Raw genomic sequence first — 57671 nt, forward strand, 5'->3', positions numbered from 1 at the left:
CTTCACGCAAAGCGTCGCGCTCCTCCTCTGCCCGGGCGAGCCGCGTTGCCGGTTCGCGCAAGGCAAAAGCCTCCTCCCGGTAGGGGGCCAGTTCCTCGATCTGCTGGCGCAGCAATTCCTCACGGGCCTGCGCGCCCTTGCGCAACAGGACGTGGGTCAAAAAAGCGCCGAGCAGAGCGCCCGCAAGAACGGCCGCAACGACGGCGAGCAAAGTGGGGTCCATACCAAACTCCTGACCGCGGCATGAAACCCGGAAGGCGGGCGCACCTTGCTGCGCAGTTCCGGTACCGCTCTCCAGCCATAGACGATTCGCCGCGCCGACGCCATGTAACCCGCAAGCTTTCACAACTTTAGCATGAGAATTCCACTCCGCAGGCAAGAGCCTAAACCGCAAGTGCCCCACCCCGTCATTGTTGGCCGATTATCACACTTGTTGAACGGCGCGACGTTGAACCGACGCAGCCTTCCAGTATGATGCGACTTGGGGCTAAGTGCAGATCGCGTTGAAATCTTGTGGTGCAGATTGAACGCGATCCGGATTATTGCGGACACACGAAGTTCATGAACGGCTGGCGGGAGCGCGGTGTGCCGGAGGGCGGACCAGAGCAACGACATATCCTGTTTCTGCAGGGGCCAGCCTCGCCGTTTTTCCTTCGGCTGGGCCAGGCATTGAAGACGCGTGGCCACCGCGTCACCAAGATCAACTTCAACCTGGGCGACGTGCTGTTCTGGCCCCGCGAGGCCAAGGCCTGGCGCGGACGATTCAGCCGCTGGCAGGACCATCTGGCAAAGCAGTTCGAGCGCGAGGGCGTCACCGACCTGGTGCTCTTCGGCGATTGTCGCAGCTATCATCGGGTCGCCATTGATCTTGCCCGGACACGCGGCATCGCCGTGCACGTTTTCGAGGAAGGCTACCTCCGTCCGAACTGGATCACGCTTGAGCGTGGCGGCGTGAACGGCTTCTCGGCGCTGCCGAATACCCCCGACCAGATTCGCCAAGGGGCAGACGGCCTCGAAGACGCGCAGATGACGCGCCGCAGCGCCTCGGGACTGCGCAATCGCGTGGTCTGGGATGTGGCCTACAATCTTACAACCTCGGCCGGACGTCTCGTCTATCCCCTCTACCGCCACCACCGCCCCTGGCCGGTGCTGCTCGAGTATGCCTTCTGGCTCAAGCGCCTGGCACTGATGCCCGTGGAGAAGCGGCGCAGCCGCGCTGCGCTGCGCGCCTTGGCCAAGAGCGAGCCGGGTTTCTTCATCTTTCCGCTGCAACTCGACAGCGATTTCCAGATCCGCGTGCACGCCGACCTCAACAGCATGGAAGAAGCGCTGCAGGTCATCTTGCGCTCCTTCGCCGACCACGCACCGGCGAACGACCATCTCGTGGTCAAGGCCCACCCCCTGGACAACGGCCTGGTCGACCGCCGCCGGCAGTGCCGACGCCTGGCCCGCGCCGCCGGCATCGAGGATCGGGTACTCTTCATCGAAGGGGGCAATCTCTCCCGGCTGATCGACGACTCCAAGGGCGTGGTCACGGTCAATTCCACCTCAGGCATGGTGGCCTTGCAGCAGAAGCGCCCTGTGGCCGTGCTCGGTCGGGCGATCTATAACATCCCCGGCCTGACCCATCAGGGCTCCCTCGACAGTTTCTGGAGCGACCCCCGCCGTCCGAAGCCGGACCTGCTGCGCGACTTCGTGCGACTGCTGCAGGCCCGCGCCCTGATCCACGGCAGCTTCTTCACCGATGAGGGGCTGGAGGCGGCCATCGAGGGAGCGATCGAGCGCATCGAATCGACCAAACCGGAGCCCCGACAGCTCCCGTTGCGCGAAAGCGGACGCGCGCCGGTCTCCGCCACTGTCACGCCGCGCGCGGTGGCCGCAGAGTGAGCGACGCCCGGCAACCCGGCACACTGGTTCTGACCGGCGCCAGCGGTGGGATCGGCGCCGCCCTGGCCCTCGTCTACGCTGAACCCGGACGCAGCATGGCGCTGATCGGCCGCAATGCCGAGCGCCTGGCCGCCAGCGCCGCGGCCTGCGAGGCCCGCGGCGCGCAAGTCACCACGGCGCAGATCGACGTCACCGATGCCGAGGCACTCCGCACCTGGCTGCGGGACTTCGACCGCCAGTCTCCGGTCGAGATCCTGATCGCCAACGCGGGCATATCCGGCGGACGCGGCCCCGACGGGCGTCTGGAAGACCAGGCCACAGCCACGCGGCAGCTGCGCGTCAACCTGGAGGGTGCGGTGAACACCGTGCATGCGCTGCTGGAGCCCATGCACCGGCGCAAGCGTGGTCGCATCGTGCTGATGAGTTCTCTTTCCGCCCTGCGCGCCCTGCCCGACGCCCCGGCCTACAGCGCCAGCAAGGCGGGACTGCTGGCCTATGGCGACGCCCTGCGCGGCACCTTGCGGCGCAAGGGCATCAGCGTCACCGTCATTTGCCCGGGCTTCGTCACCAGCCCCATGAGCGCACGCTATCTCGGGCCGCGCCCGGGCGAGTTGCCTGCCGATCGGGCGGCCGCGCTGATGCGCCGCGGCATCGATCGCGGTCGGGCCCATGTGGTCTTTCCGGCGCATCTCGGGCTGGCGATGCGCGCCAGCCACTTCCTGCCCGCCACGCTCTCTGACGCCATCATGCGCCGCTTCGGGTTTCGCATCGCGCCGGAGGAGTGACCCCTCGGCCTACAGGTCCTTCTCGTACACCCTGAAGGTCTTGTAGTGGCTGGCCGTCAGGCTGTCGCAAAGATTGAGGACGTGGCGGTTGTGGGCCAACATCCATGAAATCTCCATGCGCTCGATCCCGGCCTGTTGCGCGTTCTCGACGGCACGGGCCATCAGGGCGGCAACAGCCATGCCTCCGATGCGCGTGCCGCGGAAGCGCCGCCGCAGGCCGATCATCGGGATGCGGCTTGAGCGCAGGCCCTGGACCTTGAGGCGCCAGAGAAGGCGCGACCAGCCCATCGGCCAGAGCTTGCCGTCGAGACCTGCCAGCGCTTCGTTGGTATTGGGGACCTGGGAGACCACTGCGATGGCCTCGCCCTGCCAGTAGGCGAGCGTGATCCAGTCCAGCTTCAGCAGCGGCCGGACCACCCGGGCGATCAGGCGTGCCTCGCCCTCGCTCACCGGCACGGCCTTCCAGTTGTCGGCCCAGGCGTCGTTGTAGACCTCGTTGACCAGGACCATGTCGCGCAGGAAGGAGCGGCGGGACATGGTGCGGATGGTCAGGGAGTCCCTTTCCTTCCAGCGCTGCAGGCTCGCCTCCACCCGTTCCGGGTAGCGGCTCTCCGCGGGCCGGCAGAGATAGGCATAGAGGTCCATGATCCCGTGCAGGCCGGCAGCCTCCAGATGGCCCGCGTACCAGGGCTGGGCATGATTGGTGCGCATCATCGGCGGCGTGTCGAAGCCCTCGACCAGCAGCCCGGCCTCATGGTTGATCGATGCGCTGAAGGGGCCATTCATTTTCGTCAGCCCCTGGCCTTTCAGCCAGGTTCCGGCCTGGTCGATCAGAGCGGCGAAGATGGCAGGATCGTCGATGGCTTCCAGGAAGCCGAACTGCCCGGCGCCGTCCTTATGGCGGGCCAGATGCGCCTCGTTGCGCACGGCAATGATGCGCCCGACCGGCCGACCGTCGCGCAGCGCCACCCAAGGCTGGACATCATTCTCCTGCAGGAAGACGTTGCGCCGGGGATCGAGGATCAGGTGCATTTCGTGATCGAGGGGACAGACCCAGTTCGGATCATGCCCCTGGGCCACGCGCGCGGCATCGGCGAAGGCGGAAATGTCGCGACGATCACGAACCGGGCGCAGTTCGAGCCCGGCGGCCGCCGTCATGAGTCCTGATGCTCGGGCATTGCCATCCGCAGCGCATACTCGCGCAGGTTCCGCCCCTTGGCCCGCAATGCGCCCAGCTCCTCGGCGGTCACGGCCACGGTCTCGCGGATCTGCTCTTCCTCATGCTCGCAGGTGAGGAAGAAGCGCAGGCGGGCGGACTTCTCGGGGACCGCCGGATAGACGATGGGCAGCGCGTTGATGCCCCGTTCCAGCAGCCGGTGGCCCAGGCGGGCCGCCAGCACCGAGTTGCCCACGATCACCGGAACGACGGAGTAGCCGGCGCTCGGCCCGACATCGAGGCCGGCCGCCCGGGCGGTTTCCAGGAAGTACTGGCCGCGCGCCTGCAGACGCGCCACCCGCTCCGGCTCGCGCAGCATGACCTGGATCGAGGCATGCGCCGCGGCCGCGATGGGCGGTGGCATGCCCACACTGTAGACGAAGCCCGGCGCCGTGTACTTGAGATACTCAATGAAATCGGAGCGGCTGGCGATATAGCCGCCGCAGCCCGAGAGCGTCTTGCTGAGCGTCCCCATCCAAAGATCGACATCATGTGGGTCGATGCCACAGTGCTCGGCGATGCCGCGCCCGGTCTTGCCCAACACCCCCAGGGAGTGCGCCTCATCGACCAGCAGGATGGCGTCATAGCGGTTCTTGATATCGATGAAGGCCGCCAGGTCCGGCAGGTCGCCGTCCATGGAATAAACGCCCTCGAGCAGGATCAACACCCGGTCGTAGCGCTTGCGCTGCTCCGCCAGCAGCCGCTCGACCGCTTGGGGATCGTTGTGCGGGAAGGCGATGCGCCGCGCCCCGGCCAAGACCGCCCCCTGCACTCCCGAATTGTGCATCCAGGAATCGTAGAGGATGAGGTCGCGCTGGCCCATGATATGGCCGATGGTGGTCACGTTGGTGGCGTGGCCGCTGACCATGACCACCGCGTCCTCGACGCCGTGCAGGTCGGCAATCGCTCGCTCAAGCTGGGCATGGACCGGCCGTTCGCCGGCCACAAGTCGGCTGGCCGAGGCCGAGGTGCCATAGCACTCCATGGCCTCGATCGCTGCCGCGTTGACCTCCGGGTGACCGTTCAGGCCGAGGTAGTTGTAGGAGGCGAAGTTGAGCACCTCCTGCCCGCCGATGGAACTCGTCGCACCAGCCCGCCCGTCGTGCACCTGAAAGAAGGGGTTATCGAGATCAAGCACCCCGGCAGCATTCTTCTGCATATGGAACTGCTTGAACCCCGGGATGGAGTCCAGGCCGTTCGACGTCGCCTTCGCCTTGCGCGCGGGCGCCGCAGAAGCCTCCTGGCCACGCCCCTCGCGCCGGCGGCGGGCCGCCAGGAACTCCTCGACCAGGCGCTGCTTGGCCCGGTTGGTAAAGTCGCTCACCTGCGTTCAACTCCTTTGAACCGCGCGGCACTTGCAGTGCCGGACGGCATGGAAGTGGGGCCGACCACGCGCCTTAGGGCTCGCAAATGCCCAGACCCCGGGGCAGCTTCGTCATCCACTGTCAGCAGATAGAATCGTGCCTCGAGGAGACCAGTGCAAGGGGCAGGTGGCCGGGAGCGGTGGCGCAAGCGATCAGCCGACTCGTGCCACGCCGCTGTCACCCTCACCCGCGCCATCGGTCAGTCCCAGTTCCTCCAGGTCCTGCTCATCGAGGTGCTGGCGGGCCAGAGCCATGGCCTCATCGCGCTCGTCGACCTTGTCCTCACCGCTGATCAGGCGACCGGCCAGGCGTGCTGCCACCCCGTCCAGTGTCGCGCCGTCGGAGAGCGACATGAGCGGAACCTCGATGCTGAGACGCTGTTCGGCCGCCATGCGCAACTCGAGCGCCATGAGGGAGTCCATGCCCAGTTCCGCCAGCGGACGATGGCGGTCGACCTCCTCGGCCGGCAGACGCAGGATGCGCGCCACCTCGTCGGCGAGCAGGCCGGAAATGAGATCGCGCGCCGCGGCGGCATCCATGCCCTCGACCATCTTGCGCAGATCGATCTTGTCTTCCACCTCCCCGCCGCCGCTGTCGGCCTCCGCCGCCATTTCGCGGAAGCCCGGCTGGGAGAGAATGGGCAGTTCGCCCTTGGCCGAACGCCAGTCGATCCGGGCATAGACCGGGCTCGCATTGGCGGGCTCACCCGCACCTTGCACCAGTATGCGCTCCAGCCCGTCCAGCGCTTCGCGTGCGCCCAGGGACTGTCGGCCCAGGCGCCGGGAGAGCGATTCGCTCACTTCGGCGTGGCGGGCCAAATACCCGGCATCGCCAATGGCACCCCAAGCGACTGCCACTGCCGGCAGGCCCTCGGCCCGACGCTGGCGGGCAAGGGACTCCAGATAGGCGTTGGCGGCGACGTAGTTCGCCTGCCCCGGATTGCCCACAGTGGTGGTGGCCGAGGAGTAGAGGACGAAGAGGTCGAGCGGCAGGTCCAGGGTCGCGCAATGCAGGTTCCAGGCACCGTCCACCTTGGGCTGCAGCACCTTATCGAAGCGCTCCCGGTCCAGGTTGGCGATGAGGCCATCCTCCAGGACCATCGCGGTGTGCAACACGCCGCGCAGTGGCGGCATCTCCGCCTTGGCCCGCGCGATGACGGCCTCCACCGCGGCCTGATCGGCCAGGTCGCAGGCTTCCACCACCACCGTGGCGCCGGCCGCCTGCAGCGCCTCCACGCCGGCGCGTGCTGCATCGCTTGATGCGCCGCTTCGACCAAGGAGCAGCAGGTGCCGGGCGCCGTGGCGGACCAGCCACTGCGCCGTTTCCAGCCCGAATCCCCCCAGGCCGCCGGCAACGAGATAGGTGGCATCGGCCACCAGCTCGAGCGCCTTGGTCCGCTCCGGAAGGCGACGGGCCTCCACCGGAGGGGCGGCCACCACGATCTTGCCGATGTGCCCGGACTGCTGCATCAGCCGGAAGGCCTGCACTGCCTCCTCATGGTCGAAGCGCCGATACGGCAAGGGACGCAGATGCCCCTCGCGGAAGAGCTCAACCATCTCCCGGAACAAGCGCCCGGCGAGCTGCGGCCGGCGGGTCAGCAGCTGATCCGCGTCGATGCCGAAGTAGGAGATGTTCTGGCGGAAGGGGCGCAAGCCGAGGCGACTGCCGCCGTAGAAATCGCGCTTGCCGAGCTCAAGGAAGCGTCCGAAGGGGCGAAGAATCTGCAGGCTGCGCTCCATGGCTTCGCCGGCCAGGGAGTTCAGCACCACGTCCACGCCCTCGCCGTCGGTCAGCTCCATGACGCCGTCGGCAAACTCCAGGCTGCGGGAGTCGAGAACATGATCGGCGCCCAGCAGACGCAGCAACGCACGCTTCTCGGGCGAGCCGGCCGTGGCGACGACTTCGGCGCCGCGCCACTTGGCAAGTTGCAGCGCCGCCAGACCGACACCACCCGCGCCGCCATGCACCAGCACCCGCTCGCCCTCTTCCAGTTGCGCCAGATGCGTCAGGGCGTAGTAGGCGGTGAAGAAGGCGCTGGGCACCGTTGCCGCCTGCTCGAAGCTGAGGTCGCCGGGGATCGGGGCCACAGCCCGGGTCGAGACCGTCACATGGCTGGCAAAACAGGCCGGCGCGAAGGAGAGGACCCGCGTTCCTGTCTGCATGCCGGTGACGCCCTCACCGACGGCGGTGATCACGCCAGCGCACTCCATGCCCAGAGTCGGGCCGGCAAAGCCCTCCTCCAACGCCTCGTCAGGCAACAGCCCCATGGCCCACATGACATCGCGGAAGTTGAGGCCCGTGGCCGCAACCTCGATCTCCACCTCACCCGGTCCGGGCAGGCGACGGCGCATGGGCGTCCAGGCCAACTGGTCCAGGGATCCAGCGCGACGCATTTCCAGACGCAGGCCAGCTTCGCGCCGCCGGCGCCCGCCGGTCTCCGGCCGGCGCGGCAGACCGCGACGCAAGCGCAGGGCATGGCGACCCTGGTCGTTGATCACCAGCTCATGCTCGTTCGTCGGCCGCAGCACCTCCGCGGCCACCAGCGCCGCCATCCTGGCGGGCTCGTAGTCCGGGGCCGGATCGATCATGCGAATCCGCACATCGGCATATTCATTGGCCGCCACACGGCCGAAGCCCCAAAGCGCGGCCTGCACCGGCCGCTCCGCCTCGCCGCCGGCGACATGCTGCATGGCACCCGGCGTCACCAGCCAGAGGCCTGCATCCTTCACCGACAAAGCCTTCAGGGCGGCCATGGCCACGGTGCAGCGTTCGGCGGCGGCGGCGCTCGGATGCGATTCGCCGGCCAGGGCGCCCTGGAGATGAATCACATCCAGGCTCTCGCCATCGCCGACCTGCAGCTCCTTGATCAGGCCTTCCAGCCAGGCCTGATCGCTGCAATCGCCGCAGCGAACATCGAGTGCGGCGCCGGCCTCGTCGGAAGCCGCAGCGCCCTCGACGCCCGCAATAACCACCTGGCGACCCGCCTCGCTCAACTGCTGTGCCAGATCGCTGGCCAGAGTCCGGCTCTTGGCATCTGCCAGGATCAAGGCCGATCCGGCGGTTGCCGACGGCACCGAACGCACCGCCCGCACGGCGTTGCGCGCGATCAGCAGCGACTGCTCCGGGCCCGGCCCTGCCAGGGGCAGGCACTCGATGGCCGGGAAATCGCCCGCTTCCAGCGCCGTGCGCCAGGCCGAGGCTTCCTTGAGCGGTCCGCTGGCATGGGTGGGGCCACCCTCGCCCCACCATTCCGCACGCACACCGAAGAGCAGATCGTAGAAGGGGCTGGGCTCGGGCTCGGCCGCCACCAGCAGGCCGCCACCGGCCATGCAGGAACGCAGGTTTGCAAGCTGCTCCGCGGTCCCGGCCGCCCGGTAAAGACCGCCGGCGCAAACCACGAGATCAAACGGTCCCAGATCCGCCTTGGGCTCTTTGGAGAAGTCGAGGGTTTCCACCTCGAGATTGGGGTGCGGCCCCAGGCTCACGCGCAGACGGTCGACCGCGCGCTTGTCCGGATCGCTGGCCAGGTAGGAGAAACGCTCTGTGGGCAGGATGCGCAGCAGGCGACGGCTCAGGGAGCCGGTACCACTGGCCAATTCGAGGATGCGCACCGGGCGCTCCGCCGGCCAGTCGGCCACGATCGCCTCGACCGCGGCAACCACGGCCGCATAGGTGGTGCGGCGCGCCGGCGAGGCGTCGGTCAACTGGTCCAGCAATGCCGCCGCGTAGGGCAGCTCTGCCGGGGGCGGCATGCGGCCGTCCAGCAAACCGGGCAGCAGCTCCATGAGGCGCGCCGTCAGCGCCACCTCGGCCAGCCGGTCCGGATGCTCCGAAGCCACGAGATTCAGGACATCAGAGGCCGGCGGGAACTGGCCGCTGTCGATCAGGCGCCAGCCGCTTTCTTCGTCGTACTGGGTTGCGCCATCCTCTTCGAGCAGTCGCAGAATGCGGCCGAAGAGGGGGGCCACCTCCGGCGACAGCCGGCCGGCAACCATCAGGTCGTCGAGCGTAAACGGCGCATCGCTGTGGCCGAGCGCCTCGGAGAGCGCATCAAAGGCCAGCGATCGGATGGCCCCGTCCAGCAGCAGCCAGCTTTCTTCCGGTGTGGCCTCCTCGCTGCGCGCGAAACCGGCCTCCGTCAGCGTGCCGCGCAGGTTCGTCGGGGTCGGCGTCGCCGAGCTGTCGATCTCGCTCGCGCCCAGTTCCGGTCGGGCAACGAAGCGGAACTCCAACTGTCCCTCATCCTGTGCATGCGACAGAGCCACGGCACGGAAGCGGCAGTCGTCCAGCGCCGCAACGCAGGTCCCGCTCTCATCGAACAGCCGGAAGGCGACCGCCACGGATCGCGGCGACACGGAGGCGATCTCGATCAGCGCTTCGCGTGGCTCTCCTCCCTCGGCCAGGCGCCGCACGCGCCCAAGGCGCGCCGGCAGGAACGCAGTGTTGGCGGGAACTTCCGCCGTTTCCTCGAGCAGCGCGAAAAGCCCATGGAAGACCGCATCGAGGGTGGTCGGATGCAGCAGGTAGCGCGCAGGCTCGATCAGCTCTTGCGGCAGTTCGTGGGACAGGCGCACTCGTGCCTGGCGCTCGCCCAGGATGTCGACCTTCTGGACCCGAGCGAAGGCCGGTCCGTAGTTCAGGCCGAAGCGGCGGGCGGTGGCATAGATGTCGGGGCCGGAAACCGAGCGCCCCTGGAACTCCTTGGCATCAGGAAGCGTGCCCGACAGGCTCGGCGAAGGCAGACGCGCCAGGCGGCCCCGCAGATGCTGATTCCAGTTGGACTCTTCCTCGCGGCTGCGACTGAAGACCTCGAAGACCAGACTGTCGTCCGAAAGGCGCAGTTGCACCTCGCGCATACGCTCGCCGTCAAAAACCAGCGGCCTGACGATCTCCATATCCTGGATTTCGAGATCGCCGGTGCCAAGCCACTGCTCGCCCGCCGCCAGGGCCATCTCGACAAATCCGGCTGCCGGGAAGACCACGGCGTCCTCGACACAGTGATCGGCCAGATAAGGCAGGAGTTCGTGATCCAGGTGAACGGTCCACACCGGCAGTTCCGGGCGCGGATGGTAGCCGAGCAGGGGATGATCTCCTTCCCCGCCCGACAGGTTCCAGGCTTCCTGCGTCGGATCGACGCGATAGGTCTTGCGCTGCCAGGGGTAACCGGGCAGCGGCACGAAGGACCCGCGCTCCGGCAGCGCCAGCGCCTCGTCGATCGGCGCGCCGGCCGCAAACGCCCGCGCCAGGACTCCGCGCACCGGATCCACGCCGGCGGCATCATTGCGATCAAGCGCCGGCAGGACGCGCCCGTTTGCTCCGGCATGGCGCAGGCTGTCGTTGATGTAGCCCTGCAGCACCGGCCGCGGGCCGATTTCCAAAAAGAGTCCGTGGCCCTGCTCGCCCAGGCGCGTGATCGCATCGCGGAAACGCACCGGCTCGCGCACGTTGCGCCACCAGTAGTCGGCCGTCAGCTCTTTGCCGTCCAGCAGTTCCGCCGTGACAGTGGAGACGAAGGGAATGACGGTGGACTGCGGTGTCAGGTCGGACAGGTCCTGCAGCAGCGGCTCACGCACCGGCTCCATCAGGGGACCGTGGAAAGGGTAGTCCAGTTCCAGGCGGCGCAGCGGCCAGCGGCACTTGCGCGCTTCGGCCGCAAAAACCTTCAGCAGATCGCCCTCACCGGAAATCGTGATCGAACGAGGCCCATTGATGGCTGCAATCTGCAAGCCCTGCCAGCGCGCATCGGCGAGCACCTCGGCCGCATCTTCTGCCGAAAGCAGCAGGGCGGCCATGCTGCCGGCGCCGTGCGTGCTCTCCTGGTGCAGGCTGCGGGCATGGACGACATGCACCGCCTGCTCGAGCGTCAAGGCGCCAGACACGTAGGCGGCAGCCACCTCACCGACGCTGTGGCCTGCCACGGCACCGGGCTTCAGCCCCCAGGCAGCCAGGGCGTCGACCAGTCCCACTTGCAGCGCGAAAAGTAGCGGCTGGGCGACTTCCGCGCGGCGCAGCTTCTCGGCGAGATCATCGGCCTGGAAGGCCTCGATCAGCGACCAGCCGGCCCGCGCGGTGAACAGTGCATCGACGCCCTCAACGCTTGCACGATAGGCGGCGTTGCGCTCGAAAGCCTCGCGCCCCATGCCGGCCCACTGTGAACCATTTCCGGCGAAGAGGAATGCCGGCGCCTCGCTTCCGGCAATGGTGCGCCCGAAGGCGGCACGGCTCTTCTCGCCGGCCTCGGCGGCCGCAAGCTGCTCGAACAGCGCTTCCGGGCTGCCTTCCCACAGCACCATGCGATGCTCGAGCCGGTCACGCTGACTGGCCGCAGCCGCGACCAGCGCGCGCTTTTCATCGCTGTCGGCCTGCTCCAGGCGCTCGCGGTAGGCACTGACCATGGCGCGCAAGGCCGGTTCGCAGCGCGCCGACAGGATCAAGGGGGCGATCTCCTCCGCTGCGGCCGTCTGGCGCTGCGGGCGCTCGGCGTCGCGGATCACCGCGTGAACGTTGGTGCCGCCAAAGCCGAAGGAGTTGATGCCGGCGTAACGCAGCGCACCATTGCGGGGCAGCGGCAGAGCCCGGGCCGCGACGCTGAGGTTCAGGTCGTCGAAGGGAATGTTGGGGTTCGGTGAATCGAAATGCAGCGAGGCTGGCAGCAGGTCCCGTTCCAGGGCGAGCAGCGCCTTGAGCACGCCCACCAGGCCCGAGGCCGGCTCCAGATGGCCGACGTTTGTCTTGGCGGAGCCAATGGGCAGGCTCTGGCCGCGGCGCTGACCCAGGACGCGCCCGATCGACAGCGCCTCCGAAGGATCGCCAACCTGCGTGCCGGTCCCGTGTGCCTCGATGAAGGCAAGGTTCTCCGGATCGATATCTGCCGACTGGTAGACTTCCTGCAGCAGCGCCGCCTGGGACTCGCTGGACGGCAGGGACAACCCCACTGTCCGGCCATCGGCGTTGGTGCCGGATGCGGCCAGCACCGCCCGCACCCGATGGTCTGCATCACGTGCCCGATCCATCGACTGCAGAATGACCGCGACACAGCCTTCGGCGCGCACATAGCCGTCTGCGCTCGCATCGAATGCATGGCAGAGACCGGTGGGGGACAGCATCGAGGCGCGCGAGAAGCCCATGAAGGGAAAGGGGCTGAGCAGCAGGTTAACACCCGCAACAACCGCCGTATCCACATGGCCAGCGCGGATGGCTGTGGCCGCCTGGTGCAGAGCCAACAGCGAAGAGGAACAGGCCGTGTCGAGGGTGAAGCTGGGACCGCGCAGGTCGAAAAAGTAGGAGATGCGATTGGAGATTATGCTCAGCGTGTTGCCGGTCATGAAATGCATGTCACCGGACTTGGGGTCGTTCTGACGTACGCTGGCATAGTCGGTGCCCGACGCACCAACGTAGACGCCGGCGCCCGAGCCACTCAGGGAACTCGGCCGCAGGCCGGCGTCCTCCATCGCTTCCCAGGTCACCTCCAGCAACAAGCGTTGCTGCGGGTCCATCTGCGCGGCTTCACGGGGGGAAATGCCGAAGAAGGCGGCATCGAAGTCATAGACGTTGTCGAGCAGGCCGGCGGACAAGGCATAGGTCTTGCCGGGCTCGGAGCGCCGCGGATGCCAGAAGCGGCGCGTCGACCAGCGATCGCCGCCGATCGTGCCGATGGCGTGACGCCCCTCGCTCAGCAGGCTCCAGAAGGAGTCCACGTTCGGCGCGCCCGGCAAGCGGCAAGCCGCACCCAGTATCGCAATGTCGTTAAAAGCAGATGTCATGGAGCGCTCAACAAACCAGCCTTGTCGTACGTCTATCGTATGGCGCTAGAGATGCCACAGTCGGCCGCCCCGCACGACGCCGCAGTCTGTGTTAATAATTCGCACCCCGACCCCTATTGGATACAGCAACCGCAAGCTCCCCCCTTGCCGCGTTGAAGCCCGAGTCCGCCAAATCGAGACGGTCGGGCGGTTCCTCTACAACCTGCATCGCAGCAAGTCACGCAACATCAGTCAACCGTAACGCTATTTGAACCTCCGCGGGAGCCCCGGTTTCGCGGAAATCGGTACAATTTCAGGCAGGTCCGCCGAACCGCATTGGGTGGAGCGAACGCCCCATCTGCGCAGGAATCCGAGCCGGGCGTCCGACCGGCCACGACAGGTCTGAAGGCCCTCGCCGGGGAGCCCGTCAGTGCGCTCGTGACAAATCACGGTAAACATCGACCCGAAAACGACTTCACCTGGCGCCGTTAACCCCGATGATCGACAAACGCCGCCGGCACGCTATGCTCCGCCGCCGGTCGCAATGGCCCGCGGCGGCGAGACAGAAACGGATATGATCAAGCAGATCACCTCGGCGGCCAATCCGCTGATCAAACAGATACGCGCTCTGGAACGCAAACGCACACGCTCGGAAACCGGCCTCTTCATTGCCGAGGGCGCGCGCCTGGTGCTGGAAGCCGAGGCGGCGACGGTGCAGCCCGAGACGCTGCTCTTCACGCCCGAAGCGCGCCGGCGTCAAGCTGTGGCCGCACTGGTGGAGCGCTTCGACCGGTCCGGCGTGCAGTGCATCGAGACCAGCGACCGGCTGCTCTCCCAGATCACCCGGAGAGACAACAGCCAGAACGTCGTTGCCGTCTACCGGCAGCGCCGGCAGTCCCTGGGCGATCTCAAGTCCGAGCCGCGCAGCCTCTGGGTGGCACTCGAAGAGGTTCGCGACCCCGGCAACCTGGGCACCATCCTCCGCACAGCCGATTCCGTTGGCGCGGTCGGCGTGATCCTGCTCGGACGCTGCTGCGACCCCTTCTCCTTCGAGTGCGTGCGCGCCTCGATGGGCTCGATCTTTGCCATCGCGCTCGCCGAAGCGGAGCTGTCCGAGCTTCAGACCTGGAGCCAGGCCGCTGGCGGGGCCATCATAGGAACCTCACTGCGTGCCAGCGGACGCCACGATGCGTTGCCGCCACAGAGCGGCCCGCGCATCGTCATGATGGGCAACGAGCAGGCCGGACTGTCCGCGGCGGCAGAAGCCGCCTGCGATCGTCTGGTACGCATCCCCATGCGCGGCCAGGCCGATTCCCTCAACCTGGCCGTGGCCACGGCCGTCATGCTGTATTCCTTGTGGGGTGCCGAGGGCTACCCCGGAGCCCGCCCATGACCGAGGACCTTCGCCTTTCACCCCGCATCCTGCTCGCCGACGACTGGCGCGACTACGAACTTGTGGACAGCGGCAACGGCCGCAAGCTGGAGCGCTACGGCCGCTTCCGCTTCGTGAGACCGGAACCGCAGGCGCTCTGGTCACCCAGCCTGCCGGAAGAGGCCTGGAGTGCGGATGGTGTCTTCGATGCGGACGAGACCGACAGCGGGCGCTGGCGCTTTGACAAGGAGGTGCCGGAAAGCTGGACCCTGGGCTGGGAGCCGTTGCGCTTTGCGGCGCGCTGCACCCCGTTCCGCCATCTCGGCTTCTTTCCGGAGCAGGCACCGCACTGGACCTGGTGCAACGAGCAGCTAAGCGGGCGCGAGAGCCCGCCGAAGGTTCTGAACCTCTTTGCCTACACCGGCCTGGCGTCCCTGGCGGCGGCCAGCGCCGGAGCGGCGGTCACCCATGTGGATGCCTCTAAGAAGTCGATCGGCTACGCCGTGGAGAACCAGAAGCTCTCCGGGTTGGAAGAGGCGCCCATCCGATGGATTGTGGACGACACCATGAAGTTCGTCCGTCGCGAGGTGCGGCGTGGGCGGCGCTATGAGGGTATTATCCTCGATCCGCCAAAGTACGGCCGCGGCGCCAAGGGAGAGGTCTGGCGTCTGGAGGACGATCTGCCGGAGTTGCTGGATCTGGGCCGGCAACTGCTCTCGGACCGCCCGGCCTTCCTGCTGCTGACGGTCTATGCCGTTCGCCTATCCTATCTCGCCATCCAGCAGGCGCTGACCGAGGCCCTGGCGCCGCTGGGCGGCCGGGTGGAAGCCGGGGAGATGGCCTTGCCGGAGACCAGCGGGGGCCGGCTGCTGCCGACGGCGATCTTTGCCCGCTGGCGTCCGGACTGACGCGTCCTGGCCGCAGCCGCGGGCGGAACGGGTCTCTCGATCAGTGGTTCTCGTACTCGTCGAAGCTGGCCTTGATGAGATAGAAGACGTAGCCGAGTGCCGCGAGCGCCAGCATGACGCCGATGTAGTAGCCGTCACCACCGCCGCTGGCCAGGAAGAGCGCCAGTAGCGCGATGGCACCACTCAAGCCGCCAACGATCCAGCGCAGAACCCCGGCTTCCGGCACCAGGCGCGCCGCAGAACCGTCGCCCTGGCCGTCGAAAGCCCGGCCGATCATGCGGAAGAGGCTGACCACCGCGAGCGCGAATACGACCAAACCACCCCAGTAGGCAAAACCGCTGCCACCAGCCGCAACAACAAGACCCAGAAGCCCGACGACGCCGATGACCCCGCCACGCACCCAGGTCATGGTCTGGGCGTCGAAACGGCTTTCCTGCTGCGGCTGCACCGCGGCAAAGCCCTGCCCCACCGGCTGCGGCGACGACGGCGGCGCGGTGGGTGCCGGCGCGGCTGCGGGCAGGGGTCGCGGACGCCGCCGACGGTTGGGATCGCGCTCATAGCTGTCGTAGTGGCTCTTGATGAGCAGCGCACAGACGAGTAGCCCCAGGCCGGCCAGGATCAGACCACCGGTGTGATAGGCCTCGCTGCTCGCGCCTGCAGCCACCATCAGCCCAACCAGCGCCACGATGCCCGCGATTGCGCCATAGATGAAACGCGCTTGCAGTGTCACTTCGCCATCCCTCGTCCGTCTACCGATGCCGCCGCGTATTCTAGTCAGCCTGCCGCCGAGTCCAAGCTTTTCCGGCGAAACCCGCTCGGAAGCCCTCCCGCCGATCAGCCCAGGCGGACCAGCCGGCGCAGGAGCGCTTTCCGCCAGCCCGTCAGGAGACTCTCGTAGTACTGCCCGGCAGCCCGCTTTCCAGCCTCGCCGCGGGTGGGATAAGGCAGCAGGAGCCGCGCCATCTCCCCTACCTTCAGGCCCTTGGCAAGCGCCAGGCACCAGGGATGCAGCAGGCCTCCGGCGCCCCTGCCCACGATGACACAGCCCAGAATGCGCCCGCGCCGATCGGCGATGACCTTGACGAAGCCCCGGGTATCGCCCTCGGCAACGGCTCGGTCGTTCTGCGCGAAGGGCGAGGTGAAGACACGATACAGCTGGCCGGACGCCCGCGCCTCTGCCTCGCTCAACCCGACCCGGGCGATCTCCGGATCACAGTAGGTGACCCGAGGGACGGCCCGGACGTCGAAGCGGGCGGGCCAGCGCAAGAGCGCGTTCACAAAGGCAAGTGTAGCCTGCTGCCCCGCAATTGGCGTAAAGCGCAGGCCGCCGCCGAAGCTGGCATCCGACACCACATCGCCAGCGGCAAAGACCCGGCGGTTGCTGGTCCGAAGGCGGCGGTCGACGAGGATGCCGCGCGCATCCTGCGCGATTCCCGCGGCCTCGAGCCCCAGACCCACGATGGTGGCCTGCCGGCCTGCCGCCACGAGCAGGTGGCTGCCGGCGACGGTCTCTCCGCCGTCACAGTGCAGACGAAAGCCGTCCCTGCTCCAATCGACTTGCGTCACCCTGCTGTTTTCGCGCAGAACAACGCCTTCCTCCTGCAGCGTTTCGCGCAGAGGTGCGACTGCATCCTCGTCCTCGCCGGGCAGCAAACGGCGCCCCTGCAGCAGAGTGACGCGCGCGCCCAGACGGCGGAAGGCCTGGCCCAACTCGCAGCCGACGGGCCCGCCCCCGAGCACGAGCAGGTGTTCCGGCAGTTCCTTTAAATCGAAGATCGTCTCGTTTGTCAGATACGGCGTGCCTGCCAGGCCCGGGATGGGCGGCACCAGGGGCTGCGAGCCGTTGGCGAGCAGGAAGCGACGGGCGCGGATTTCGCGAAGGTCCGGTGCCGACCCATCGGTGACGGCACTGACCTCCACCCGATCCGGCGCCGTGAAACGGGCCTCCCCTTCAAGAACCTCAACGCCCAGCGCTTCGAAGCGTTCGCGGCTGTCATGCGGCGCAATGGCCGCGATCGCCTCCTGTACGTGCGCCCGTACGGCGGCGAAGTCGACCGCAGGCTGCGCGATGTCCACACCCAGCCGCTTGCCGCCGTGCGCGCCCCGGGCCGCGGCGGCCAGCAGCGCCTTGGAGGGAACGCAGCCGTAGTTCAGGCAGTCGCCCCCCATGCGCCCACGCTCGATCAGCACCACCCTGGCGCCCAGACGGGCCGCAGCAGCAGCTGCGCTCAGTCCAGCCGAACCGGCACCAATGACGCAAAGATCGATGCGGTCGCGGGTCATGTCTCATCTCCTACACGACGGGTCTTCCAGAGCCGGTAGGCGACCGGCAGGAGTGCGAGCAGCGCCAAGCCCAGCAGCGGCAGCAGGACGGCCGGGCGCAGGAGCAAGCCCAGGTCGGCCGCCTCACCGGCCTCCACAACCGCGCCCAGGCCGTTGCCAACCGAAGCGTACACGAAGGTGCCCGGAATGATGCCGATCGCAGTCGCGGCCACGTAGACTCGCAGGGGTACGCCCAGGAAGGCCGGCACCAGGTTGACCAGCCAGAACGGAAAGAGCGGTATTAGCCGCAGTACCAGGAGATAACTGAAGGCGTCGCGGCGAAACCCGGCCCGCATGCGCTCCAAGGTGACGCCGACACGCGCCCGCAGCGCCGGGGCGAGAGCGGTGCGCGCAGCCAGGAATATGACCGTCGCTCCCAGCGTTGCACCGGTCACTGCATAGGCTGTGGCCACCAGCGGTCCGAAGAGAAAACCGCCGAGCAGCGTCAGCATAGCGCCGACCGGAAGCGAAACCGCGGTGGCCAGCGCATAGAAAGCAACGAAACCCAAGCCAGCAAGCACACCATGGGCCTCGACGAAGCTCAGGATTTGCGCGCGCCGCGCCTCGATGGCAGCCGGCGTGATATACTCGCCGAGCCCCAGCCCCCACCAAAGGGCGAGTCCCAGGCCGAAGAGACCGAGCAGCGGCAGCCAGCGTGCCAGGCGTCCGCCGATTGACGCTTTACCGTTTTCAGTCCGGTCCTGCTTCATCGCTCACCCGCTTGTGTCTGTGCTCGACATCATGGTCTGGCCTGCTTGTCGCAGGATCGCCCCCTCGTCTCCTACGCGCGAGCTTGTTTGCCGGATTTCAGGTACCGGTCCGTGTCGGCCGTCGTTGACAGTCTTGTGACCCGCTTCTATACACCCGGCAATCCACATGAGGTGCCATGGTCGGGATGCAGCTGCGCCCGCCGTGATGCCTTTTGACCTGTTACACTGACGGCCGGGTCGGGAAATCATAGCGGACTGCCGTGATCGGGCCAGGCCTTAAACTTTTGGAGAACGGACGTGAAGCGCACCTATCAACCCAGCGCGCTTGTGCGCAAGCGTCGGCACGGTTTCCGCAGCCGCATGGCCACCGTCAACGGTCGCAAGGTGATCGCCCGCCGGCGTACCAAGGGTCGCAAGCGCCTGAGCGCCTGAGGCCTGCGCTGGTGTTGCGGCCCGGGCGGTTGAAGAAGCGGCCCGAGTTTCTGCGGGTCGCCGCCAGGGGACGCAAGGCCGCGACGCCGGGCGTGGTGGTGCAGGCTCTGGCCCGTCACTGTGCAGCCGAAGGCGACTCGGCCGAGGCCGATGCGCGTGGACAGCACGATACAGCGACGCAACAGAAGTCGATCCGCGTCGGATTCACGGCCAGCCGGAAGGTCGGCAACGCCGTGGCGCGCAACCGTGCGCGCCGACGGCTGCGTGCCGCAGTGGACGAGATTTTCCCCGAGGCCGCTCAGCCCTGCCGCGACTATGTGGTGGTGGCGCGGCGGGGAACTTTAGACCGGCCCTGGCCGGCCTTGCTGGAAGACCTGCGTTCGGCCCTGCGCCGGGTGGAACGGTCCGGCGGCAAGTCTGCTCAGGGCAAGCGCAAGGGCACTGGCAATCATCGTGGCCGCGGCCACCGCAGTGAAGTTCAGAAAGCGGGTTGAATCATGCTGCACCGGCTGGTGTCGCTGACGGGACGAGGGCTTGGCGCAGTGATGATCGGCTGTGTGCAGGTTTATCGCTTGTGCTTCTCCCCGCTGCTGCCGCCGAGTTGTCGCCACTTCCCGACCTGTTCGACCTACGCGATTGAGGCGATCCGCAAGCACGGGCCCGTCACCGGGTTCGGACTGACCACCTGGCGTTTGTTGCGATGCCACCCCTGGGGTGCCTGGGGCTACGACCCCGTGCCAGAGGCCGGCCTCTGGCAGCGCGCGCGCCAGCGCCTTTCCGGCCGCCCGGAAACGCCCGGTTCCGGCCTTCACTCGCGCCATCACCCTTCCTGACGGACCACTGGAGCGGCTCTCCGCAATGGATCAAAAGAACCTTCTCCTGGCGATTGTCTTCTCGCTCGCGATTCTGCTCGGTTTCGAATTTCTCGTCAGCGGGCCGCAGCGCGAGCGCCTGGCCGAAGAGCAGCGTCAGCAGGAAACGGCGGAGCTCTCGACCGCGCCCACAGCGGGCGATGCCCCGATTCCGGGAGACGCAGCGCGACCGGGAGCTTCCGGTCCGGATACCGATGCCGCGCTTCAGGACGCGATGGATGGCCGTCCGTCGGGCATGCAGACCGAAGCAGCGCTGAGCCAATCACCGCGGGTCGAGGTCGAAACCCCGACGCTCACCGGCTCGCTCTCCCTCGTCGGTGGCCGGGTCGACGATCTGGTGCTCAAGGACTACCGCGAGACGATCGACCCTGACAGCCCGCGCATCCGGTTGCTGCATCCTGCGGCCAGCGCCCAGCCCTACTTCGCCGATTTCGGTTGGACCGCCCGCCAGGAGGGCGTCTCACTACCGCAGGGAGACAGCGAGTGGCGTCTGGTCGAGGGCGAGCGCCTGACGCCGGCAAACCCCGTTGTCATCGAATGGGACAACGGCGAAGGCCTGACCTTCCGCCGCACCTTCGAGATCGACGAGAACTACATGTTCACGGTCAACCAGGAGGTCCGCAACGACAGCGACAGCCCGCTGAGCATGGCGCCCTATGGCCTCATCTCGCGCAGCGGCACGCCGGACACCCTTGGCTTTTTCATCCTCCACGAAGGCTTGATCGGCGTCTTCAACGACAGCCTGCAGCAAACCAGCTACTCCTCCATCCGCGATGACGGGGTGGAAAGCTGGACCACGACCGGTGGCTGGCTCGGCATTACCGACAAGTACTGGATGGCAGCGCTGGCGCCAGACCCGACGGAATCGGTGACCGCCCGCTTCCTGCACAGCGGCGGCGGCGGACCGAAGTACCAGACGGACCTGGTCTATGGCCTGCGCGACATCGCGCCCGGTGAAAGCCTGTCCCAGACCACGCATCTCTTTGCCGGTGCCAAGGAGGTCACGCTCCTCGACGACTATCGGGATGACCTCGGCATCTCGAACTTCGATCTCGCAGTCGACTTCGGCTGGTTCTATTTCCTGACCAAACCGATCTTCTATGTGCTGCACTGGCTCGCCGGCATCATCGGCAACTTCGGCGTCGCGATCCTGATCCTCACGGTGATGATCAAGATGGTGTTCTTCCCGCTGGCCAATAAGTCCTACCGCTCCATGGCCAAGCTGCGGAAACTGCAGCCGGAGATGATGAAGCTGAAGGAGCGCTTCGGCGACGACCGACAGCGCATGAACCAGGAGATGATGGCGCTCTACCGCAAGGAGGGAGCCAACCCGGTGGCCGGCTGCCTGCCGATCGTCATCCAGATCCCGGTTTTCTTCGCGCTCTACAAGGTGCTTTTCGTCACCATCGAGATGCGCCATACGCCCTTCTTCGGGTGGATTCAGGACCTCTCGGCTCCGGACCCGACCTCCATCTTCAATCTCTTTGGGCTGCTGCCCTATGACGTGCCCAACCTGGGTATGCTGGCCATCCTCTCCATCGGTGTCTGGCCAATTCTCATGGGCATCTCCATGTACGCCCAGCAGCTGCTCAACCCGCAGCCGCCCGACCCGATCCAGGCGCGCATCTTCCTCGCCCTGCCGGTGGTCTTCACCTTCGTGCTGGGCAGCTTCCCGGCCGGCCTTGTGATCTACTGGACCTGGAACAACGTCCTCTCGGTGATCCAGCAGTACGTGATCATGCGCCAGGCGGGTGTGCCCATCGGACGCAAGGCAGCCGCCACCCCCGCCACCAGCGGAAGCGGGAGCGATGAGAGCGGCGACAGCAAGGGCAAGGAAAAGGCCCCGGCCGACACGTCATCGGGCGGGAAGCGCAAAGCCAAGTCCAAGCGCTGAGACTGACCGTGTCGAGCAAGGCACCCGAATCGCAGACGGATGAGCAGAACGAGCAGGCGCGCCGCGAGGCGGGGCGCCTGCTCTTCGCGCAGGAAGCCCTTTTCCTGCTGGCCGCCGTCAGCGCGGAACAGGTGCCGGCCAGTGACCTGCCTGAGGTTGCCTTTGCCGGTCGCTCCAATGTGGGCAAGTCGAGCCTGGTCAACGCCTTGACCGGCCGGCGTACGCTGGCCCGTACGTCGAACACGCCCGGCCGCACGCAGCAGCTCATCTTCTTCGACCTCGGCGGGCGGCTGATGCTGGTTGACCTGCCCGGCTACGGCTATGCCAAAGCGCCAAAATCCGATGTGGAGCGCTGGACCCGCCTCACCCGAAACTATCTAAAAGGCCGGCCGCAGTTGCGGCGCATCCTGCTGCTGATCGATTCGCGCCACGGCCTCAAGGATGTGGACCGCGCCGTTATGCGGGAGCTGGATTCGGCCGCCGTTTCCTATCAATTGGTCTTGACCAAGAGCGACAAGCTGAAGGCGGGCGCCTTGAACGCGCGCCTGCAGGAAACCGCGGCGGAACTGGCAAAACATGTGGCTGCGCATCCGGAGATCGCCGTCACCAGCTCGGAAAAGGGTGACGGCATCGAAGAGTTGCGGGCGGCCTTGGCCGATCTGGCTGCTCTAGGCTGAATGCGGCTCGGAAGGCGGGAGGACTACAGCATGGCACCAAAGAAAGACATTGGCGAAACCAAGCACTGGCTGCGCACGGCGCGCACCCTGACCGAGGCCCTGCCCTTCATGCGCCGCTATGCCGGCCGGACCGTGGTGGTGAAGTACGGTGGCCATGCCATGGGCGACGGCAAGCTGGCCGAACTCTTCGCGCGCGACATCGTCCTGATGAAGCAGGTGGGCATCAATCCGATCGTTGTGCACGGCGGCGGCCCGCAGATCGGTCAGATGCTCAAGCGCCTGCAGGTGGAAAGCGAATTCATCGACGGCCTGCGCGTCACCGACGCGCGCACCGTGGAGGTGGTGGAGATGGTGCTCGCCGGCTCCATCAACAAAGCCATCGTCGGTGCAATAAACGCGGCCGGCGGCACCGCCATCGGCATCTGTGGCAAGGACGGCAACCTGATCCAGGCCCGCAAGCTGCGCCGGGCCCGGCGCGATCCCGAGTCGAACATCGAGCAGCTGCTGGACCTCGGTTTCGTCGGTGAGCCGCGCCACATCAACCCGCAGATCCTCACCGCGCTGGAACAGGCTGGAATGATCCCGGTGATCGCCCCGCTGGGCGTCGGCGCCAATGGTGAGACCTACAACATCAATGCCGACACCGTGGCCGGTGCCGTCGCGGCGGCGGTAGGTGCCGTGCGCCTGCTGCTGCTCACCGACGTGGCCGGCGTGCTGGACAAGCAGGGCGAACTGATCGAATCGCTGTCGCTGGCCGAAGTCCGGGCGCTGATGGCCGACGGCACGATCCACGGCGGGATGATCCCCAAGCTGGAGACCTGCATCGGCGCCGTGGAAGAGGGCGTGGACGCCGCGGTGATCCTCGACGGCCGGGTGGCGCACGCCGTGCTGCTTGAAGTCTTCACGGATCAGGGCGTCGGCACGCTGGTGCGACGGGACTGAGAACCGCTACGTTTCCACGAACCAGGTACGGACGGCGGCTTGACGCGCGTCGGTCTCACTTTATGGTAATAAGCCTCTCTGCTACGGAGGCTGGTCATGACGGTGGAACGTGCTGTTCTCCTGGTTGTCGGGTGCCTGATCGTGGTGACGGTGCTGTTGGCGGTTTATCACAGCCTGAACTGGCTTTGGATCACCGGCATCCTCGGCGCACACCTGATCCAGGCCTCCTTCACCGGGCTCTGTCCCGTGGTGATGACCTTGAAAAAGCTGGGCCTGCCGAGTCGGGCGGGCTTCACGCACTGAACCACTCGGCCCGCCGTCAGGGCACCAGCCAGTTCAGCTTGGGTCACCGCTTCGCAGGCGGCGCTGGGCTTCGGTGAGCAGAGCGGCGTGATCGGCGGAGAAGTCGCCCTCGATCCACCAAGCCTCCAGATCGTGCAGCAGCCGGCCCAGTTCCGGCCCGCGATCAGCCCCCACGGCCAGCAAATCGCGCCCCTTCAAGGGGAAGGATCTCGGCAGCCAGGCGTCCACCTGTTTCCTGGCCGAATCGAGTGCCTCGGCACCCCATCCCTCCTCTGCTGTTGCCAACAGCAGGAGCTCGCGCACCGCGTCGACTCCGAAGCGGTAGAGCGTCCGGCGCAGCGCGCGTGGTTCCATATCGGGCCGGACCGGCCTGGGGCGGGTCCGCAGGAGGATCAGCCGATCCCGCTGGGCGTTGGAGAGCCGCAAGCGCTGGACCACTGTCGCAGCCCCCTGCTCATCGCAATCCAGCAGCGCCGCCAACCTCAGCAAGGTATCGGCGGCATGATCCAGCGTGAGCAGGCAAGACAGGCGGTCGGGCGGTCCGGCCTCGGGCAGTTCGCTGGCCAGGATGCGATGCTGGTGCATCAAGGAAAGCGTGGGCACCGGCTCGGGCGCGGCCAGCAGCTTCAGCAGTTCGTCGCGCACCCTTTCGCCAGAGAGCCGCGCCAGCTCCGGTGCCGCTTCGACCGCAGCCGCCAAGGCCTCGCCGTCAGGCTCCCCACGGCCGTAACGCGCCAGGAAACGAAAAAAGCGCAGCAGGCGCAGATAGTCCTCGGCAATCCGCTGGCGCGCCGAGCCCACGAAACGCACACGCCCAGCCCGGGCATCCGCCACGCCGCCGAAGTAGTCCCAGATGCGCCCCGCCGCATCGCAGGACAGGGCGTTCATGGTGAAGTCCCGCCGCGCGGCATCGGCTTTCCAGTCATCGGTGAAGGCGACTCGCGCGTGGCGGCCGAATGTCTCCTCGTCCCGGCGCAGCGTGGTGATCTCGAAAGGCTGTCCGGCAGCCACGGCGGTGACGGTGCCGTGGTCTACCCCCGTCGGGACGACCTTCAGCCGCGCCTCCTCCAACAAGGCGATGACCCGTTCCGGCGGATCCGGGGTGGCGATATCCACGTCGTTCACCGGCAGACCCAGCAAGGCATCACGCACGCAGCCGCCCACAAAGCGGACCCTCTGGCCTTGCGCCTCAAGGGCGGCAAGCACTCTGCGCGTCGCCGGCGCTGCCATCCATTCCTGAGGCTCCAGCCGATGCTGTATCGCATCCGTCATGCGCTGCGCGGTCCACGACACTTGTATCGTTGCGCCGAGCGCTCGACATTCTCCCATTCACCTTGCGAAAATGCTTGACCCATCGCGTCCGGCGCTTTCTGTAACCCAGCCGACATTATGGTCTCTCCACTGTTCGAAACATCCTCATGCCCTTGATTGACCTGAACGAGATCAGCTCGCCGCTTGTGTTACGCGCTTACGACTACTGGAAAGGCAAGCACCGCAATGGCCACCTCCCCGCCCGGGCCGATATCGATCCGCTCGAGATTCCGGAGCTTCTGCCCAACGTCCTGATCAGCCAGGCGAAACAGGATCCCTTCAGCATCGTCTACCGGCTCGCGGGAACCGAAGTGGTCGCCATGAACAAGATGGATCTCACCGGCAAGCCGCTCAACTATGGCATCGAGCAGCCGGCCTGGCGACAGTACTGGCGGGATGCCTATTGGCTGGGGTGCAGCGAGCGTCGTCCGATCTTTGGCGCTGACACCTACGAGTACCGGGATCGCGAGCACGTGAATTTCGAGTGGTGCATTCTCCCACTGGCGCAGAACGGGGTGGACGTGGACATGTTCTTCGAGATCGAGGCCTATGCCGAGGGCGCGCGGGCCGGTCGAGGCGTCCCGGTCTACACCGGCCAGCCTTCCGAATAGGGGCGGCTCGTCAGTCCGAGGCGCCCGGCGTCCAGTCCCTGCGTTTAAGTCGCTGCCTGATCTCTCGCCACTGCGAGGCGAGGCCCGGCAGCAGATTGGCGCTTGAGGGGGCGCTGTAGCGGGCGAGCGCTTCCGCCGCCAAGGCCTCGATCTCGCTGATCAAGCGGGGATCGGCGACGGCGGGATCGCACTCGTTGCAACGGAATGACTGACCGTTCTCCACGGCGAAGAGACTGTCCCAGTCTTCCCCGAAGTGGCGCCGGGCAAAGTTCTGATTCACGATCGCGTAGCGCGCGCGAATCCGGGCGGCCAACTCGTCATCGAGGCCCATGAAGCGCGGTTCCTTCCAGCCGCGGGTCAGCACTTCCTGGCGCAGCCAGCGCCGGGCCTTGTTCTCGTTGTCGCCGAAGCGATAGTGCGCTCCCTGCCGCCGCAGGCGCAGCAGCAGTTCCATGGTGATGACGCCCGGACGCTCGTTCTTGACCGGCGGTTCCTCACGCGCCGCCGAGATCCGCGGCAGCTCGCAGACCTCGAGAAAGCGTTTCGCCAGATTCCCGCGGGCGGCCGCGAGGGGAAGGGCGCGAAACTCCGCCCCCGGACAGTCGATCCACTGTGCCAGCCGTTGGTCGTAGTCGTAGCGCTGCTCCTGCAGGGCTGCCTCGACGTAGAGCCGGAAGCGCTTGCCGGTGCGGAAGTAGAGCACGGCATGGCTGTAGAAGGAGTTCATGAACTGTGCCTGCGGGCGCACCACCGCAACGAAGGTGACGCGAAACCCCCTTTGCCCGAAACTGGCTGCCAGCCGCGCTGGCCCCTGGCGATCCGGCGCCAGGCGCTGCAGCCCTTCGTAGGACAGCAGCAGCGTCTCGCAGCCCGCTTCCTCGCACCCCCGATCCAATTCGGGAAGCAGGGTGGACTCGAACGGCGCCCGGTCGTGCGCCAGACTTTCGAAAAGCTCGCGATACAGCAGGCGTTTCCCGACAAGCGGCGTGAAAACCCCTTTTCGCAGCAGCGACTTGCGGTGACGGCGCAGGAAGTGCTGGAGCGTGGTGCTGCCGGCCTTCGGCATGCCCACGTGGATGATGCAGCGGCGCATGAACTCGCAAGAATCCGTCTACTCAGAAAAACCGTTCGCGCTGGGTTCTGTTTGCTACCTGCCCGGAGGGGTGCTTGTCACCGGGCTTTTTCGGGTCATCCCCGGAGGAGCCGCCGGCCGCGCTGCCCCACCATCAACGCTCAAATGGCGATCGCCATTTCCTGCGCCCGCTGCAGATTGCGGAGGTACTGCGCGCGGCCGGTTTCATACTGCGGCGGCCAGTGCTGCCCCTCGTATCCGAGCTGGGCGGCGGCGTGCAGCGTCCAGAAGGGATCGGCCAGATGCGGCCGCGCCAGGGCGCAGAGGTCGGCCCGCCCCGCGGCAAGAATCGAATTGGCGTGGTCGGTCTCGTAGATATTGCCCACCGCCATGGTGGCGATGTCCACCTCGTTGCGGATGCGGTCGGAAAAGGGCGTCTGGAACATGCGGCCATAGACCGGTTTCGCCTCCGTCGAAGTCTGGCCGGCAGACACGTCGATCAGGTCCGCACCGGCCGCCTTGAAGGCCCGGGCAATCTCCACGGCCTCGTCGGCCCCAATACCGCCCTCGACCCAGTCGCTGGCGGACACGCGCACTGCCATGGGTCGCTCCTGCGGCCAGACCGCCCGGATCGCCTCGAAGACCTCGATGGGAAAACGCAGCCGTGCGTTGAGGTCGCCGCCATAGGCATCCTGCCGCCGGTTTCTCAGCGGCGTGATGAAGCTCGACAGCAGGTAGCCGTGCGCAGCGTGGAGTTCCAGCATATCAAACCCAGCCTCGAGCCCTCGCTCCGCGGCCACCACGAAGTCGGCGATCACCTGGTCCATGTCGGCTCGGGTCATCTCCCGCGGCATCTGGTTGGCGGGGCTCCAGGGGACGGGTGACGGCGCCAGCAGCGGCCAGTTGCCCTCGTCGAGCGGCAGGTCGGTCCCCTCCCAGGGCACCTTTGTCGAGCCCTTTGGCCCGGCATGGCCGAGCTGAAGGCAGACCTTGGCCGGCGTATGGCCGTGGATGAACTCCACGAGCCGCTTGTAGGCGCGACTGTGCTCCGGGTCGTAGAGGCCGCAGCAGCCCGGCGTGATGCGGCCGTCGGGCGAAACGCAGGTCATCTCCGTATAGATCAGCCCTGCCCCACCCAGCGCCCGCGAACCCAGGTGTACCAGGTGGAAATCGTTCGGCGTCCCCTCCTTGGCCGAGTACATGGCCATGGGCGAGAGCACCACCCGATTTGGCAGCACCATGTTTCGCAGGCGGAAGGGCGCGAACATGGGCGGAATCGCGGGCGGCGGTGCTTCCCCTTCCGGCTTTGCCTCGGGGCCCCTGCCCGCCCCTTGGAGCTGCGCGACGGCACGCCCGGCAAACCAACGTTCCACACCCTCAAGGTAGGTCCGGTCGCGCAGCCGCAGGTTCTCGTGGCTCACGCGCTGGGACCGGGTGAGCAGGGCATAGGCGAACTGCTCGGGCTCCAGGCTGGCATAGCGCGCCACATTCTCGAACCATTCGGTGGAGTTGCGCGCGGCCGATTGCAGCCGCAGCACCTCGACCCGCCGTTCCGCCTCGTAGGCCGCCAGCCTGTCCGTTAGCGAACCCTCGCCAGTGTCGAGATGACGCGCCAGGGCTATGGCATCTTCCAGCGCCAGCTTGGTGCCGGAGCCGATGGAGAAGTGCGCCGAATGGGCCGCATCCCCCATCAGCACGATGTTGTCCTTCACCCAGGTTTCGTTGGAAATGCGCGGGAAGGAGATCCAGTCGGAGCCACGCCGGTGCCGGCTATTGGCCATCGGTCCATGACCGTCGAGGTAGGGAGCGAACAGCCGCTCACAGAATTCGATGGTCGCTGCGGCGTCTGCCTGGTCCAGTCCGGCAGCGCGCCAGGTCTCCTCGCGGGTTTCGACGATGAAGGTCGAGTGCTCGCGGTCGAAGCGATAGGCGTGGGCCTGGAACCAGCCCCACTGCGTTTCCTCGAAGAGGAAGGTGAAGGCCTCGAAGAGCTTGCGGGTGCCAAGCCAGACGAACTTGCACTTGCGCAGTTCGATGTCCGGCTGGAAGTGCTCGGCATGGGCCTGGCGCACCCGGCTGTTGATGCCGTCGGCGGCCACGATCAAGTCGGCCTGGGGCAAGGCCTCCTGCACCGCGCCCGCGATCTCGGTTTCGAAGCGGAGTTCCACACCCAGCTCCGCGGCCCGCTCCTGCAGAATCGCCAGCAGGCGCCGTCGAGCGATGCCGCAGAAGCCATGCCCGCCGGAGGTGATGACCCGGCCCTTGAAGTGGATGTCGATGTCGTCCCAGTGGGCAAAGGCATCGAGAACGCGGCGTTGGCTCGGCTCGTCGGCACCCTCCAGGTTCTCCAGCGTCCGGTCGGAAAACACCACCCCCCAGCCGAAGGTGTCGCCGGCGCGATTGCGCTCATACACCGTGACCTCGTAGGCCGGATGGCGCTTCTTCATCAGGATGGCGAAGTAGAGTCCGGCCGGCCCGCCGCCGACGATGGCAATACGCATGGCGCTCTCCGCTGTTCGCTGCCCGGTGTCAGGGACCGTGCGGAGATACTTTAAGCTTAAAATATATCACTCGTCGACCGGAAGTCCGGCAGCTTCACGCGACCCTGCCGTTGGCGTTGGTTGTCCAAAGCGACCAGATTCAGGGTCTAGACCGGATCGCATTTAACCTGAACCACTCCGGGTTCCGATAAAATGCGTGAATCCGGTCTACATCAAAGAGATAGAGCCGATTCACGTCTCTGTTCGGTTCGCTTCGCGAACCCGATCAGAGACGACCGGCTCTAATGCGCACCATCGACATCGTGCCAGTTGGCTGTAACCCGTGGCAAACAGCCCGCTATGCGGCAGCGGGTTTCATGTTCATGGTTCTCCACCACGAGCAGGTGGCTGATCCGTTCTCCCGACGCATCGGTGAGCGGCAGGATAAGGCGCAGACACCGACCGAGCTGGCTGTTGGAATTGACGAGAACGCTGTGTGCCAGCGGCTGCCAGCTTTCACTGCACGCGCGATAGTGCTGCTGAACCAGTTCGCCAAAAGCCCGCGGCCTGAGATCCGTGGGGGCAAGGCCCTTGAGGCTGTGTCCGTGAATATAGCGCACCCCTTCGCCGACGATGGCATAGCGAAAAGTCTCCGCCCTGCCCTGTTCGACTTTGCCCTGTTCGACCTCCACCAGGAGCGTAAAGGCCAGGGCCCAGGAGAAATCCGCCGGATCCATCTCGATCTTGGTGGGCGCCCGACGCTCGCCGCGGCGCAGTTGCCAGTAATCGAGAAGTTTGCGCAAGCGCGGCGGCAAGTCGCCGCGAAGATCGAGCGCGGCCGCTTTGACGTCATTTGCCATGGGTTCCGCCCCTTCCCCGAACCGCAGAGTGCGTGAGAGGTCAGGAGCAAGGCAAGAAAACTTTTGATACTTCGCAATTTCAATGGGTAGTGCACGGCCGTTCAAGATCGAGGTCATGCCCTCCACCTCCGTGGCTAACCCCTGCCCCCAATGTCCTGCCCCCAATGTATGGAGTGTCCGCGCGCCCTACCTATTCCGTCTGCGCCCCCTGTCTACTTTGGGACCAGGAACGCGCGCCTTATCACAGATCGCTTGCGAGCAGCAGGAAGCCCAGCACCGCGGCCAGAAGGAACAGGGTCTCGCTCACGACGAGGATGAACGGCTTCCAGCCGAGCTGGGTCATCTCCTTCAGGCTTGTCTTCATGCCCAACGCAGCCACGGCCAGCACGAGGCACCAGCGCGAGGTATCGATCATCGGCTGCGCAATGCCGCTCGGCAGGAAACCCAGCGAATTGATCGCCACCAGCACCACGAAGGCGACCAGAAAGAGGGGCAGGCCGATCAGGCGCCCCTGTGCAGTCTCGCCCAGGGCCAGTCGGCGCGGCTTGAAATAGAGCGAGAGCAGGAAGACGACGGGCACCAGCATGGCGACGCGCATCATCTTGGTGAAGGTCGCGGTGTCGCCGGCGGTATCGGAGATGGTGTAACCCGCCGCCACCACCTGGGCCACGTCGTGGATCGTGGCGCCGATCAACACACCCCCGGTGGTCTCGTCGAAGCCGATGAGCGCCACCAGCGCCGGGTAGAGCACCATGGCACAGGTGGACAGGGTGGTGACCGCCACCACGGCGTAGACGGTGTTGCGCTCCAGTTCGGCGCGTTTGGGCATGACCGAGGAGATGGCCAGCGCCGCCGAAGCACCGCAGATCGCCGTCGCCCCGCCGGTCAGGATCCCCTGCTCCTCCCCCAGGCCCAGCCGACGGGCGAGAAAGCGCCCGAACAACAGGGTGCCCACCACCGCCAGCACCACTGCAAGGCTGGGTACGATGCCAAGCGAAAGGATCTGCTCGAGCGTGATCCGCGCACCCAGCAGGGCCACGCCCAGGCGCAGCACCGTCCGCGACGTGAAGGCGATGCCCGCGCGAAAGCGTCCATCCTCGGAGAGGAAGTTGAAAGCCATGCCGATCAGCAGGGCAAAGAGCAGCACCGGCCCACCGTGATGGTCGCCGATCCAGGCAGCAGCAAGCCCCACCACCAAGGCCAACCCGAAACCGGGGCCAAGCTGACGCCCCCGCTGCGCGAGCGTGGCGGGAAGTGCGGCGAGAGGGGCGCCGCCTCGTAACGGAAACATGCAGACTACCCTGGAAGAATAAGCGAAAACGCGATTGGAGTAAGGATGGCCTCAGATGCGTCTGATACCAGGAATCAGGCCGGACCCGAGCCTCCTGCCGGCCGTGCGCCGGGCTTGATGCGCTGCGGCAGCAGCTTAGAGAGCAGCGGCCAAAGGAGGAGTATCAGGGCGATCCCCAAGAGAAAAGCCGGCAGGGGCTGCGTGACCAGCGGCGAAGGGTCGCCGGCGGTGATCATGAGCCCAGTGCGCAGCTTGGCCTCGGCAAGCGGTCCCAGGATGAAGCCAATAACCAGCGGCGCCAGAGGGACCCGCGCTTTCTCCAGCAGAAAGCCGAGCAGCCCGAAGGCCAGCATCACCCAAACATCGAAAAAGCGGTTGGTTGCCGCGTAGCTGCCGACGATGCAGAAGACAAGAATGGCGGGCAGCAGCAGGCTGCGATCGACCCTGGCCAGCTTGGGCAAGTGACGTACCAGGCCGGTCATCAGCACAAACATCATCAGGGTGGCCACCAGGCAGGAGATCATGATGGCGTAGACGACATCAGGATTGGTGCTGAACAGCATAGGACCGGGCACGATGCCATGCAGATAGAGGCCACCGATCAGGATGGCATCAATGACGCTACCCGGAATGCCGATCGCCACCAGCGGCACCAGCGCGCCGCCGACGGTTGCGCTGTTTCCCGCCTCCGAAGCAATTACTGCCTCTTCCGAGCCGGTGCCGAAGCGCTCCGGCTCCTTCGAGAAGCTGCGCGCCGTAGAGTAGGCCACAACTGAGCCGACGTTTGCGCCGACGCCGGGCAGGATGCCGATCAGGGTGCCAAGGGTGGAAGAGCGCAGCATGTTGCCGCCGTGGCGCCGCCAGTCGGCGAAGCTCAGCGTCACCCGCTCGCGCCGGATCTCGATGCGCTCGGCCGCGCCGAGATGCTCGGTCAGCCCACGCATGATCTGGCTGACCGCAAAGAGGCCTATCAGCACCGGCAGGACATCGAAGCCGTTCTCCATGGCCCTGTTGCCGAAGGTTAGCCGCGGCATTCCGGTGGAGGGGTCCGACCCCGGCATTGCGATCAGGATGCCCAGGAAGCCGGAGAGCAATCCCTTCACCATCGCCCCACGACTGAGGCTGGCGATCAGCACCATCGCCACCATAATGAAGGCGAAGTAGTCCCAAGGGGTGAAGCGCAGGGCGAAATCCGCCAGCGGGCGCGATACGAAAATGAGCGCTACCCAGGACACCAACCCGCCAACGAAGGAAGCCGCTATTCCCAGCGCCAGGGCGCGGCCGGGCCGCCCGGACCGCGCCATGGGATAACCGTCGAGGGTGGTGAGTACCGAAGCCGGTGTTCCCGGCATGCGCAGCAGCGTGGCGCTGATCAGCCCCCCGGCCACGGAGCCCACGTACATGCCCACCAGCATCATGAGCGCCAGGGCGGGCGACATGGTGAAGGTGAGTGGCAGGGTAAGCGCGATCAGCATGGTCCCGCTCAAACCGGGAATCGATCCGACCAGAATGCCCAGCGTGGTGCCAATCAGGGTGAAGAGCAGACCTTCGAGGGACAGTGCGAGCGGCAGGGCTTGGAGGAGTCCGTCCATCGATCTCAGGGGAGGTCCACGATGAAGATCTGGGTGAAGAGGTAATCGCAGCCGAAGCCGAGAACGACGCCGGCAGCCAAGGCCTTGGGCAGACTGGCGACGCGCCAACCGGACAGCAGCCAAACCGTGATGGTGACAAACACCAGGGTGGCACCCCAATACGGCAGGCGCAGGAACGCCAGGGCTGCCACGTAGAGCAACGTCACGATGGAAACCTGCAGAAGTGGGAGCGGCGATGGAGTCTGCCGCGTCCCTCCGCTGTCGGTGCTCTCAGCGAAGGAGGCCGATGGCTCGAAGCGTTTCCGCCTCAGGGCCTGGCCAATCATCGCCAGGCTGAGCAGAATGACGATCAGTGCCGCCGCCATGGGCAGTGCGCCCGGCCCCAGCGGGTCGAGGCCGGGCTGCGGCGCGGCCATCGCCGCCGCGACGCAGGCGCCCCCGATAACTGCCAGGATCAGGCCGGCGGCTATCTCGGCCTGCTCTTCAGACACACTCCCGGCCCTCTCCCAGAGTCACGCTTCAGTTCCTTACTGGGCCTGCGTGGCCCGCACGGCGACCGGGGCGATCCTTTCATACTCCTGCGCGATGAACTCCTTGAAGGATTCGCCGCGGCGAAAAACGTCGGTGTAGGCCCGCTCGCGGAAGGCCTCCTGCACGCGCTCGCTTTCCATGGCCGCCTCCAGGGCATCGGCCATCGTCTCTACCGCCTCGCTGGGCGTGCCTGCTGGCGCTAACCACCAGTAGTCGTAACAGAACTGCGCCTCCACATCCTGCTCCATCGCCGTGGGAACATCGGGCATTTCCGGATGACGATCCTCAGCAAGCAGGCCCAGCGCCTTGATGCCGCGACCTCCCGAGGCCTTATACTGCCCGGTGGAGATGACCGAGGCCTGGGTCGTCCCACCCGCAACCGCGGTGTAGTTGGCAGCATCGCCGCCGATCTGCACGAAGCGGAAGCTGGCGCCTTCCTGCGCGTCCTGCAGCAGCAGTCCGCCGAGATGGTTCATGGCGCCCAGATTGGCCCCAAAGACGATCTCACCCGGCCGCTCGGCAGCATCGTCGAGCAGATCCGCCAGAGTTTCGTAGGGAGCCGATTCCGGCACGATGGCGACGAAGCAGACACCGCCCGTGGAAGCCACCGGTTCGTAGTCTTTATGACCGAAATCGGCCAAACCGGAAGCCTCACTCGAGAGCAGAGTGAGATGGTTGCTCAGGATAGTGTAGCCATCCGGATCGGCCTCCACAACGCGGCGCGAGCCAGTACGCCCGCCGGCCCCCGGAATATTGATCACAGCCAAGGGCTGCGGCAGCAGTTCCTCTTCCTCGATCACGCGCTGGAACAGGCGCACCGTGGCGTCGCTGCCACCTCCGGCTCCATAGGGCACGACGATCTGGATCGGCCGCTCTGGCCACTCGGCGAAAGCTGCGGTCGCGCCGCCCGCCAGAAGTGTTGCCGCAAGGGCGCAACCTAGGAGTCTCTGCATGAACGTATCCTTCCCAGCTTTCCAGTATGTGGGTCAGGTTTCCTGCTGAATAGCCGGCCCTGGCCCAATTTTATCGGGCAGGCGATTGTTCATAGCAGGCATGTGAGTGTCAACCGTTCAATGGACATTAGAATTGTTGACAATCACTCTGTTGACTTGATGCCGTCGTTCTTGCTAGGCGTGAACCACAGCCGGTCGCTTCACGGAACCGGCGTTGACGGAGGAGACACTCAATGAACGCGATTAAGGAATGGCAAGAGGCCGGGCTGAATTTTCGCCTGATCACCCCCGCCATTGGTGTGGAGGTAGGCGGCGCCGATCTGTCCAAGCCCGTGGGCGAGGAGCAGTTGCAGGCCATCCGCAAGGCGCTGTGCGAGCATTCGCTGCTGCTGTTCCGAGGTCAGGAGCTCTCGCCGGAGCCGCACATCGAGTTCAGCCGCCGCTTCGGCCCGCTGGAGAACCACGTGCTCAAGCAGTTCTGCCTGCCCGAGCATCCCGAGATCTTCATCGTCTCCAACATCGTCGAGAACGGCCGTCACATCGGTGCGCACGGCGGCGCCAAGCTGTGGCACTCCGACCTTTCCTACATGGAGGAGCCCAGCCTCGGCTCCGCCTTCTACTGTCTCGAATGTCCCTCAGAAGGCGGTGAGACCGAGTTCGCCAGCATGTACGCAGCCTATGATGCCCTCCCCGAAGAGCGCAGGCGCTGGCTGGACGGTCGCCGGGCCGTGCATGACTACAACTATCACTATGAGACCTTCCTGACCCATCGGCCACCGCTGACCGAGGAGCAGAAGGCCAAGGTGCCGCCGGTCTCCCAGCCCTGCGTGCGCACGCATCCCGAAACCGGGCGCCAGGCGCTCTATCTCTGCTATGCCCTGGTTTCGCACTTCGAAGGCATGAGCCCCGAGGAGAGCCGGCCGATTCTCAAGGAACTCACCGAGTTTGCGACGCAACCTACCTTCACCTATCGCCACGCCTGGAAGCCGGGAGATCTAGTGTTCTGGGACAACCGCAGCGCCATGCATCGCGCCTGTCCCTTCGACGAGAAAAGCAGCCGCCGGTTAATGTACCGCACGACGATCAAGGGCGATCGCCCCTTCCATCGCCCGGCTGCCGCAGTGGCCTGACTCACGTCCACAATTGCCAAAGAGGCCGGGAGCAGCACTTCCGGCCTCTTTTTGCGTGTGAAGCTACGCGCAGCACCCGGCGCGTCGCCGCTACTCGTCCGGCGACTGCAGGGCCAGCATGCGCATGGCATGCTCCTGGGAGTTGGTAACCATCTGAGCGGCGGTGCGTTCCGCCTTCTGCCCGTTGCGCGCCGCGATGGCTTCAATCATGGCCTCCCAAGAGACCAGGGATTGGCGTCGACGCGTCTCGCTGGCCAATCCCAGCCGCGTGTAGCGCAAGATCTGACGCGCCAGCTGGGTGACCATGTCGCGCAGCCGGCGGTTGCCGCAGTGCTCCAGGATCAGGTCCGCCATATCCCGCGAAAGCTGCACGTGGATGGACAGCTCGCCTCCGGCCTTCACTTCCCGCTTCATCTCGGCGAGCAACTGCTCCAGCCTGGCCAGCGTCTCCGGCTTGTGGGACTGGGCGAAGAGTCGTGCCGCCAGCCCAAAGAGCGTGGCGCGGATCACAAAGACCTCGCTGACTTCGTCCACGGAGAGCTTGGTGACCTGCGCCCCGCGCCGGGGATTGATGGTCACCACCCCTTCCTTTTCCAGGATCCGCAAGGCTTCGCGCACGGGACCGCGGCTCACCTGGAAGTAGCTCGCCAGGCGAACCTCCGGGATGTTCTCTCCCGGGCGATACTCCTCCTTGAGCACCATATCGGCCACGTGATTGGCGATCTGCTCCGCCAGGGACAGCGGCCGATGCATGTCAGATGCGTAGAGAGGCGAGTCGGTCATAATGCTGTTTGTCATACCAGGGATTGTTGACGAGTTAAAGTTCAACAACACATCCTGGCAGATCGGGCTGGCGCAACGCGCACCCACGCCGCGGATTCGGGACCGACCGGCAGAGGCTGTGACAGTCCATCCGGACGGCACAGCCCCTGCCCGATCGGCCTGTCTCGGCTTACTTCATGGTCGGCATGACAAACTCGGCGCCGGCGCGGATGCCGGTGGGCCAGCGCGAGGTCACGGTCTTAAGGCGGGTGTAAAAACGCACGCCTTCGGGGCCATGCATGTGGTGGTCGCCGAAGAGCGAGCGCTTCCAGCCGCCGAAGGAATGGAAGGCCATGGGCACCGGGATCGGCACATTGATGCCCACCATGCCCACGTTCACGCGGCTGGCGAAGGTGCGCGCGGCATCGCCGTCGCGGGTGAAGATCGCCGTGCCGTTGCCGTACTCGTGGGCATTCACCAGCGCGGCGGCCTCGTCGTAGCTCTCGGCGCGCACCACGGAGAGCACCGGGCCGAAGATCTCTTCCTTGTAGATGCGCATGTCGGGCTTCACCTCGTCGAAGAGGCACCCGCCGATGAAGTAGCCGTCTTCGTAGCCCTGCATCTTGAAGTCGCGGCCGTCGACCACGAGCTTGGCGCCTTCCTCGACGCCAATGTCGACGTAGCCCTTCACCTTCTCGTAGTGCTGCTTGGTCACCAGCGGGCCCATCTCCGCCTCGGTATCGGAATAGGGGCCGATGCGCAGGTTCTGCACCTTCGGCGTCAGGCGCTCCATGAGAGCATCGCCGGCAGAACCGACAGCAACCGCCACCGAGACCGCCATGCAACGCTCCCCGGCCGAGCCGTAGCCGGCACCCATAAGCGCGTCCGTCGCCTGGTCCATGTCGGCGTCGGGCATGACGATCATATGGTTCTTGGCGCCGCCCAGGGCCTGCACCCGCTTATTGTTTGCCGTGCCGCGATGATAGACGTACTCGGCAATGGGGGTGGAGCCCACGAAGCTGACCGCCTGGATCTCCGGATGGTCCAGAATGGCGTCCACGGATTCCTTGTCGCCGTGCACCACGTTGAAGACACCGGCCGGCAGACCGGCTTCCGTGAGCAGTTCGGCCAGGATCAGCGACGCGCTGGGGTCGCGCTCGGAGGGCTTGAGGACGAAGGTGTTGCCGCAGGCGATCGCCACCGGGAACATCCACATCGGCACCATGGCCGGGAAGTTGAAGGGGGTGATGCCGGCGACCACGCCCAGCGGCTGGCGCACGGAATAGCTGTCGACGTTGGTGCCGACGTTCTCGTTGAACTCGCCCTTGAGCAGGTGCGGAATGCCACAGGCGAACTCCACGACTTCCATGCCGCGGGTCACCTCGCCGGCGGCATCACTCAGCACCTTGCCGTGCTCGCGGCTGATGGCCTCGGCTATGCGGTCGCGGTTGGTCTCGATCAGGTCCTTGAACTTGAACATGACCCGGGCGCGGGTGAGCGGCGGCGTGGCGGCCCACTTGGGCAGCGCCTCGGCGGCAGCGCGCACCGCAGCGTCGACCTCGGCGGTGCTGGCCAGGGGAACCTGTGCCGCGACCTCGCCGGTCGCCGGATTGAAGACATCGGAGCGGCGCCCGCCCTTGCCCTCCTGAGGCTGTCCGGCAATGTAATGATTGAGCTGGGCCGTCATGGGTCATCCTCTCGTCTTGTTGTTCTGGAGCCCGGGCTGCACAGAAGGCGGCAGCGCAGGCGACTGCTGGTACCATAGTGCAAGCGCCCGGTTGGGTGAAAGTGTGGGAAGTGGTGAATTCGAACCCGATGCGCCCCCTGATGGACGATGATCCAGAGCTGCGCCAGGCCCTCTGCGCCATTGCCCGGGTCCGCGGCCGCATCACCTACGCCGAACTGGCCGCAGCCCTCCCCCAACCCGGTCCACAGCGCATCCGGCGGCTGGCGGAGCGGCTGGAGGCCAGCATGCGCGAGGACCACGCCGCCGGCCGGCCGCTGCTGGCCGCGGTCGTGGTCAGTCGTGGCGGCGATCGGCCGCAGCGCGGCTTCTTCGACCTGCTGCAGGAGTTGGGGCGCTACGGCGGCCCCACCACGGGCCCACAGGCCGAGGCCACTCATGCCGCGGAGTTGGCAGCCGTCTATGGCTGGTGGGGTCAGGGCGAGGACCGTGCGTAGCCGAGCGCTCAACCGGGGACGATTTCCTCGCGCCGGTAGCCCTGCAGGAAGAGCAGGCCGGTAAGGTCGGCGTGATCCAGCCGGAAGCGGGCGCGTTCGCGCACCAGCGGCTTGCCGCGGTAGGCAACGCCCAGCCCCGCGGCCTCCAGCATTGCCAGGTCGTTGGCACCGTCGCCCACGGCGGCGGCCTCGGCCGGGGTGATGCCACGCTCACGGCAGAGCTCCTGCAGCGTCTCGAGCTTGGCTTCGCGGCCCAAGATGGGCGGCACCACACGCCCGCTCAGCCGCCCCTCCGACACTTCGAGCCGATTGGCGCGCACCACCTCGAAGCCCAGACGCTCTGCAATGGGTTCGGCAAAGCAGGTGAAGCCGCCCGAGACCAGGGCGCAGCGCACCCCATGCCGGCGCAGCGTGGCCACCAGGCCGGCCGCGCCCGGGTTGACGCTCATGCGCGCGGCCGTGTCCGAGAGCACCCGCTCCGGCAGATCGGCCAGCAGGGCCACACGCGCGTTCAGCGCCTCTTCGAAGCCCAACTCGCCGCGCATGGAGCGCGCGGTCACCTCGGCGATCTCATCGCGCTTGCCGACAAGTTCGCCCAGTTCGTCGAGCATTTCCTGAGCAATGATGGTGGATTCCAGATCGGCCACCAGCAGCGCCTTGCGCCGTCCGGCCGCCGGCTGGATGGCAAGGTCCAGCGGCGCATCGCCCAGGACGGCGCGCAGCTGTGCCTCCAGGTCGACGTGATCGGGGCCGGGAGTGAAAGGCAGGTCGCAGGCAACCCCCTCCCAGAGCCAAGCGGCTTCACCGGGTGTGGCCCCGGCCATGGCCAGTGCGGCGCGCAGGCTTTCCATGTGCGCCGCGCTCAGTTCCGCCCGTTGCGGGTCGTCGATGACGGTGAGAACCTGTGTCATGGCCTTGAGCTAAAGGGCTGCCGGCGGCAGATCAAGCACCCTGCTCAGCAGAACGCTGCGATAACAGGACGGACGCGTGACGGACGGAACGGAAGACTTGCCTTTGGCACTGGTGATCGCCGGCCCCACGGCCAGCGGCAAGTCGGCCCTGGCGGTGCGCCTGGCCGAAGCCCGCAAAGGCACCATCATCAACGCCGACGCCCTGCAGCTCTATCGCGAGCTGTCAATCATCAGCGCCCGACCCGAAGCGGCCGACCTGGAGCGGGCGCCGCACCGGCTCTACGGCACCTTGCCGGCGGCGGAGGGCTGCTCTGCCGGGCGCTGGCGCGAACTGGCCCTGGCCGAGATGGAGGCGGCCCGGAACGCTGGGCGCCTGCCGATCCTCGTGGGTGGGACGGGGCTCTATCTCAAGGCACTGGAGGAGGGCATCGCCGCAGTTCCGCCGGTGCCGACCGAGGTGCGGGCGCGCGGCGAGGCGCGCCTGGAAGCGGGCGAACGCGACGCCCTGCGCCGGGAATTGGCCTCGGGCGATCCCGCCTCTCATGCGCGCCTGCACCCCAATGACAGTCAGCGTCTGCTGCGGGCCTGGGCCGTGCTGGAAGCCACCGGCCGGCCGCTGTCTGCCTGGCAGGCCAGCACCGCAGTCCCTCCGGCTCCATGGCGCTTTGCCTGGATCGTGCTGCTGCCGCCGCGCGAGGCCTTGAACCAAGCCATCGAACAGCGCTTCCAGTCGATGATCGATGCAGGGGCGTTGGACGAGGTGAAGGCGCTGCTGGCCTTGGACCTCCCCGCCACCTCCACCGCCATGAAAGCCGTCGGCGTGCGGGAACTGGCCGCCCATCTTGCCGGCGAATGCAGCCGTGAGGCCGCCATCGCAGCGGCACAGGCCGCAACCCGACGCTACGCCAAGCGACAGACCACCTGGCTGCGCGGGCAGGTGATTGGACGGAAACGATCGCTTCTCCTGCTTGAACAGCAATTTTCTAAAAGTAATAGCGACGATACCTTTAATAAAATTCCGCAATATCTGTTGACCCTCTCCCCCTGAGTGGCTAGGGTGCGCATGCCGCCGGGGGCCAGAGAGTGGCCGCTCCGGCGCTTTTCCTGTGAAACGGATCGCAGTTTTTGCGACCATAGATATTGGGACCTGATGGAGATGACGCGCGAACACAGTACGGAGACCGAGCAACTGACCGGTGCACAGATGGTGATCAAGGCCCTCGTGGAGCAGGGCGTAGAGGTCATCTTCGGCTATCCCGGCGGTGCGGTCCTTCCGATTTACGACGCGCTCTTCCAGCAGAACTCCATTCGCCACATTCTTGTGCGGCACGAGCAGGCGGCCGTCCACGCCGCCGAAGGCTATGCACGCTCCACCGGCAAGGTGGGTGTGGTGCTGGTGACTTCGGGCCCCGGGGCCACCAACGCGGTGACCGGCCTGACCGACGCACTGATGGATTCCATCCCGGTTGTCTGCCTGACCGGCCAGGTGCCGACACACCTGATCGGCAATGACGCCTTCCAGGAGGCCGACACCACCGGGATCACGCGCCCCTGCACCAAGCACAACTACCTGGTCAAGAGCGCCGACGACCTCAGCCGCACCATGCACGAGGCCTTCTACGTGGCGCAGGCCGGGCGTCCGGGTCCGGTCGTTGTCGACCTGCCCAAGGATACGGTGCAGAACCGCGGCAGCTACACGCCGAAGGAGGCCGTCACCCACCGCAGCTACCGTCCGCGCCGCGATGCGGAGGGCAGCGAGGTGCGCGAGGCCATCGCCCTGCTCCGCCAGGCCAAGCGGCCGATCTTCTATACCGGTGGCGGGGTGATCAACTCCGGTCCCAAGGCCACGGCAGCCCTGCGCGAGCTGGTGCGGGCCAGCGGCGCACCCGTCACCTCGACCCTGATGGGCCTGGGCGCCTATCCGGCCTCCGACCGGCAGTTCCTCGGCATGCTGGGCATGCACGGCACCTACGAGGCCAACCTGGCCATGTACGAGTGCGATGTAATGATCTGCGTCGGCGCGCGCTTTGACGACCGCGTGACCGGCCGGCTCGACGCCTTCTCGCCCAATTCCCGCAAGGTGCACATCGACATCGACCCCAGTTCCATCAACAAGAACGTGCTGGTGGAGCTGCCCATCGTCGGCGATTGCGGCAATGTGCTGGAGGCGATGCTGGCGGAGTGGAAGACGCAGAAGGCCGCGCTCGACCAGAAGGCCCTGTCATCCTGGTGGGAGCGCATCGAGGGCTGGCGCGACCGCAAGTGCCTGGCCTTCGAGCAGAAGGGCACGGCGATCAAGCCGCAGTACGCCATCCAGCGCCTCTACGAACTGACCCACGAACGCGACCACTACATCACCACGGAGGTGGGCCAGCACCAGATGTGGGCGGCCCAGTACTACAAGTTCGAAGACCCCAATCGCTGGATGACCTCCGGCGGCCTGGGCACCATGGGCTACGGCCTGCCGGCGGCGCTTGGCGTGCAGGTGGCCCATCCGGACGCGCTGGTCATCGACATCGCCGGCGAAGCCTCGATCCTGATGAACATCCAGGAGATGTCGACCCTGGCGCAGTATGCGCTGCCGGTGAAGATCTTCATCGTCAACAATCAGTGGATGGGCATGGTGCGCCAGTGGCAGGAGCTGCTGCACGGCGGCCGCTACTCGGAAAGCTACAGCGCCAGCCTGCCGGACTTCGTGAAGCTGGCGGACTCCTTCGGCGCCGTGGGCATTGTCTGTGACAAGGCCGAGGAGCTGGACGACAAGATCCGCGAAATGATCGACACGCCGCGGCCGGTGATCTTCGACTGCCGGGTGGCGCAGGAGGAAAACTGCTTCCCCATGATCCCCTCCGGCGCCGCCCACTACGAGATGCTGCTGGGCCCCGACGATCAGGCAGCCAAGCCCATTTCCGAGCAGGGCATGGTTCTGGTTTGAACTCCGGGCGCGACAAGCGCCCCCTTATCATCCGCGGCGGCTTCGGCCGCCGCTCCACGAGATGGCATACATGATCGACAACGACAGCAAGCCGCCGATTGAACGGCGCACCATCGCGGTCCTGGTGGACAACGAGCCCGGCGTTCTCGCCCGGGTCATCGGCCTCTTTTCTGGCCGTGGCTACAACATCGAATCCCTGACCGTGACCGAGGTGGACCCGGCGGTTCACCTCAGCCGCATCACCATCGTCACCAGCGGCACGCCCCAGGTGCTCGAGCAGATCAAGGCCCAGCTCGATCGGCTGGTACCGGTGCACCGCGTGTCCGACCTCACCCGGCAGGGCCCGCATGTGCCGCGCGAGCTCGCCCTGGTGAAAGTGGTGGGAAGCGGCGAGAAGCGGGTGGAAGCGCTGCGGATCGCCGACATCTTCCGCGCCCGCGCCGTGGACAGCAGCCACGAGCACTTCACTTTCGAGATCGCGGGAGACAGCGGCAAGCTCAACGCCTTCGTCGAGCTGATGCGCCCGCTCGGCATGGTGGACGTCAGCCGCACCGGCGTCGTCGCCATTGCCCGCGGGCCGAAGGGACTTTGAATAACATTTGGAAATGAGCGGCCCTTCATGACTGCCATGCCCCGCTGTATCGTTGCGCGGCGGGGAAACTGGGGCTAGAAGGCCCGCGCAATAACCGCATCCGCCCGCGCCAGGGCTCGCACGATCGTTTCAGGAAAGAGGACCAAACCATGCGCGTTTATTACGACCGCGATGCCGACGTGAACCTGATCAAGGGGAAGAAGGTTGTCGTCGTTGGCTACGGCAGCCAGGGCCACGCCCATGCCATGAACCTGCGTGACAGCGGCGTCGCCGACGTGCGCATCGCCCTGCGGGCCGGCTCTGCCACCGCCGCCAAGGCGGAAGGCGCCGGCTTCACCGTCATGACCCCGGGCGAAGCCGCCAAGTGGGCCGACGTGGTGATGGTGCTGACCCCCGACGAACTCCAGGCCGACCTCTACAAGGACGACCTGGGCCCGAACATGAAGGAAGGTGCAGCCATTGCCTTCGCGCACGGCCTCAACATCCACTTCAATCTGATCGAGCCGCGCAAGGACCTGGACGTCTTCATGGTCGCGCCGAAGGGCCCGGGCCACACGGTGCGCAGCGAGTACGTGCGCGGCGGCGGCGTGCCCTGCCTGCTCGCCGTCGAGCAGAACGCGTCGGGCAACGCCCACGAGATCGGGCTGTCCTATGCCGCGGCCGTCGGCGGCGGGCGCGCCGGCGTCATCGAGACCAGCTTCCGCGAGGAGTGCGAGACCGACCTCTTCGGCGAGCAGGTGGTGCTCTGTGGCGGCCTCTGCGAGCTGATCACCGCCGGCTACGAGACCCTGACCGAGGCCGGCTACGCCCCGGAGATGGCCTACTTCGAGTGCCTGCACGAGGTGAAGTTGATCGTCGACCTCATGTACGAGGGCGGCCTCGCCAACATGCGCTATTCCATCTCCAACACCGCCGAGTTCGGCGACTACAAGACCGGCCCGCGCATCATCACCGAGGAAACCCGCGCGGAAATGAAGCGCGTGCTGGACGACATCCAGGCCGGCCGCTTCACACGTGACTGGGTGCTGGAGTGCAAGGCGGGCCAGCCCTCCTTCAAGGCCATGCGCCGCCGCGCCGCCGAGAACAACATCGAGGAGGTCGGCGAGAAGCTGCGCGCCATGATGCCCTGGATCTCCGAGAACAAGCTGGTGGACAAGTCCAAGAACTGAGCCGGCTCTCACCGCTCAGCAAAAACGCCCCGGACAATCTCCGGGGCGTTTCTTTTTCTGAGATCGAATAGGGAAGTCAGACACGAAGGCCGCGAAGAATAGCACGAAGTGCACAAAGATTATTTTTCTCAACCAATTACAAACTGGATGAGACTTCGTGAAACCCTTCCTGCTCTTCGTGTCGAGACAACCTGCCTCTACCCGACAGCATCAGTGCGACATCAGCAGGGGCACGGTCATGTTGCGGAGCAGAGTGTGGGTGACGCCGCCCATGATCAGTTCGCGCATGCGCGAATGGCCGTAGGCGCCCAACACCATCAGGTCGGTGCCCTGATCCGCCGCGCGAGACAGCATCAGGTCGGCCACCTCCACTTCGCGGCTCACCACATGCTGGGCCTCGGCCTTGACGCCGTGGCGCGCAAGCGAGAGCGCGATGTCGGCGCCCGGTTCCTCGCCGTGTCCACCGATTCCCCGCTTGGGATTGACGCAGAGCACCCGCACCGCATCGGCGCGCTTGAGGAAGGGCAGCGCGTCACTGGCGGCGCGGGCGGCTTCACGGCTGCCGTCCCAGCCCAGGGTGATCTGCCGGCCAAAGCCCTCCGGCACGCCGATGTAGGGCACCAACAACACCGGGCGCCCCACGCTAAGCAGCGTTTCCTCGGTGAGCGACGAGGGCAAGGACTCCTCGTCATCCTCATCCTGCTGTCCCAGGATCACCAGGTCCGAGTAGCGCCCGTGCAGTGCGATGACATCGGGGATCTCATCCAGGAACGCGGCCTGGCGGCGGCTTTCCACCGTCACGCCGGCCTTGCGAGCAGCTTCTTCGAAGGAACCGATGGCCTCCTCGGCGCGCTCGCGGCGCAGGTTGAGCTGCATGTTGCGCACATCTTCGCCAAGCTGCGCCTCGATGAAGCTGGGTACGCTGAGCTCGGGGCTGACATAGAGGCCGACCAGATGGGCATCGAAGCGCTGTGCCAGTTCCAAAGCTGCCGAGACACGCTTTTGGCAGGCCTTGGTGGTGTCGAGTTGCACCAGCAGATTCTTGTAACCCATTGTTGCGCTCCTTGCGGTGAGTTGCCCGACGCTTTCCGCGTCGCTGTCGATGATCACTGATCCTAGCTACTGCAGTTGCAAACTGCACCCCTTGACTCAAATCAAGGCGCGGACGCGCCGCGCCCCAGCGCCTGACGCACCGCGGCTTCGGTCAGCCGCCCCTCCTCCACGGCATGACAGCGCACCTCACCGCCATGTGGCAAGGCGATCGAACGCGGCACCTCCGCACGGCAGCGCTCGTTGGCGAAGGGACAGCGGGGATGGAAGTGACAGCCGCTGGGCGGGTCCATGGGGCTCGGCACCTCGCCACGCACCGGGATGCGCTGCCGGCCGGTCATCTCCAGGTCGGGAATGGCGTCCAGCAGCATGCGGGTGTAGGGGTGCTGAGGCTTGCGGAACAGGCTGCGCGCCTCGCCCCATTCCGCCAGACGGCCGAGGTACATCACCCCGACGTAATCGGAGATGTGATAGACCACGGCGAGATCGTGGCTGATGAAGAGGTAGGTGAGTCCGAGTTCGCGCTGCAGATCCTTCATCAGGTTGAGGATCTGTGCCTGGACGGAAACGTCGAGCGCCGAAGTCGGTTCGTCGCAGACCAGGAATTCCGGGTTGCTGGCCAGGGCGCGGGCGATGGAGATGCGCTGGCGCTGCCCGCCCGAGAACTCATGCGGATACTTCTGCCCGTCGGCCCCGGTCAGGCGCACCAATTCCAAGAGCTCGCCGACCCGGCGATCGATGGCCTGTCGGTCGGTCAAGATGCCATGGGCGCGGATCGGCTCGGCGACGATGTCACGCACGCGCCAGCGCGGATTGAGGCTGGCGAAGGGATCCTGGAAGATCATCTGCAGCCGGCGACGCACCGGCGCCATGGCCGCCCGGCTGTTCAGGCCTGCCAGGTCCGTGCCGTCGAAAATCAGCCGACCGGCGCTGGGGCTGTAGAGACCCACGGCCAGGCGAGCGACCGTCGACTTGCCGCAGCCCGATTCCCCCACCAGGCTGAAGGTTTTGCCCCGCGGCACGGCGAAACTGACCCCATCGACGGCCTTCAACAGCGTGCGCGGCTGACGCTCCAGCACCCGGGTCAGCCAGGGCGGCGAAACATCGAAGTGCTTGGCAAGGTCGACCGCCTCCACCAGCGGACCGTCAGCGGCGGGCAAGGGGCGCACCTCAACCATGGCCACCTCCGCCCCTGCGTTTTTCGTCGTATAGCCAGCAGGCCACCTCGGAGTTCTCGACCGGAATCGGGTCCGGACGCTCCCGCCTACAACGCTCGAACACCTTCGGGCAGCGCGGATGGAAAGGGCAGCCCGAGGGGATCTCGCTCAAGCGGGGCATGGAGCCATCGATCTGGGTCAGCCGGTCAAGGTCCTGGCCGACGATGGGAATGGAGCCCATGAGTCCATGGGTGTAGGGGTGGCGCGCATGCTTGACCACGTCCTTCACCGGCCCGATCTCCGCCAGCCGGCCGGCATACATCACCGCCACCCGGTCTGCGGTCTCGGCGATGACTCCCATGTCATGGGTGATCAGCATCACCGCCGCCCCGTGCTCACTGCACAGGCGCTTGAGCAGCGAGATGATCTGCGCCTGGATCGAGACATCCAGCGCCGTGGTCGGCTCGTCGGCGATCACCAGGCGCGGATTGGCACAGAGCGCCAGAGCGATGACCACCCGCTGGCGCATGCCGCCGGAGAATTGATGCGGATACTGGTTGACCCGCCGCTCGGGTGCCGGAATGCCGACCTCGGCCAGCAACTCGATGGCCCGCGCCTTGGCGCGGCCCTCGCTGAGATCGCTGTGGGTGCGGATCGTCTCCACCAGTTGGCGCCCCACGGTGTAGAGCGGGTTCAGGCTGGTGAGCGGATCCTGGAAGACCATGCCGATCTCCTTGCCGCGGATCCGGCGCATCTCTTCGTAGGGCAGGTTGTCGATGCGTCGCCCGCGCAGCAGGATCTCGCCCCCGGCGATACGTCCAGGCGGCTCCAGCAGGCCGATGACGGCCGTGCCGGTCATGGACTTCCCCGCCCCGGATTCTCCCACGACCCCCAGCACCTCGCCCTCATTGATCTCGAAGGAGAGATCATCCACCGCGGTCAGAACCCCGCGCCGGGTTGGGAATTCGACCCGCAGGTTGCGCACCTGCAGCAGCGGGGTTTTCGCTGCACTACTCATCAGCGCAGCTTCGGATTCAGGGCATCGCGCAGCCAGTCGCCCAGCAGATTGACGGACAGCGCGAGCAGGATGAGGGCAAGACCGGGGAAGAGTGTGATCCACCACTCCCCGGAGAAGAGGTAGTCATTGCCGATGCGAATCAGCGTGCCCAGCGAGGGCGTGGTCGGTGGTACGCCGACGCCCAGGAAGGACAGGGTCGCTTCGGCGATGATCGCCAGCGCCAGGCCGATGGTGGCGATGACCAGCACCGAACCCATGACGTTGGGCAGCACGTGGCGCAGCATGATCAGCATCGGATGCACGCCGATCACGCGGGCCGCCTGAACATATTCCTTGTTCTTTTCCACCATGGTCGTGCCACGCACCGTGCGCGCATACTGCACCCAGTCCGACAGCCCGATGGCCACGATCAGGACGTAGATCACCATGTCCTCCTGGAAGCTGCGCGGCAGGGTGGCGCGGGCAACGCCGAAGATCAGCAGCGCCACCAGGATCGCCGGAAAGGAAAGCTGCACATCGGCGATGCGCATGATCAGGCTGTCGAGCCAGCCGCCCTTGTAGCCGGCCAGGAGGCCGAGGCTGATGCCCAGGATCATGGCGAAGAGCACCGCGCAGAAGCCGACGAAGAGGCTGATGCGCGCGCCGTAGAGGATGGCCGAGAGCACGTCGCGGCCCTGATCGTCCGTGCCGAGCAGGTAGTTGTTGCCGGAAAAGGCCTCGCCCATCGGCGGCGTGAAACCGTCCATGAGATTGAGCGAGGAAGGATCGAAGGGATTGTAGGGTGCGATCCAGGGGGCAAAGAGCGCCCCCAGGAAGAACAGCAGGACCACGAGCCCCGAGACCATCGTGATCGGCGAGCGGGTAAAGGAATACCAGAGATCGCTGTCGAAAAAGCGCGTCAGGGCCGAGGGCGGGCGGGCAGCCTGCTCCGTGGCGTGGCTGCCGGTGGGGTTGGAGCTGTTTGATCCCGGAACAGACATGCGCCAGCCTCCTCAGTGCGTCCGGGCCGAGCCGGCCTCGACGCGCAGGCGCGGGTCCACGGCGTAGTAGAGCAGGTCGACGATCAGGTTGATCACCACGAAGAAGAGCGCGATCAGCATCAGGTAGGCCGCCATGACCGGGATGTCGACGAATTGGATGGCGATGATGAAGAGCAGTCCCACACCGGGCCACTGAAACACGGTTTCGGTGATGATCGCAAAGGCGATGATCGAGCCCAGCTGCAGGCCGGTGATGGTGATGACGGGCACCAGGGTGTTCTTGAGCGCATGACCGAAGTTGATCGCCCGGTTGGACAGGCCGCGTGCCCGGGCAAACTTGATGTAGTCGGTGCGCAGCACCTCCAGCATCTCGGCGCGCACCAGACGCATGATCAGCGTGAGCTGGAACAGGCCCAGGGTGATCGCCGGCAGAATGAGCGCTCGCAGCCCGCTTTCGGTCAGAAAGCCGGTACGCCAAGCGCCCACCTGGACCACGTCGCCGCGCCCGAAGGACGGCAGCCACTGCAGCTGCACCGCAAAGATCCAGATCAGCAGGATGCCGATGAGAAAGGTCGGCAGGGAAACGCCGATCAGCGATATGGTCATCACCAGCCGGCTGGTCCAGCCGTAGCGGTTGAGCGCGGCATAGACGCCGGCGCTGACACCGAGAAACAGGGCGAAAAAGGCCGAGACGAAGGCCAGTTCCAGGGTGGCCGGCAGACGCTCGGCAATGACCACGTCCACCGGTCGCGCCATGCGATAGGAGATGCCGAATTCCCCTTGCGCCGCATTGGCCACGAAGCGCGCGAACTGCAACGGGAAGGGATCGTTCAGTCCCAGTTGCTCACGCAGTTCCTCGCGCTGCTCGGTCGTCGCCTCCTGGCCCACCATGTTGTGGATGGGGTCGCCGACGAAGTTGAACAGGCTGAAAGCGACCAGCCCGACCACCAGCATCACCACAATCGACTGCAGCAGGCGCCGGACCAGGAAGGCGAACATCACAAACCGCTCCGCAGGGGGACCGGATGACAAGGATGGGGGCGGCCCGGTCCGTTTCGACCGGCACCGCCCCCTCGTTCGGCCCTTGCCTACTTGAAGGTGACCGAGGCAAAGCGCGGCGAATTGTCGGCGCGCATCGGGATGTCAACGTTGGACCGCATGGCCCAGTTAAGCACCTCGTGGTGCAGCGGGACGTAGGTGAGATCGTCGAGCGCGATCTCCCAGGCCTCGTCGAGCAGCGCATTGCGCGCATCCAGGTCGGTCTCGCCGGCCATTCCCTCCACAAGTTCATCCATGCGCTCGCTGGAGAAGCCGGTGAAGTTCCAGGACCCGCGGTTGCCGTCGCGCGTGTGGTAAAGGAAGTTGAAGATGTACTCGCTGTCGAAAGTCGGCACGCCCCAGCCCAGCATGTAGAAATCCAGCTCGCCATTCTGGAGCTGCTGGAAATGCAAAGAGCGGGTCTGGGCATTCAGATTGGCGTCGATGCCCACCTGTCCCAGCATGCCGACGATGGCCTGACAGATCGCCTCATCGTTGTTGTAACGATCATTGGGGCAGGCGAAGTCGATCTCGAAACCTTCCTCGTAGCCGGCCTCGGCAAGCAGCTCTTTTGCCCGCTCCTGGTCATGCGGCGGTCGCTCGTCGAAGGACTCCTTGTAGCCGGTGATGTAGGTGGGGGAGATTGAACCCGCCGGCACCGACTGTCCGCGCATCACCACGCGCTGGATCGCGTCCACGTCGATGGCCAGGTTGATCGCCTCGCGCACCCGCTTGTCCGCCAAGGGATTTTCGCCCTCCACCGAGTCGCTCTCGAGGTCATCCTCCCCCTGGTTCAGACCCAGGAAGATGGTGCGGTTCTCCGGTGTGTTCTTGACCGCAATGTCGGAGCTCTGCTCCAGCCGCTGCAGGTCCTGCACCGGGGGATAGAGGATGAGGTCCAGTTCGCCGGACAGAAGCGCCGCCACGCGCGTCGCCGAGGAAGAGACCGGTGTCGACACCACGCGCTCGGCTTCCATGGGGAAGTTGTCGCGATCCCAATAGTCGTCGTTGCGCACCAGCACGGTGCGCACATCCGGCTCGCGGGACTCCAGCCTGAAGGCACCCGTGCCATTGGCATTGCGGACAGCGTAGTTCTCCTCGCCTTCCGCATAGTTCTGGGTCTGCTCGACCCCGTGCTCCTCGGCCCAGGCCTTGGACATGATCACGATGTTGGTCAGCTGCTGCGGCAGGATCGGATTGGGCGCCTGGGTCGTGATACGCAACGTGTGCTCGTCGACCACGCTCACCTCCTCTATGGAGGAGACGTAGTTGCGATAATCGGACGGGGGAACGCGTGCACGGTCGAGGGAGAAGGCCGCATCCTCTGCAGTAAAGGCGCTGCCATCATGGAAGCTCACGCCCTCGCGCAGCTTGAACTCCCACACCGTGGGCTCCACCGCCTCCCAGGACACCGCCAGCCCCGGACGCACGGTCATGTCGTCGGCGCGGATCACCAGCGGATCGTAGATCTGCTGCGCCATGGTGATGGTCGGCCCCTCGTTTTGCGCATGGGGATCGAGAGTCAGCGCGTCGCTCTGGCTTGCGAAACGCAGCGTCTCCGCCGAAGCATCGAATTGCATGCCGGTCAGCGCGGTGCCGACGAGCAGGCCGAACATTACTGCTTTGACTTTCATGTGCTACCTCACCTGTCCGCGAAACGGTTGAGGCCCAATTCCGCTTGGTTGAACCCAGGGATCACTCTAACGCGAGTCCCACACGTCATGGAAAAATGCGATGTTCTTCTTCGTTCTGCATCAGCCTAGAGCAGCTTTGCAGCTGACGAAAGCCCGACCCGACACGCCGCGAAAGCAGGGTCGGTGACCACCGCGCCTCGTGACCGGTCTGTTCCACCCTGCCCCGCGGTTGCTGCGCGGCCGCAGCGCCTGCTCATCATCCACAACCCCATCGCCGGTCAGCGCCGCCGCCGGCACTACGCCGCATTTCTCGCTGCCTTGCGCCGGCAGGGCGTGGAAATCGAAGATCAGCCCACCGCGCGTCGCGGCGATGCGGAGAGACTGGCTGCCAGCCTGCAGCCGGCGCCAGGCACGATTGTGGCGGCGGCCGGCGGCGACGGCACCATCAACGAGGTGATCAACGGGCTCATGGCCAACCCCTCGGCCCGGGAGATGCCGATGGCAATCCTGCCGCTGGGCACGGCGAACGTCCTGGCGGCGGAAATCGGCCTGCGCTGCGATGCGGAGAGTGTCGCGCGCTACATTCGTAGCGGGCATGCCCAGCCCATCACCCTCGGCCGGGTGAACGGTCGCTATTTCGTGATGATGGCGGGTGTCGGCTTCGATGCCCAGGTGGTCGCCGATGTGGACCTGCGCCTCAAACGCCGCTTGGGCAAGCTGGCCTATGTGCTGAAGACGCTGCAGCTGCTGAGGCGCTACCCCTTCCCCCGCTACGATCTGCTGTGCGACGGTCAACGGATTGCGGCGGCCTCCGCCGTGGTCGCCAATGGCCGCTACTACGGCGGCCGGCTGTTGATGGCGCCGGCTGCCGATTTGACGCGGCCCGACTTCCAGGTCGTGGTCTTCACGCGCAGTGGCCGCCTGCAGGTGCTGCGCTACGGTGCTGCGCTGCTGTTCGGCCTGCTGCCGAGACTGCGCGACGTTCAGACCCTGACAGCCCGAGAGATCCATATCGACGGCCCGATCGGCGAGACACTGCAGGCCGACGGCGACGTCCTTGCCCGGTTGCCGGCCAGCATTGAAGCGGTGCCGCACGCCCTGCGACTGTGGGTGCCCGGACCCGCGGCTCAGTCCAGCGATGCCTCGTCGGCATAGGCTCCGTAGAAGCCATCGCGCGGCAGCCACCCCTGCAGTCCGGCAAAATCCAGCCGACACCAGGTCTGCTCGCATCCGCGCAACTGGCCGATCGCACCCACCTCCAAGCGTGCCACCGGCGGCGCATCGTTGCCCGCCTCCCGGCGCAGCAGCAGGCCGTCGCTGGTCACCCGGGCGGTGCGGGTGCCCTGCAGCATCGACTGGTGAACCCAGCCTTCGGTGCCTTCCCAGTCGCGAATCCGCCGCCAGGTCTCGTACTCGTCGATCACCTCCACCGGCTGACCACTTCGGCGGTAAACCCATTCGACGGGATAACGGAAACCCGGTCCCGCCCGCAGATTGACTTCGCTGGCACGCAGCGAAACGAAACGCGGCAAAGGCAGGCCGGTGCGTCCCGATCGCACGACCTCCTGGGGTTCACTGACAGCCGGCGTACCGCCGTCAGCCTCTTGGGCGGAGAGGGGCGCGGGCAGGAGAAGTGAGAGAAGGCACAAGGAGATCAGCAGGCGCATGCCGGCTAGCTAGGCGCGCCGCCGCGCTTCGGTCAAGGGTCGAGAATGGACAAAAACCGGCGGCGACTGCTACACGCCCAGCGAACCCTCGGTTAGGATAGCTGTCCCGGTGCCGATTGCGGCGCTCGCCGGCACAGCCAAGGAACGCGGATCCGCCCTATGAACAAACCCCTCGTCATCGTCACCCGCCGCCTGCCGGACGTCATCGAGACTCGGATGATGGAGCTCTTTAACTGCCGGCTGAACCTCGACGATACACCGATGAGCCAGGCGGAGTTGATCGAGGCGGTCAAGGTGGCCGACGTGCTGGTGCCGACGGTCACTGACCGGGTCGATGCCGCCGTGCTGAGCCACGCCGGGCCGCAGCTGCGCCTGATCGCCTCCTTCGGCACCGGCGTCGATCACATCGACCTGAAAACCGCCCGCCAGCGCGGCATCACCGTCACCAACACGCCGGGCGTCCTGACCGAGGACACCGCGGACATGACCATGGCCTTGATCCTGGCCGTCTCCCGCCGCCTGAGCGAGGGCGAGCGACTGGTGCGCTCCGGCAAGTGGCGCGGCTGGAGCCCGACTTCGATGCTGGGTCACCGCATCTGGGGCAAGCGTCTGGGCATCATCGGCATGGGGCGGATCGGCCAGGCCGTGGCCCGCCGCGCGCGCGGCTTCGGGCTTTCGGTGCACTATCACAACCGTCGGCGGGTCCATGAGGCACTCGAGACCGAGCTGGAAGCCACCTACTGGGAAAGCCTCGACCAGATGCTGGCGCGCATGGACATCATCTCGGTTAACTGTCCACACACCCCGGCGACCTATCATCTGCTGTCGGCGCGGCGATTGAAGCTGCTGCGGCCCGACGCCAGCATCGTCAACACCAGCCGCGGCGAGGTGATCGACGAGAACGCCCTGGCCCGCATGCTGGGCGCCGGCGACCTGGCCGGTGCCGGCCTCGACGTCTTCGAACACGAGCCGGCGGTCAATCCCAAACTGATGAAGCTGCAGAATGTCGTCTTGCTGCCGCACATGGGATCGGCCACCATCGAGGGGCGCATTGCCATGGGCGAGAAAGTCCTGATCAACATCAAGACCTTCGTCGACGGTCACGCGCCGCCGGACCGGGTTCTGGAGGCGATGTACTAACGGTAAATCAATCGGGCAAAAATCAATCGGGGGGAACGGGCGATGGACGAAGGGACGCGGTTCAAGTTCACACGACGGGGACTGCTGGCGACGTGCATCTGATCTGAACGGAAACTGGGGAAACAGAGTGTTCGATCTCACGGAGTTGGAAGCAGCAGCCGATCTGGTCCATGGGGCCATGAGTCCCACGCCCCAGATCGCCTGGCCGCTGCTGGCCGAGCGCGCTGGATGCGAGGTCTGGGTCAAGCACGAGAACCACAGCCCCATCGGCGCCTTCAAGGTGCGTGGCGGCCTGACCTGGATGGACTGGCGCATGCGCCAGGATCCGCCGCCGGTCGGGATCGTCAGCGCCACCCGAGGCAATCATGGACAATCGTTGGCCTTCGCCGCCCGCCGGGTCGGCGTGTCGCTGGTCATCTGTGTGCCGGAAGGCAACTCGGTGGAGAAGAACGCGGCCATGCGCGCCTTCGGTGCCGAACTCGTGGAGGCCGGTCGCGATTTCGAGGCGGCCCGCCAGAAAGCCCAGGAGATTGCCACCGAACGCGGCTTGGAGATGGTGCCTTCCTTCCACCCCCAGCTGGTTCGCGGCGTCGCCACCTATGCCCTGGAGCTGTTTCGCGGCGCCGGCGAACTCGACGCCGTCTACTGCCCCATCGGCCTCGGCTCAGGTCTGTGCGGCATCATTCGCGCGCGCGATCTGCTTGGCTTGAAGACGGAGGTCATCGGCGTGGTTGCGGAAGGCGCGCCGGCCTACGCGCTGTCCTTCGCCGCCGGCGAAGTGGTGCCGACCGAGTCATCGAACACCCTTGCCGATGGCATGGCGACGCGCATCCCCGACCCGGGTGCTTTCGCCATGATTCGTGATGGCGTGGCGCGCATCGTCACCGTGAGCGACACCGAAATCGTCGCCGCTATGCAAGCCTACTACAGCGACACCCACAACTTGGCCGAAGGCGCCGGCGCCGCCGCTCTGGCGGCCCTGCTGCAGGAGCGTGAGCGGCAGGCCGGGCGCCGGATCGGTGTCATCCTCTCCGGCGGTAACATCGACCGCAGCCTCTATCTGAAGCTGATGGCTGCCTAGAGCGGATCGCATTCAACCTAAACCTCAACACTTGAGGTTGAATGCGTGCATCCGGCCTAATAGTCAGAGAGTGCGGATCACGCCAACGCCGGGCGTGATCCGCGACGCTTTTCAGTCCTCGGTCTCGGCTTCGGCCACTGCCCGGTCCACGAGGCCGCGCAAGGAAACCTTCTCCTGCGCCGGGCGTGCCAGATAGCAGTGGGCATAGAGCCGACCGTCGCGCTGCTCGGCGCGCGCGTCGATGTCGTTCTCCTTCAGGCGCTGCAAGGTGCGCTCACGCTCGTTGTCGTCGGCAAAGCGACGCTGGGGAATCGGATTGTCCCAGGCCTCGGTTTCCAGCCCGAAGTCAGCGAAGGCTCGGTCGAAACGGGCAAGGTCCAGGCCGCGCAGCGGGAAGGACAGGATCCAGGGCCGCGCTTTCTCCGGCGTCACCTCCAGCAGTTTGCGGAAGGTCACGTCCGTGACATAGCCCATGCCGCCGGTCACCGTGATGATATCGACCTCGGCCAATTCCTGCGCCAGGCGCTGCGGCAGGTCCTCGCGCTCCAGATTGATGGCCGCGCCACGGTCGATCAGACCCGTCTCTTCGGCATAGCGCACGGCCCTTTCGGCAACATCGAGACCGACGATGTCACCGACCAGTTCTGCCGAGCCGTTGCGCCGATTGCCGGCGAAGAAGCGGCGATCAGCCTCTGCCAGCTCTTCGCTGGGCAGGCCATCCAGTTTCGGATCGCTGTAATGGTCATAGAGGTCGGCCATGCTCACGCTGTGGCGCAGTACGCTGCCATTGATCCCATAGCCGCAGCAAAGGTCGAGGATGGTCAGGCGCTGCTTGCCGCGTATCTGCGACAGCGCGCGCAGGCAACCTTCGACGATGGGGCGGGCATAGTCCGCCACCCGATAATCCAACGGCCCCAGCGTGCGGTAGTAGGAGCGTGGATCGTCCTGGTTGTAAATGTCGTTGAAGTTCTGTTTCCCGCCGACTTTCGACGACGAAGACTGCTCTGAGTCCGAACGTGACTTGAGGGTCTGCATCTCGCCTCCCCTGGTTTGCATGCACGCAATCGGCCCGGCGTGGATCAGGTGTCCGTGGGACCACCGGCGTCAGGCAGGCCTATCCGGCTCTCCCCTCGGAGAGGCCGCCTCCGCGCTACCACGCTGTGCGGTTTCGCCACTCGACCGTCATCTATTGGATAAAAAGGGGCACCACGCTCAAACACCAACCGCAGTGTGTCGGTCGTGAGCAGGAGGCCCCGTGACGGTCGTGGGCCGTTACGACGGCTGGATTGCCGTATGGCCTGACGCTAGGGATTCGTGTCGCACCTGTCAACATAGCGACCGAAACTTTCCCAATAGCGACCCACCGGCATGCCGCGAACACGCGAATGTCCCACCCTACAAGCGGCGCAGCAGGAGCCATCTATCGCCTCTACGACAAGAGCGCCGTCGCTACTGAGATAACAATGAAATGAAGAGTGGTGGCTTCGCGTTTGCGGTCAGGAGCCGGCCCAGGGCGTGCCCGACTCGTCGGAATCGAGAAAGTCCAGGTCGATGGTGACCGCGTCCGGCGTGTCCTCGACACGGGTGTGGAAATACACGCTGTCGCCGGCCGCCAACCGCGAACGCTCCGCCTCGAAAGTCCAACTGCGGACCCGGTTGCCGGAGTTGTCGAGGAGGTGCGCACGCAGCGGCGGCAGCGCGACATCGCGATCGCCGTCATTGGACACGGTCCCCTCGACCACCACCATGTCACGCCCTTCCAGGCTGCGCCGCAGAAGGTTGATGTTCTGTAGGGAGAGCGCCTCCAGCGGCGAGGTTACCTCCACGCCCAAAGCGGCGTAGAGGCCGCTGGTGCCCGGAACGCTGTTGATGATCTGCTCGCGCCCAAGCCACGCCAGCAGCGGAATGATCAAAAGCAACAGCGGGAAGAAGAGCTTGCGCCGCCGCGGCCGCTTATCCTGCTCCCGCTCGGCCTGCTCCACCGCCTGCCATTCCGTCATGCCTTGGCCTTGGGGCGGTTCAGCCCCGGCGAGGCGCACCCGGGCCTCGCTACGCGACTGGCCATGCTCGAAGTGAGGGCCTGGATAGTGGGGCGCGGACTGCCAGTCGCGCGACACGGACTCCGGGTCTGGAGGACGCGGCGAAACCGGGACCGGCAGGCGTGTCGCCAGCCAGACATGACCGCAGGCGCTGCAACGCACCTTGCGCCCCTTAGAGGTAACGGCGCTCTCGCGCACCTTGAAGGCGGTGTCGCAGGCGGGACAGGTCAGGATCATCGCTTGTGTCACGGCCACCCGGTTCGCGGTTTGCATTAATTACAAAGCCATATAATCGCGCCGCTCGCAGCGACGCAAGCCGAGCAGTACCGAGCCGCCTGCCACGAGCGGCCAGATGGATGTTTGCTTCGGCCGAAGTTGCATAGGCACCGGCGGACAGTTCATCCCTATTACGGGAAGAGCTGCATAAATTACGATTTAAATTAGAACCTATCCTCGCTTATGCTCCCAAAGGCACCGCGAGCGAGCGCGTGCCCGGGCCGGTAGCAAATAAGAGGGTCTCTGGTTGACAATACAGTCAACACTGATACCTCATGCCGCGGAGGGCTGGCTCATACAGTGGCTGCTTGCGGATGAGGATGATCGCCAGCCGCAACGTCTCCTTTTTCTCAACCCGGTGCTGGAGGAATGGCTCAATGAAACCCTCTCTCCCATTCGAAAGATCCGCGGGTTGCGCCGACCACCTTATGAGCAGGTGGAAGACTTCTTCGACCGCTTCGTGGGCGACCCGAGTTTCAATCCCACTGGATACTTCCAGAACATCATTCCGCAGAGCGACGGCGTGTATGAAATGAAGCCCGAAGCCGTCCTCTTATTCGGCGGGTTTGCCGCTGCGCGATGCTTCGTTGTGGCTTGTGGCGAATTGAAAGCCAAGCTTAAGGGCGGAGGCTATGGCGCCTGCCGCAAGCAGACCATCGCCTTTCGCCGCTCACTGTCCCTGCCACAACCCGATTTCATCCGAGGCCACGGCAATGTCTCCTCGCTCCTTTAAGCGCCTTACCGATCCCCAAATGCGCGACCGCGCGCGCTTTCTGGGAGACAT

At 66.0% G+C, this 57671-nt stretch carries 50 protein-coding genes (2 of these 50 cut by a window edge); 23 read left to right on the forward strand and 27 right to left on the reverse strand.

Going from position 1 to position 57671, the window contains the following annotated elements; genetic code table 11:
• Positions 1-223 carry the beginning of a DNA recombination protein RmuC gene (locus ABZ720_RS07945; RefSeq protein WP_366554978.1) on the reverse strand. The gene continues 1214 nt to the left of window position 1, outside the view, so the window shows 223 of its 1437 coding nt (coding positions 1-223); its start codon is at positions 221-223; its stop codon lies off the left edge, out of view.
• Between the two features lie 338 nt (positions 224-561).
• On the opposite strand from ABZ720_RS07945, the gene ABZ720_RS07950 reads away from it, so the two are divergent.
• Entirely contained in the window at positions 562-1887 is a 1326-nt protein-coding gene (locus ABZ720_RS07950) for a capsule polysaccharide biogenesis protein (protein WP_366554979.1), read from the forward strand.
• Complete coding sequence (locus ABZ720_RS07955) at positions 1884-2672, forward strand: SDR family NAD(P)-dependent oxidoreductase (protein WP_366554980.1); 789 nt, start codon at positions 1884-1886, stop codon at positions 2670-2672. The genes ABZ720_RS07950 and ABZ720_RS07955 overlap by 4 nt, the downstream gene beginning before the upstream one ends.
• 9 nt (positions 2673-2681) lie before the next feature.
• Here the strand turns inward: ABZ720_RS07955 and ABZ720_RS07960 are convergent, their stop codons facing one another.
• The 3 genes from ABZ720_RS07960 to ABZ720_RS07970 all read right to left on the reverse strand — a co-directional run bounded on the left by ABZ720_RS07960 (position 2682) and on the right by ABZ720_RS07970 (position 13015).
• Positions 2682-3830: a hypothetical protein gene (locus tag ABZ720_RS07960; protein ID WP_366554981.1), complete on the reverse strand. Its 1149-nt coding sequence runs from the start codon at positions 3828-3830 to the stop codon at positions 2682-2684.
• A complete protein-coding gene (locus tag ABZ720_RS07965) occupies positions 3827-5212 on the reverse strand; it encodes an aminotransferase class I/II-fold pyridoxal phosphate-dependent enzyme (protein WP_366554982.1) in 1386 nt (461 codons plus the stop codon). Before ABZ720_RS07965 ends, ABZ720_RS07960 begins: the two co-directional genes overlap by 4 nt.
• 192 nt (positions 5213-5404) lie before the next feature.
• A complete protein-coding gene (locus ABZ720_RS07970) occupies positions 5405-13015 on the reverse strand; it encodes an SDR family NAD(P)-dependent oxidoreductase (RefSeq protein ID WP_366554983.1) in 7611 nt (2536 codons plus the stop codon).
• 553 nt (positions 13016-13568) lie between these two features.
• Here ABZ720_RS07970 and ABZ720_RS07975 point away from each other — a divergent pair.
• Both ABZ720_RS07975 and ABZ720_RS07980 read left to right on the forward strand, forming a co-directional pair.
• Entirely contained in the window at positions 13569-14387 is an 819-nt protein-coding gene (locus ABZ720_RS07975; protein WP_366554984.1) for a TrmH family RNA methyltransferase, read from the forward strand.
• Complete coding sequence (locus ABZ720_RS07980; protein WP_366554985.1) at positions 14384-15274, forward strand: class I SAM-dependent methyltransferase; 891 nt, start codon at positions 14384-14386, stop codon at positions 15272-15274. Before ABZ720_RS07975 ends, ABZ720_RS07980 begins: the two co-directional genes overlap by 4 nt.
• Positions 15275-15314: 40 nt before the next feature.
• Here the strand turns inward: ABZ720_RS07980 and ABZ720_RS07985 are convergent, their stop codons facing one another.
• From ABZ720_RS07985 to ABZ720_RS07995, 3 genes are all read right to left on the reverse strand, one after another.
• On the reverse strand, positions 15315-16004 hold the full coding sequence (locus ABZ720_RS07985) for a hypothetical protein (protein WP_366554986.1): 690 nt from the start codon (positions 16002-16004) through the stop codon (positions 15315-15317).
• 104 nt (positions 16005-16108) lie between these two features.
• On the reverse strand, positions 16109-17557 hold the full coding sequence (locus ABZ720_RS07990; protein ID WP_366554987.1) for a dihydrolipoyl dehydrogenase family protein: 1449 nt from the start codon (positions 17555-17557) through the stop codon (positions 16109-16111).
• On the reverse strand, positions 17554-18306 hold the full coding sequence (locus tag ABZ720_RS07995; RefSeq protein WP_366554988.1) for a TVP38/TMEM64 family protein: 753 nt from the start codon (positions 18304-18306) through the stop codon (positions 17554-17556). The genes ABZ720_RS07990 and ABZ720_RS07995 overlap by 4 nt, the downstream gene beginning before the upstream one ends.
• A 297-nt stretch (positions 18307-18603) precedes the next feature.
• On the opposite strand from ABZ720_RS07995, the gene rpmH reads away from it, so the two are divergent.
• The 7 genes from rpmH to ABZ720_RS08030 all read left to right on the forward strand — a co-directional run bounded on the left by rpmH (position 18604) and on the right by ABZ720_RS08030 (position 23426).
• Positions 18604-18738 (forward strand): 50S ribosomal protein L34, encoded by a 135-nt coding sequence (gene rpmH / locus ABZ720_RS08000; protein WP_366554989.1) that lies wholly within the window; start codon positions 18604-18606, stop codon positions 18736-18738.
• An 11-nt stretch (positions 18739-18749) separates the two neighbouring features.
• On the forward strand, positions 18750-19232 hold the full coding sequence (rnpA, locus tag ABZ720_RS08005) for a ribonuclease P protein component (RefSeq protein ID WP_366554990.1): 483 nt from the start codon (positions 18750-18752) through the stop codon (positions 19230-19232).
• A 3-nt stretch (positions 19233-19235) separates the two neighbouring features.
• A complete protein-coding gene (yidD, locus tag ABZ720_RS08010) occupies positions 19236-19571 on the forward strand; it encodes a membrane protein insertion efficiency factor YidD (RefSeq protein ID WP_366554991.1) in 336 nt (111 codons plus the stop codon).
• A gap of 25 nt (positions 19572-19596) precedes the next feature.
• Positions 19597-21504, forward strand: a complete 1908-nt coding sequence (yidC, locus tag ABZ720_RS08015) for a membrane protein insertase YidC (protein ID WP_366554992.1) — start codon at positions 19597-19599, stop codon at positions 21502-21504.
• Positions 21505-21512: 8 nt separating this feature from the next.
• Positions 21513-22181 carry a ribosome biogenesis GTP-binding protein YihA/YsxC gene (gene yihA / locus ABZ720_RS08020; protein ID WP_366554993.1) on the forward strand — a complete coding sequence of 223 codons (669 nt, stop codon included), beginning with the start codon at positions 21513-21515 and terminating at the stop codon, positions 22179-22181.
• Positions 22182-22211: 30 nt separating this feature from the next.
• On the forward strand, positions 22212-23123 hold the full coding sequence (gene argB, locus ABZ720_RS08025) for an acetylglutamate kinase (protein WP_366554994.1): 912 nt from the start codon (positions 22212-22214) through the stop codon (positions 23121-23123).
• A 96-nt stretch (positions 23124-23219) separates the two neighbouring features.
• Positions 23220-23426, forward strand: coding sequence for a YgaP family membrane protein (locus ABZ720_RS08030; RefSeq protein ID WP_366554995.1), 207 nt, complete (start codon positions 23220-23222; stop codon positions 23424-23426).
• 33 nt (positions 23427-23459) lie between these two features.
• Here the strand turns inward: ABZ720_RS08030 and ABZ720_RS08035 are convergent, their stop codons facing one another.
• Complete coding sequence (locus tag ABZ720_RS08035) at positions 23460-24698, reverse strand: CCA tRNA nucleotidyltransferase (protein ID WP_366554996.1); 1239 nt, start codon at positions 24696-24698, stop codon at positions 23460-23462.
• 146 nt (positions 24699-24844) lie between these two features.
• On the opposite strand from ABZ720_RS08035, the gene ABZ720_RS08040 reads away from it, so the two are divergent.
• A complete protein-coding gene (locus ABZ720_RS08040) occupies positions 24845-25348 on the forward strand; it encodes a PAS domain-containing protein (RefSeq protein ID WP_366554997.1) in 504 nt (167 codons plus the stop codon).
• A gap of 10 nt (positions 25349-25358) precedes the next feature.
• On the opposite strand, the gene ABZ720_RS08045 is transcribed toward ABZ720_RS08040, so the two are convergent.
• The 7 genes from ABZ720_RS08045 to ABZ720_RS08075 form a co-directional block, all read right to left on the reverse strand.
• The gene (locus ABZ720_RS08045) at positions 25359-26441 is read right to left on the reverse strand and encodes a hypothetical protein (protein ID WP_366554998.1); all 1083 of its coding nucleotides are present in this window, start codon (positions 26439-26441) and stop codon (positions 25359-25361) included.
• 140 nt (positions 26442-26581) lie between these two features.
• Positions 26582-28921, reverse strand: a complete 2340-nt coding sequence (locus tag ABZ720_RS08050; RefSeq protein WP_366554999.1) for a bifunctional salicylyl-CoA 5-hydroxylase/oxidoreductase — start codon at positions 28919-28921, stop codon at positions 26582-26584.
• A 281-nt stretch (positions 28922-29202) separates the two neighbouring features.
• Entirely contained in the window at positions 29203-29877 is a 675-nt protein-coding gene (locus ABZ720_RS08055) for a PAS domain-containing protein (RefSeq protein ID WP_366555000.1), read from the reverse strand.
• Positions 29878-30001: 124 nt separating this feature from the next.
• Positions 30002-31051, reverse strand: a complete 1050-nt coding sequence (locus ABZ720_RS08060) for a YeiH family protein (RefSeq protein ID WP_366555001.1) — start codon at positions 31049-31051, stop codon at positions 30002-30004.
• Between the two features lie 74 nt (positions 31052-31125).
• On the reverse strand, positions 31126-32643 hold the full coding sequence (locus ABZ720_RS08065) for a tripartite tricarboxylate transporter permease (protein WP_366555002.1): 1518 nt from the start codon (positions 32641-32643) through the stop codon (positions 31126-31128).
• Positions 32644-32648: 5 nt separating this feature from the next.
• Positions 32649-33134 (reverse strand): tripartite tricarboxylate transporter TctB family protein, encoded by a 486-nt coding sequence (locus tag ABZ720_RS08070; protein WP_366555003.1) that lies wholly within the window; start codon positions 33132-33134, stop codon positions 32649-32651.
• A 36-nt stretch (positions 33135-33170) separates the two neighbouring features.
• Positions 33171-34127, reverse strand: coding sequence for a Bug family tripartite tricarboxylate transporter substrate binding protein (locus tag ABZ720_RS08075; RefSeq protein ID WP_366555004.1), 957 nt, complete (start codon positions 34125-34127; stop codon positions 33171-33173).
• A gap of 233 nt (positions 34128-34360) precedes the next feature.
• Between ABZ720_RS08075 and ABZ720_RS08080 the strand changes: the two genes are divergently transcribed.
• Entirely contained in the window at positions 34361-35257 is an 897-nt protein-coding gene (locus ABZ720_RS08080) for a TauD/TfdA dioxygenase family protein (RefSeq protein ID WP_366555005.1), read from the forward strand.
• A 90-nt stretch (positions 35258-35347) separates the two neighbouring features.
• Here ABZ720_RS08080 and ABZ720_RS08085 read toward each other — a convergent pair whose 3' ends face one another.
• Together ABZ720_RS08085 and ABZ720_RS08090 are read right to left on the reverse strand one after the other, a co-directional pair.
• Positions 35348-36040, reverse strand: coding sequence for a GntR family transcriptional regulator (locus ABZ720_RS08085; protein WP_366555006.1), 693 nt, complete (start codon positions 36038-36040; stop codon positions 35348-35350).
• Between the two features lie 169 nt (positions 36041-36209).
• On the reverse strand, positions 36210-37706 hold the full coding sequence (locus tag ABZ720_RS08090) for a CoA-acylating methylmalonate-semialdehyde dehydrogenase (RefSeq protein WP_366555007.1): 1497 nt from the start codon (positions 37704-37706) through the stop codon (positions 36210-36212).
• Between the two features lie 140 nt (positions 37707-37846).
• Here ABZ720_RS08090 and ABZ720_RS08095 point away from each other — a divergent pair, with 140 nt between their 5' ends.
• Entirely contained in the window at positions 37847-38200 is a 354-nt protein-coding gene (locus tag ABZ720_RS08095; protein WP_366555008.1) for a hypothetical protein, read from the forward strand.
• Positions 38201-38208: 8 nt separating this feature from the next.
• Here the strand turns inward: ABZ720_RS08095 and serB are convergent, their stop codons facing one another.
• Positions 38209-39111: a phosphoserine phosphatase SerB gene (gene serB, locus ABZ720_RS08100; RefSeq protein ID WP_366555009.1), complete on the reverse strand. Its 903-nt coding sequence runs from the start codon at positions 39109-39111 to the stop codon at positions 38209-38211.
• A gap of 76 nt (positions 39112-39187) precedes the next feature.
• Between serB and miaA the strand changes: the two genes are divergently transcribed.
• The 4 genes from miaA to ilvC all read left to right on the forward strand — a co-directional run bounded on the left by miaA (position 39188) and on the right by ilvC (position 43807).
• The gene (gene miaA, locus ABZ720_RS08105) at positions 39188-40159 is read left to right on the forward strand and encodes a tRNA (adenosine(37)-N6)-dimethylallyltransferase MiaA (protein WP_366555010.1); all 972 of its coding nucleotides are present in this window, start codon (positions 39188-39190) and stop codon (positions 40157-40159) included.
• A 108-nt stretch (positions 40160-40267) separates the two neighbouring features.
• Positions 40268-42046, forward strand: coding sequence for an acetolactate synthase 3 large subunit (locus ABZ720_RS08110; protein WP_366555011.1), 1779 nt, complete (start codon positions 40268-40270; stop codon positions 42044-42046).
• Positions 42047-42116: 70 nt separating this feature from the next.
• On the forward strand, positions 42117-42638 hold the full coding sequence (ilvN, locus tag ABZ720_RS08115; protein WP_322099706.1) for an acetolactate synthase small subunit: 522 nt from the start codon (positions 42117-42119) through the stop codon (positions 42636-42638).
• Positions 42639-42787: 149 nt separating this feature from the next.
• Entirely contained in the window at positions 42788-43807 is a 1020-nt protein-coding gene (gene ilvC, locus ABZ720_RS08120; protein WP_366555012.1) for a ketol-acid reductoisomerase, read from the forward strand.
• Between the two features lie 210 nt (positions 43808-44017).
• Here ilvC and ABZ720_RS08125 read toward each other — a convergent pair whose 3' ends face one another.
• The 6 genes from ABZ720_RS08125 to ABZ720_RS08150 form a co-directional block, all read right to left on the reverse strand.
• Positions 44018-44860 (reverse strand): universal stress protein, encoded by an 843-nt coding sequence (locus ABZ720_RS08125; protein WP_366555013.1) that lies wholly within the window; start codon positions 44858-44860, stop codon positions 44018-44020.
• Between the two features lie 101 nt (positions 44861-44961).
• Complete coding sequence (locus ABZ720_RS08130; RefSeq protein WP_366555014.1) at positions 44962-46035, reverse strand: ABC transporter ATP-binding protein; 1074 nt, start codon at positions 46033-46035, stop codon at positions 44962-44964.
• Complete coding sequence (locus ABZ720_RS08135; protein ID WP_366555015.1) at positions 46028-47032, reverse strand: ABC transporter ATP-binding protein; 1005 nt, start codon at positions 47030-47032, stop codon at positions 46028-46030. Before ABZ720_RS08135 ends, ABZ720_RS08130 begins: the two co-directional genes overlap by 8 nt.
• The gene (locus tag ABZ720_RS08140; RefSeq protein ID WP_366555016.1) at positions 47032-48012 is read right to left on the reverse strand and encodes an ABC transporter permease; all 981 of its coding nucleotides are present in this window, start codon (positions 48010-48012) and stop codon (positions 47032-47034) included. The genes ABZ720_RS08135 and ABZ720_RS08140 overlap by 1 nt, the downstream gene beginning before the upstream one ends.
• Positions 48013-48024: 12 nt before the next feature.
• Complete coding sequence (locus ABZ720_RS08145; protein ID WP_366555017.1) at positions 48025-49011, reverse strand: ABC transporter permease; 987 nt, start codon at positions 49009-49011, stop codon at positions 48025-48027.
• Between the two features lie 89 nt (positions 49012-49100).
• On the reverse strand, positions 49101-50684 hold the full coding sequence (locus ABZ720_RS08150; RefSeq protein WP_366555018.1) for an ABC transporter substrate-binding protein: 1584 nt from the start codon (positions 50682-50684) through the stop codon (positions 49101-49103).
• Between the two features lie 183 nt (positions 50685-50867).
• Between ABZ720_RS08150 and ABZ720_RS08155 the strand changes: the two genes are divergently transcribed.
• The gene (locus tag ABZ720_RS08155; protein WP_366555019.1) at positions 50868-51839 is read left to right on the forward strand and encodes a diacylglycerol/lipid kinase family protein; all 972 of its coding nucleotides are present in this window, start codon (positions 50868-50870) and stop codon (positions 51837-51839) included.
• Here ABZ720_RS08155 and ABZ720_RS08160 read toward each other — a convergent pair.
• Positions 51812-52351, reverse strand: coding sequence for an SH3 domain-containing protein (locus ABZ720_RS08160; protein ID WP_366555020.1), 540 nt, complete (start codon positions 52349-52351; stop codon positions 51812-51814). The genes ABZ720_RS08155 and ABZ720_RS08160 overlap by 28 nt on opposite strands.
• A gap of 159 nt (positions 52352-52510) precedes the next feature.
• Here ABZ720_RS08160 and ABZ720_RS08165 point away from each other — a divergent pair, with 159 nt between their 5' ends.
• Both ABZ720_RS08165 and ABZ720_RS08170 read left to right on the forward strand, forming a co-directional pair.
• On the forward strand, positions 52511-53491 hold the full coding sequence (locus ABZ720_RS08165) for a 2-hydroxyacid dehydrogenase (protein ID WP_366555021.1): 981 nt from the start codon (positions 52511-52513) through the stop codon (positions 53489-53491).
• 127 nt (positions 53492-53618) lie between these two features.
• Positions 53619-54572: a threonine dehydratase gene (locus ABZ720_RS08170; RefSeq protein WP_366555022.1), complete on the forward strand. Its 954-nt coding sequence runs from the start codon at positions 53619-53621 to the stop codon at positions 54570-54572.
• Positions 54573-54683: 111 nt separating this feature from the next.
• Here ABZ720_RS08170 and ABZ720_RS08175 read toward each other — a convergent pair whose 3' ends face one another.
• The gene (locus tag ABZ720_RS08175) at positions 54684-55607 is read right to left on the reverse strand and encodes a class I SAM-dependent methyltransferase (protein WP_366555023.1); all 924 of its coding nucleotides are present in this window, start codon (positions 55605-55607) and stop codon (positions 54684-54686) included.
• A 461-nt stretch (positions 55608-56068) separates the two neighbouring features.
• Positions 56069-56884, reverse strand: coding sequence for a zinc-ribbon domain-containing protein (locus ABZ720_RS08180; protein WP_366555024.1), 816 nt, complete (start codon positions 56882-56884; stop codon positions 56069-56071).
• Between the two features lie 439 nt (positions 56885-57323).
• On the opposite strand from ABZ720_RS08180, the gene ABZ720_RS08185 reads away from it, so the two are divergent.
• Positions 57324-57620 carry a hypothetical protein gene (locus ABZ720_RS08185; RefSeq protein ID WP_366555025.1) on the forward strand — a complete coding sequence of 99 codons (297 nt, stop codon included), beginning with the start codon at positions 57324-57326 and terminating at the stop codon, positions 57618-57620.
• A 19-nt stretch (positions 57621-57639) separates the two neighbouring features.
• On the forward strand, positions 57640-57671 hold the 5' portion of the coding sequence (locus ABZ720_RS08190; protein ID WP_366555026.1) for a helix-turn-helix domain-containing protein. The gene runs 403 nt beyond the window's last position; 32 of the gene's 435 nt are visible here — the first part of the coding sequence; the start codon lies at positions 57640-57642; its stop codon lies beyond the right edge, outside the window.

The organism is Aquibaculum sediminis (genome assembly GCF_040712085.1).
In the GTDB taxonomy this organism is placed as follows: domain Bacteria; phylum Pseudomonadota; class Alphaproteobacteria; order Kiloniellales; family DSM-21159; genus Aquibaculum; species Aquibaculum sediminis.

Excerpts from the sequence above, each read along its gene's own strand:
- yidD (WP_366554991.1), top strand. The coding sequence starts at position 19,236 with ATGCTGCACCGGCTGGTGTCGCTGACGGGACGAGGGCTTGGCGCAGTG.
- ABZ720_RS08085 (WP_366555006.1), bottom strand. The coding sequence starts at position 36,040 with ATGACCGACTCGCCTCTCTACGCATCTGACATGCATCGGCCGCTGTCC.
- ABZ720_RS07960 (WP_366554981.1), bottom strand. The coding sequence starts at position 3,830 with ATGACGGCGGCCGCCGGGCTCGAACTGCGCCCGGTTCGTGATCGTCGC.
- ABZ720_RS08175 (WP_366555023.1), bottom strand. The coding sequence starts at position 55,607 with ATGCAGACCCTCAAGTCACGTTCGGACTCAGAGCAGTCTTCGTCGTCG.
- ABZ720_RS08060 (WP_366555001.1), bottom strand. The coding sequence starts at position 31,051 with ATGTTTCCGTTACGAGGCGGCGCCCCTCTCGCCGCACTTCCCGCCACG.
- ABZ720_RS08055 (WP_366555000.1), bottom strand. The coding sequence starts at position 29,877 with ATGACCTCGATCTTGAACGGCCGTGCACTACCCATTGAAATTGCGAAG.
- ABZ720_RS08080 (WP_366555005.1), top strand. The coding sequence starts at position 34,361 with ATGAACGCGATTAAGGAATGGCAAGAGGCCGGGCTGAATTTTCGCCTG.
- serB (WP_366555009.1), bottom strand. The coding sequence starts at position 39,111 with ATGACACAGGTTCTCACCGTCATCGACGACCCGCAACGGGCGGAACTG.
- ABZ720_RS08110 (WP_366555011.1), top strand. The coding sequence starts at position 40,268 with ATGACGCGCGAACACAGTACGGAGACCGAGCAACTGACCGGTGCACAG.
- ABZ720_RS08095 (WP_366555008.1), top strand. The coding sequence starts at position 37,847 with ATGGACGATGATCCAGAGCTGCGCCAGGCCCTCTGCGCCATTGCCCGG.
- ilvN (WP_322099706.1), top strand. The coding sequence starts at position 42,117 with ATGATCGACAACGACAGCAAGCCGCCGATTGAACGGCGCACCATCGCG.
- ABZ720_RS07980 (WP_366554985.1), top strand. The coding sequence starts at position 14,384 with ATGACCGAGGACCTTCGCCTTTCACCCCGCATCCTGCTCGCCGACGAC.
- ABZ720_RS08030 (WP_366554995.1), top strand. The coding sequence starts at position 23,220 with ATGACGGTGGAACGTGCTGTTCTCCTGGTTGTCGGGTGCCTGATCGTG.
- ABZ720_RS08145 (WP_366555017.1), bottom strand. The coding sequence starts at position 49,011 with ATGTTCGCCTTCCTGGTCCGGCGCCTGCTGCAGTCGATTGTGGTGATG.
- argB (WP_366554994.1), top strand. The coding sequence starts at position 22,212 with ATGGCACCAAAGAAAGACATTGGCGAAACCAAGCACTGGCTGCGCACG.
- ABZ720_RS08130 (WP_366555014.1), bottom strand. The coding sequence starts at position 46,035 with ATGGTTGAGGTGCGCCCCTTGCCCGCCGCTGACGGTCCGCTGGTGGAG.
- ABZ720_RS08050 (WP_366554999.1), bottom strand. The coding sequence starts at position 28,921 with ATGCGTATTGCCATCGTCGGCGGCGGGCCGGCCGGACTCTACTTCGCC.
- yidC (WP_366554992.1), top strand. The coding sequence starts at position 19,597 with ATGGATCAAAAGAACCTTCTCCTGGCGATTGTCTTCTCGCTCGCGATT.
- ilvC (WP_366555012.1), top strand. The coding sequence starts at position 42,788 with ATGCGCGTTTATTACGACCGCGATGCCGACGTGAACCTGATCAAGGGG.
- ABZ720_RS08165 (WP_366555021.1), top strand. The coding sequence starts at position 52,511 with ATGAACAAACCCCTCGTCATCGTCACCCGCCGCCTGCCGGACGTCATC.
- ABZ720_RS08135 (WP_366555015.1), bottom strand. The coding sequence starts at position 47,032 with ATGAGTAGTGCAGCGAAAACCCCGCTGCTGCAGGTGCGCAACCTGCGG.
- ABZ720_RS07990 (WP_366554987.1), bottom strand. The coding sequence starts at position 17,557 with ATGACCCGCGACCGCATCGATCTTTGCGTCATTGGTGCCGGTTCGGCT.
- ABZ720_RS08045 (WP_366554998.1), bottom strand. The coding sequence starts at position 26,441 with ATGCGCCGCTGCATCATCCACGTGGGCATGCCGAAGGCCGGCAGCACC.
- ABZ720_RS08140 (WP_366555016.1), bottom strand. The coding sequence starts at position 48,012 with ATGTCTGTTCCGGGATCAAACAGCTCCAACCCCACCGGCAGCCACGCC.
- ABZ720_RS07995 (WP_366554988.1), bottom strand. The coding sequence starts at position 18,306 with ATGAAGCAGGACCGGACTGAAAACGGTAAAGCGTCAATCGGCGGACGC.
- ABZ720_RS08075 (WP_366555004.1), bottom strand. The coding sequence starts at position 34,127 with ATGCAGAGACTCCTAGGTTGCGCCCTTGCGGCAACACTTCTGGCGGGC.
- ABZ720_RS08035 (WP_366554996.1), bottom strand. The coding sequence starts at position 24,698 with ATGACGGATGCGATACAGCATCGGCTGGAGCCTCAGGAATGGATGGCA.
- ABZ720_RS08090 (WP_366555007.1), bottom strand. The coding sequence starts at position 37,706 with ATGACGGCCCAGCTCAATCATTACATTGCCGGACAGCCTCAGGAGGGC.
- ABZ720_RS08160 (WP_366555020.1), bottom strand. The coding sequence starts at position 52,351 with ATGCGCCTGCTGATCTCCTTGTGCCTTCTCTCACTTCTCCTGCCCGCG.
- ABZ720_RS07970 (WP_366554983.1), bottom strand. The coding sequence starts at position 13,015 with ATGACATCTGCTTTTAACGACATTGCGATACTGGGTGCGGCTTGCCGC.
- ABZ720_RS08065 (WP_366555002.1), bottom strand. The coding sequence starts at position 32,643 with ATGGACGGACTCCTCCAAGCCCTGCCGCTCGCACTGTCCCTCGAAGGT.
- ABZ720_RS08125 (WP_366555013.1), bottom strand. The coding sequence starts at position 44,860 with ATGGGTTACAAGAATCTGCTGGTGCAACTCGACACCACCAAGGCCTGC.
- ABZ720_RS07950 (WP_366554979.1), top strand. The coding sequence starts at position 562 with ATGAACGGCTGGCGGGAGCGCGGTGTGCCGGAGGGCGGACCAGAGCAA.
- ABZ720_RS07975 (WP_366554984.1), top strand. The coding sequence starts at position 13,569 with ATGATCAAGCAGATCACCTCGGCGGCCAATCCGCTGATCAAACAGATA.
- ABZ720_RS08180 (WP_366555024.1), bottom strand. The coding sequence starts at position 56,884 with ATGCAAACCGCGAACCGGGTGGCCGTGACACAAGCGATGATCCTGACC.
- ABZ720_RS08150 (WP_366555018.1), bottom strand. The coding sequence starts at position 50,684 with ATGAAAGTCAAAGCAGTAATGTTCGGCCTGCTCGTCGGCACCGCGCTG.
- ABZ720_RS08040 (WP_366554997.1), top strand. The coding sequence starts at position 24,845 with ATGCCCTTGATTGACCTGAACGAGATCAGCTCGCCGCTTGTGTTACGC.